Origin of the sequence: Lactobacillus kullabergensis (assembly GCF_003151025.1) — a bacterium.
In the GTDB taxonomy this organism is placed as follows: Bacteria; Bacillota; Bacilli; order Lactobacillales; family Lactobacillaceae; genus Lactobacillus; species Lactobacillus kullabergensis.
The window spans coordinates 1,939,719-1,997,389 of record NZ_CP029477.1 but is presented as its reverse complement, the minus strand read 5'-3'; the positions used below and the strand labels follow the sequence as shown (position 1 = coordinate 1,997,389).

54 protein-coding genes (2 of these 54 cut by a window edge) are annotated in these 57,671 nt (G+C 35.0%); 33 read left to right on the top strand and 21 right to left on the bottom strand.

The annotated features are described in order from the left end of the window. The 3 genes from DKL58_RS09390 to DKL58_RS09380 form a co-directional block, all read right to left on the bottom strand. Positions 1-118: the start of an NCS2 family permease gene (locus DKL58_RS09390; protein WP_109586956.1), read on the bottom strand. The gene continues 1,193 nt to the left of window position 1, outside the view; 118 of the gene's 1,311 nt are visible here — the first part of the coding sequence; its start codon is at positions 116-118; the stop codon falls past the left edge of the window. A gap of 137 nt (positions 119-255) precedes the next feature. Continuing rightward, a complete protein-coding gene (locus DKL58_RS09385) occupies positions 256-1,701 on the bottom strand; it encodes a DASS family sodium-coupled anion symporter (protein WP_109586955.1) in 1,446 nt (481 codons plus the stop codon). A gap of 100 nt (positions 1,702-1,801) precedes the next feature. After that, positions 1,802-3,109 carry an NCS2 family permease gene (locus DKL58_RS09380; protein WP_109586954.1) on the bottom strand — a complete coding sequence of 436 codons (1,308 nt, stop codon included), beginning with the start codon at positions 3,107-3,109 and terminating at the stop codon, positions 1,802-1,804. A gap of 225 nt (positions 3,110-3,334) precedes the next feature. Between DKL58_RS09380 and DKL58_RS09375 the strand changes: the two genes are divergently transcribed. Beyond that, positions 3,335-4,126 carry a Cof-type HAD-IIB family hydrolase gene (locus tag DKL58_RS09375; RefSeq protein WP_109586953.1) on the top strand — a complete coding sequence of 264 codons (792 nt, stop codon included), beginning with the start codon at positions 3,335-3,337 and terminating at the stop codon, positions 4,124-4,126. Here the strand turns inward: DKL58_RS09375 and DKL58_RS09370 are convergent. From DKL58_RS09370 to DKL58_RS09350, 5 genes are all read right to left on the bottom strand, one after another. Beyond that, positions 4,123-4,977, bottom strand: a complete 855-nt coding sequence (locus tag DKL58_RS09370; RefSeq protein ID WP_109586952.1) for an amino acid ABC transporter substrate-binding protein — start codon at positions 4,975-4,977, stop codon at positions 4,123-4,125. The genes DKL58_RS09375 and DKL58_RS09370 overlap by 4 nt on opposite strands. Further along, positions 4,978-5,631 (bottom strand): amino acid ABC transporter ATP-binding protein, encoded by a 654-nt coding sequence (locus tag DKL58_RS09365; protein ID WP_109586951.1) that lies wholly within the window; start codon positions 5,629-5,631, stop codon positions 4,978-4,980. Positions 5,632-5,649: 18 nt separating this feature from the next. Beyond that, entirely contained in the window at positions 5,650-6,291 is a 642-nt protein-coding gene (locus DKL58_RS09360) for an amino acid ABC transporter permease (RefSeq protein WP_045928853.1), read from the bottom strand. A 241-nt stretch (positions 6,292-6,532) separates the two neighbouring features. Next, complete coding sequence (locus DKL58_RS09355; RefSeq protein WP_109586950.1) at positions 6,533-7,222, bottom strand: deoxynucleoside kinase; 690 nt, start codon at positions 7,220-7,222, stop codon at positions 6,533-6,535. A gap of 12 nt (positions 7,223-7,234) precedes the next feature. Next, positions 7,235-7,885, bottom strand: a complete 651-nt coding sequence (locus DKL58_RS09350) for a deoxynucleoside kinase (RefSeq protein WP_109586949.1) — start codon at positions 7,883-7,885, stop codon at positions 7,235-7,237. A gap of 743 nt (positions 7,886-8,628) precedes the next feature. Here DKL58_RS09350 and DKL58_RS09345 point away from each other — a divergent pair. Beyond that, on the top strand, positions 8,629-10,257 hold the full coding sequence (locus tag DKL58_RS09345) for an ABC transporter ATP-binding protein (protein WP_109586948.1): 1,629 nt from the start codon (positions 8,629-8,631) through the stop codon (positions 10,255-10,257). A gap of 244 nt (positions 10,258-10,501) precedes the next feature. On the opposite strand, the gene DKL58_RS09340 is transcribed toward DKL58_RS09345, so the two are convergent. The 6 genes from DKL58_RS09340 to DKL58_RS09315 all read right to left on the bottom strand — a co-directional run bounded on the left by DKL58_RS09340 (position 10,502) and on the right by DKL58_RS09315 (position 16,372). Then, positions 10,502-11,032 (bottom strand): Asp23/Gls24 family envelope stress response protein, encoded by a 531-nt coding sequence (locus tag DKL58_RS09340; RefSeq protein ID WP_379854803.1) that lies wholly within the window; start codon positions 11,030-11,032, stop codon positions 10,502-10,504. Between the two features lie 14 nt (positions 11,033-11,046). After that, entirely contained in the window at positions 11,047-11,229 is a 183-nt protein-coding gene (locus DKL58_RS09335; RefSeq protein WP_045928847.1) for a DUF2273 domain-containing protein, read from the bottom strand. Positions 11,230-11,240: 11 nt separating this feature from the next. Next, entirely contained in the window at positions 11,241-11,795 is a 555-nt protein-coding gene (gene amaP / locus DKL58_RS09330) for an alkaline shock response membrane anchor protein AmaP (RefSeq protein ID WP_162542360.1), read from the bottom strand. Between the two features lie 157 nt (positions 11,796-11,952). Further along, entirely contained in the window at positions 11,953-12,678 is a 726-nt protein-coding gene (locus DKL58_RS09325) for a glucosamine-6-phosphate deaminase (RefSeq protein WP_109586946.1), read from the bottom strand. Between the two features lie 158 nt (positions 12,679-12,836). Continuing rightward, positions 12,837-15,182 carry an ABC transporter ATP-binding protein/permease gene (locus DKL58_RS09320; protein ID WP_109586945.1) on the bottom strand — a complete coding sequence of 782 codons (2,346 nt, stop codon included), beginning with the start codon at positions 15,180-15,182 and terminating at the stop codon, positions 12,837-12,839. A gap of 98 nt (positions 15,183-15,280) precedes the next feature. Next, the gene (locus DKL58_RS09315) at positions 15,281-16,372 is read right to left on the bottom strand and encodes a YdcF family protein (RefSeq protein WP_420812280.1); all 1,092 of its coding nucleotides are present in this window, start codon (positions 16,370-16,372) and stop codon (positions 15,281-15,283) included. A gap of 203 nt (positions 16,373-16,575) precedes the next feature. Between DKL58_RS09315 and DKL58_RS09310 the strand changes: the two genes are divergently transcribed. Further along, the gene (locus tag DKL58_RS09310; RefSeq protein WP_109586943.1) at positions 16,576-17,253 is read left to right on the top strand and encodes a CPBP family intramembrane glutamic endopeptidase; all 678 of its coding nucleotides are present in this window, start codon (positions 16,576-16,578) and stop codon (positions 17,251-17,253) included. Between the two features lie 74 nt (positions 17,254-17,327). On the opposite strand, the gene DKL58_RS09305 is transcribed toward DKL58_RS09310, so the two are convergent. From DKL58_RS09305 to cbpB, 3 genes are all read right to left on the bottom strand, one after another. Next, on the bottom strand, positions 17,328-19,196 hold the full coding sequence (locus DKL58_RS09305; protein ID WP_109586942.1) for a heavy metal translocating P-type ATPase: 1,869 nt from the start codon (positions 19,194-19,196) through the stop codon (positions 17,328-17,330). 136 nt (positions 19,197-19,332) lie between these two features. Further along, complete coding sequence (locus DKL58_RS09300) at positions 19,333-19,905, bottom strand: hypothetical protein (protein WP_109586941.1); 573 nt, start codon at positions 19,903-19,905, stop codon at positions 19,333-19,335. A gap of 283 nt (positions 19,906-20,188) precedes the next feature. Continuing rightward, positions 20,189-20,674 carry a cyclic-di-AMP-binding protein CbpB gene (gene cbpB, locus DKL58_RS09295; RefSeq protein ID WP_034978546.1) on the bottom strand — a complete coding sequence of 162 codons (486 nt, stop codon included), beginning with the start codon at positions 20,672-20,674 and terminating at the stop codon, positions 20,189-20,191. 563 nt (positions 20,675-21,237) lie between these two features. On the opposite strand from cbpB, the gene DKL58_RS09290 reads away from it, so the two are divergent. The 15 genes from DKL58_RS09290 (at position 21,238) to DKL58_RS09220 (ending at position 36,147) form a co-directional block, all read left to right on the top strand. After that, positions 21,238-21,555: a hypothetical protein gene (locus DKL58_RS09290; protein ID WP_109586940.1), complete on the top strand. Its 318-nt coding sequence runs from the start codon at positions 21,238-21,240 to the stop codon at positions 21,553-21,555. A 114-nt stretch (positions 21,556-21,669) separates the two neighbouring features. Then, on the top strand, positions 21,670-21,822 hold the full coding sequence (locus DKL58_RS09285) for a teichoic acid D-Ala incorporation-associated protein DltX (RefSeq protein ID WP_109586939.1): 153 nt from the start codon (positions 21,670-21,672) through the stop codon (positions 21,820-21,822). A 15-nt stretch (positions 21,823-21,837) separates the two neighbouring features. Further along, complete coding sequence (gene dltA, locus DKL58_RS09280; protein WP_109586938.1) at positions 21,838-23,352, top strand: D-alanine--poly(phosphoribitol) ligase subunit DltA; 1,515 nt, start codon at positions 21,838-21,840, stop codon at positions 23,350-23,352. Beyond that, positions 23,352-24,596 (top strand): D-alanyl-lipoteichoic acid biosynthesis protein DltB, encoded by a 1,245-nt coding sequence (gene dltB, locus DKL58_RS09275; protein WP_109586937.1) that lies wholly within the window; start codon positions 23,352-23,354, stop codon positions 24,594-24,596. Before dltA ends, dltB begins: the two co-directional genes overlap by 1 nt. 28 nt (positions 24,597-24,624) lie before the next feature. Continuing rightward, positions 24,625-24,864 carry a D-alanine--poly(phosphoribitol) ligase subunit DltC gene (dltC, locus tag DKL58_RS09270; protein ID WP_038524744.1) on the top strand — a complete coding sequence of 80 codons (240 nt, stop codon included), beginning with the start codon at positions 24,625-24,627 and terminating at the stop codon, positions 24,862-24,864. Then, positions 24,857-26,164, top strand: a complete 1,308-nt coding sequence (dltD, locus tag DKL58_RS09265) for a D-alanyl-lipoteichoic acid biosynthesis protein DltD (RefSeq protein ID WP_109586936.1) — start codon at positions 24,857-24,859, stop codon at positions 26,162-26,164. Before dltC ends, dltD begins: the two co-directional genes overlap by 8 nt. Further along, on the top strand, positions 26,164-27,138 hold the full coding sequence (locus tag DKL58_RS09260; RefSeq protein ID WP_109586935.1) for a serine hydrolase domain-containing protein: 975 nt from the start codon (positions 26,164-26,166) through the stop codon (positions 27,136-27,138). The genes dltD and DKL58_RS09260 overlap by 1 nt, the downstream gene beginning before the upstream one ends. 225 nt (positions 27,139-27,363) lie before the next feature. Next, entirely contained in the window at positions 27,364-30,030 is a 2,667-nt protein-coding gene (locus DKL58_RS09255; RefSeq protein ID WP_109586934.1) for a sigma 54-interacting transcriptional regulator, read from the top strand. Between the two features lie 69 nt (positions 30,031-30,099). Beyond that, complete coding sequence (locus DKL58_RS09250; protein WP_046332834.1) at positions 30,100-30,588, top strand: PTS sugar transporter subunit IIB; 489 nt, start codon at positions 30,100-30,102, stop codon at positions 30,586-30,588. 52 nt (positions 30,589-30,640) lie between these two features. After that, the gene (locus DKL58_RS09245) at positions 30,641-32,764 is read left to right on the top strand and encodes a glucosidase family protein (RefSeq protein WP_109586933.1); all 2,124 of its coding nucleotides are present in this window, start codon (positions 30,641-30,643) and stop codon (positions 32,762-32,764) included. A 1-nt stretch (position 32,765) separates the two neighbouring features. Beyond that, a complete protein-coding gene (locus DKL58_RS09240) occupies positions 32,766-33,245 on the top strand; it encodes a PTS sugar transporter subunit IIB (RefSeq protein WP_034978526.1) in 480 nt (159 codons plus the stop codon). Next, complete coding sequence (locus tag DKL58_RS09235; protein ID WP_034978524.1) at positions 33,242-34,039, top strand: PTS mannose/fructose/sorbose/N-acetylgalactosamine transporter subunit IIC; 798 nt, start codon at positions 33,242-33,244, stop codon at positions 34,037-34,039. Before DKL58_RS09240 ends, DKL58_RS09235 begins: the two co-directional genes overlap by 4 nt. After that, positions 34,017-34,856, top strand: a complete 840-nt coding sequence (locus tag DKL58_RS09230) for a PTS system mannose/fructose/sorbose family transporter subunit IID (RefSeq protein WP_373868648.1) — start codon at positions 34,017-34,019, stop codon at positions 34,854-34,856. The genes DKL58_RS09235 and DKL58_RS09230 overlap by 23 nt, the downstream gene beginning before the upstream one ends. Before the next feature lie 9 nt (positions 34,857-34,865). After that, positions 34,866-35,282 carry a PTS sugar transporter subunit IIA gene (locus DKL58_RS09225; protein ID WP_109586931.1) on the top strand — a complete coding sequence of 139 codons (417 nt, stop codon included), beginning with the start codon at positions 34,866-34,868 and terminating at the stop codon, positions 35,280-35,282. Between the two features lie 157 nt (positions 35,283-35,439). Further along, entirely contained in the window at positions 35,440-36,147 is a 708-nt protein-coding gene (locus tag DKL58_RS09220; RefSeq protein WP_109586930.1) for a DUF975 family protein, read from the top strand. Positions 36,148-36,218: 71 nt separating this feature from the next. Here DKL58_RS09220 and DKL58_RS09215 read toward each other — a convergent pair whose 3' ends face one another. Next, on the bottom strand, positions 36,219-36,452 hold the full coding sequence (locus DKL58_RS09215) for a hypothetical protein (RefSeq protein ID WP_109586929.1): 234 nt from the start codon (positions 36,450-36,452) through the stop codon (positions 36,219-36,221). A 149-nt stretch (positions 36,453-36,601) separates the two neighbouring features. On the opposite strand from DKL58_RS09215, the gene DKL58_RS09210 reads away from it, so the two are divergent. The 5 genes from DKL58_RS09210 to DKL58_RS09190 all read left to right on the top strand — a co-directional run bounded on the left by DKL58_RS09210 (position 36,602) and on the right by DKL58_RS09190 (position 44,877). Continuing rightward, positions 36,602-37,897 carry a PTS sugar transporter subunit IIC gene (locus DKL58_RS09210; protein ID WP_109587034.1) on the top strand — a complete coding sequence of 432 codons (1,296 nt, stop codon included), beginning with the start codon at positions 36,602-36,604 and terminating at the stop codon, positions 37,895-37,897. Between the two features lie 4 nt (positions 37,898-37,901). Further along, positions 37,902-38,768 (top strand): alpha/beta hydrolase, encoded by an 867-nt coding sequence (locus DKL58_RS09205; RefSeq protein ID WP_109586928.1) that lies wholly within the window; start codon positions 37,902-37,904, stop codon positions 38,766-38,768. Continuing rightward, complete coding sequence (locus DKL58_RS09200; RefSeq protein WP_109586927.1) at positions 38,768-41,299, top strand: AAA family ATPase; 2,532 nt, start codon at positions 38,768-38,770, stop codon at positions 41,297-41,299. The genes DKL58_RS09205 and DKL58_RS09200 overlap by 1 nt, the downstream gene beginning before the upstream one ends. 205 nt (positions 41,300-41,504) lie before the next feature. Continuing rightward, on the top strand, positions 41,505-43,601 hold the full coding sequence (locus DKL58_RS09195) for an ATP-dependent Clp protease ATP-binding subunit (RefSeq protein WP_109586926.1): 2,097 nt from the start codon (positions 41,505-41,507) through the stop codon (positions 43,599-43,601). Positions 43,602-43,854: 253 nt separating this feature from the next. Beyond that, positions 43,855-44,877: a branched-chain amino acid aminotransferase gene (locus DKL58_RS09190; protein ID WP_045928823.1), complete on the top strand. Its 1,023-nt coding sequence runs from the start codon at positions 43,855-43,857 to the stop codon at positions 44,875-44,877. 102 nt (positions 44,878-44,979) lie between these two features. Here the strand turns inward: DKL58_RS09190 and DKL58_RS09185 are convergent, their stop codons facing one another. After that, a complete protein-coding gene (locus tag DKL58_RS09185; RefSeq protein WP_109586925.1) occupies positions 44,980-45,537 on the bottom strand; it encodes a TetR/AcrR family transcriptional regulator in 558 nt (185 codons plus the stop codon). A 101-nt stretch (positions 45,538-45,638) separates the two neighbouring features. Between DKL58_RS09185 and DKL58_RS09180 the strand changes: the two genes are divergently transcribed. The 8 genes from DKL58_RS09180 to DKL58_RS09145 all read left to right on the top strand — a co-directional run bounded on the left by DKL58_RS09180 (position 45,639) and on the right by DKL58_RS09145 (position 52,093). Then, positions 45,639-46,388 (top strand): sulfite exporter TauE/SafE family protein, encoded by a 750-nt coding sequence (locus DKL58_RS09180; RefSeq protein WP_109586924.1) that lies wholly within the window; start codon positions 45,639-45,641, stop codon positions 46,386-46,388. Positions 46,389-46,544: 156 nt separating this feature from the next. Continuing rightward, a complete protein-coding gene (locus DKL58_RS09175; RefSeq protein ID WP_109586923.1) occupies positions 46,545-47,624 on the top strand; it encodes an alpha/beta hydrolase in 1,080 nt (359 codons plus the stop codon). 149 nt (positions 47,625-47,773) lie between these two features. Then, positions 47,774-48,268: a PTS sugar transporter subunit IIB gene (locus DKL58_RS09170; protein WP_109586922.1), complete on the top strand. Its 495-nt coding sequence runs from the start codon at positions 47,774-47,776 to the stop codon at positions 48,266-48,268. A 2-nt stretch (positions 48,269-48,270) separates the two neighbouring features. Next, entirely contained in the window at positions 48,271-49,068 is a 798-nt protein-coding gene (locus DKL58_RS09165) for a PTS mannose/fructose/sorbose/N-acetylgalactosamine transporter subunit IIC (protein WP_109586921.1), read from the top strand. Further along, on the top strand, positions 49,061-49,882 hold the full coding sequence (locus tag DKL58_RS09160) for a PTS system mannose/fructose/sorbose family transporter subunit IID (RefSeq protein ID WP_109586920.1): 822 nt from the start codon (positions 49,061-49,063) through the stop codon (positions 49,880-49,882). Before DKL58_RS09165 ends, DKL58_RS09160 begins: the two co-directional genes overlap by 8 nt. Position 49,883: 1 nt before the next feature. Next, a complete protein-coding gene (locus DKL58_RS09155) occupies positions 49,884-50,300 on the top strand; it encodes a PTS sugar transporter subunit IIA (protein ID WP_109586919.1) in 417 nt (138 codons plus the stop codon). A gap of 11 nt (positions 50,301-50,311) precedes the next feature. Then, entirely contained in the window at positions 50,312-51,169 is an 858-nt protein-coding gene (locus DKL58_RS09150) for a PRD domain-containing protein (RefSeq protein WP_109586918.1), read from the top strand. An 18-nt stretch (positions 51,170-51,187) separates the two neighbouring features. Beyond that, a complete protein-coding gene (locus DKL58_RS09145) occupies positions 51,188-52,093 on the top strand; it encodes a Nif3-like dinuclear metal center hexameric protein (protein WP_109586917.1) in 906 nt (301 codons plus the stop codon). A 94-nt stretch (positions 52,094-52,187) separates the two neighbouring features. On the opposite strand, the gene DKL58_RS09140 is transcribed toward DKL58_RS09145, so the two are convergent. Both DKL58_RS09140 and DKL58_RS09135 read right to left on the bottom strand, forming a co-directional pair. Continuing rightward, positions 52,188-54,038, bottom strand: a complete 1,851-nt coding sequence (locus DKL58_RS09140) for a glucose PTS transporter subunit IIA (RefSeq protein ID WP_109586916.1) — start codon at positions 54,036-54,038, stop codon at positions 52,188-52,190. Positions 54,039-54,068: 30 nt separating this feature from the next. Then, positions 54,069-55,532, bottom strand: a complete 1,464-nt coding sequence (locus DKL58_RS09135; protein ID WP_109586915.1) for a glycoside hydrolase family 1 protein — start codon at positions 55,530-55,532, stop codon at positions 54,069-54,071. 272 nt (positions 55,533-55,804) lie between these two features. Between DKL58_RS09135 and DKL58_RS09130 the strand changes: the two genes are divergently transcribed. Then, entirely contained in the window at positions 55,805-56,695 is an 891-nt protein-coding gene (locus DKL58_RS09130; RefSeq protein ID WP_109586914.1) for a DUF3737 family protein, read from the top strand. A 5-nt stretch (positions 56,696-56,700) separates the two neighbouring features. Then, positions 56,701-57,671, top strand: partial view of a MalY/PatB family protein gene (locus DKL58_RS09125; RefSeq protein ID WP_109586913.1) — the 5' portion only. 196 nt of this gene lie beyond the right edge of the window; only the first 971 of its 1,167 coding nucleotides appear in the window; it begins with the start codon at positions 56,701-56,703; the stop codon falls past the right edge of the window.

Here is a 57,671-nt window from a genome sequence, read left to right as displayed (position 1 = left end):
TAGGGTTAACAAAAAGGATGTAGGAGAGACTGACAAACGTGGTTAATGCAGCTATTAACTCGCGCTTAACAGTGGTATGAGCATCGTTTAAATGAAAGACTTTATCTAATGTCGTCATTTTTCCTCCAAAAATATTAAAATTATAAAGAACTAATATAACTAGTATATAACTTATTAAGCCTAGAAATCCATCTTATTCAAAATTATTTCCCGGGTAATAAAAAAAGCAAATCTGGATAGATTTGCTTTAACAGCTTACCACATACCAATTAGTTTCATCCAGGCTAATCCGATAATGCCATAAACTAAGATATAGAAGATACCGAATATAAAACTTAATTTCCACCATTCATCTTGTTTGACATAGCCAGAAGAAGCTAAAACAGAAGCGGCAGGGCTAGAATAATGAGTTGTGGAACCCATGATTGCTGAAAACAGTGCTAAAAACTGGGCTGCTAGTAATTTAGGTGCTCCAGCTGAAATAGCTACAGTTAAAAGTGGCAGGTACATTGCTGAATTATGAGCTGTGGCACTTGCAAACAAGTAATGAGTGTAGAATAAAACAAGTGCTAAAACTACTAGAACTAATAGCCAGTTGAGACCCTTCATTGCGCTGGAAATACTAGTTGATATCCAACCTATTAAACCGAATTGAGTTAGTTTTTCAGCCATGAATACTAAAATAGATAACCAGATCAAAATGTTCCAAGCTCCAGTTTCACTTAGCAAGTCTTTAGGTGCTAATACACCTGTAAGAAGTAAAAGTGAAACGGAAATGAATGCAATTAATGTAGCATCTATTCCTAGAGTACTGGAAAGCATCCAGAGTACTAAAGTAATTGCAAAAATAACTGCCATTAATTTTTCGGGCAAAGTAAGTTTACCCATTTTTGCCAGTTCACCATCAGCCCACTCCTTAGCGTTAGGAGTTTCCTTGATTTCTGGTGGGTAAAGTTTATAAACAAAATATGGTACAACAATTAAACAAATTGCTGCAGGAACAATGCTGGCCATTAGCCATGGCATCCAGCTAAGAGTTACACCTGCTTTACCAGCAAGTGCAACAGCAATTAAGTTAGGTGCGCAAGCAGTCATAAATAATGATGAAGTAATAATGTTAACTTGAAATTCTGTAAAAGTTAGATATGCTCCCATCTTTTTACGCGATGGGTCATTAGGCTTAGAGTCAAATGTATTTGCTAATGATTGAATTAATGGATATACCACGCCACCTGCTCTCGCACCATTTGAAGGAGTTGCAGGAGAAACTATTAAGTCAATAGCACCAATAGCATAGCCTAAGCCTAAGGATTTATGACCAAACCATTTAACAAAATATAAAGCAATTCTTTGACCTAAGCCGGTTTTTACAATACCACGTGAAATCATAAAGGCCATAACGATTAGCCAAGCAGATGAATTGGAGAATGCGTCAATGGCACCTTTTGCAACGACTTTTCCGTTAACAACTTTGTCGGCAAGGGGTGCAAGCCCGAGGCAAATAGTGAGAGTAAATCCTATTAAAGTAACACCGCTAATAGCTATAGGTAACGTAATACAACCAATGATAGTTCCAATAAATATTGCCAGCATATGCCAGGCTTGAACTGATACTCCGGCAGGACGAATTGGGGCCGTAAACCAGATAATAAGACCAAACAATAGTGGCAATATAAATTTTTTATAATCTATCGTCTTCATAAAAGACTCCCTTCTTAATAAAAAGCAAATATATTAGGTGAATAAACACCCCTATATTTGCTTAGTTTAACATATTATTCGTTTAAAACAATCAGTAAGTTTAAAAATTTAATACCCATAAGAATACGATGAATACGAAGAAAAGTATCCACATCATTGGTGTAACTTCTTTTGTTCTCTTAGCGGCAACCATACATATTGGATATGTTATTAAACCTAGAGCCAAACCATCTGAAATTGAATAAGTTAAAGGCATACCAATTAAAATTAAGAAGGCAGGAACGGCAATTTCCATTTTATCCCACTGGATATGGGCGGTATTTTGAGCCATCAAAACCCCAACGATAATTAGTGCCGGAGCGGTGACGTGAGTAGTAAATAAGCCTAAGAGTGGGCTGAATATCATTGAAATTAAAAAGAAAATTGCTACAAAGACAGCTGTTAAACCTGTTCTGCCGCCAACTGCAATGCCGGCACTAGATTCGACAAATGCACCTACTGGTGAGGTTCCTAGAACTGAACCAACCATCATGGCAGTGGAGTCTGAAGCCAATGCCTTACCTACGCGGGGCATCTTATTATCTTTCATAAAGCCGGCTTGTTGGGCTAAGCCAATTAAAGTACCTGCAGTATCAAAGAATGTTACTAAAAGAAAAGTAAGAACAACAACCCACATTTGTAAAGTATTGATGTCTTTAACATGAAAAATTGCTTGACCAAATGATGGAGCGATACTTGGTGCAACAGAAATTATTTTAGTTGGTAAAGAAATTTGCCCTGTGATTACACCAAAAATGGCTGCTAAAACCATTCCAATAAAGATAGCACCTGGTACATTTAAGATCATTAAAATAACGGTAACAATTAAGCCAAAGATAGTAATCCAAACGGCTGGATCATGAAGTGATCCTAAACCAACTAAAGTTGATTTATTTGCTACGATTAAGCCACCATCTTGCATTCCCAAGAAAGCGATGAACAAACCAATTCCGGAAGAAATGGCAAATTTTAGATCGGAAGGAATGGCGTTAATTATCATCTCTCGCAGCTTAAACATAGTAATTAAAATAAAGATGATAGATGCTACGAAAACAGCAGCTAAGGCTGTTTCCCATGAAACATGCATGCCTATGCAAACTGTATAAGCAAAAAACGCATTGATGCCCAGGGCAGGAGCTTCTCCAATAGGGTAATTGGCAACAATTCCCATTATTGCAGTACCCAAGGCACTAGCTAAGGCAGTTGCTGTGAAGACTGCTCCTTTATCCATGCCACTGGCTCCCAGAACACTGGGATTAACAAATAAAATATATGACATGCTGATAAAAGTTGTTAATCCAGCAAGAAATTCAATTTTTACATTAGTTTTATACTTATCGAGTTGAAAATAACTCTTTATAAAGTTCATCTAATCTCTCCCAAAATATTGTTCGCGTTTTACATTAAATCTAACGCCTTTAACAGTTTATCATTCATTTAAAGCGATGTAAATACGAATTATATTAGCGAAAAAGCCATAGAATAACTATAATCTTTAACTAAGTGCTTTCGGCTAAGAATTGACCAACTAATAGTTTGATCGGTAAAATGAACATAGGTAAGTAGTAGATTATACATCTTGTTAGGAGAAAAAATGGGAATACTAATTTTTTCGGATATAGACGGCACATTAATCAACTCAAAGCAAGAAGTAACACCGAAGACTAAACTTGCTATTCGTAAACAAATTATTAAAGGCAATGTGTTTGTACCAGTTTCTGCACGTATGCCTAAGGCAATTATGTCTGTTGTGGGAGAAATTACCAAATCATGTCCAATGGTAGCCTATAATGGTGCTTTGGTTTTAGATGAAATGGGTCATATCCTTGATTCTCATTTTATGTCTTCTTCAAAAGCTGCCAAAATATGTTCTTATATCGAAGGTAAAAATAATGGCGTTGTGTGGAATGTCTATAGTGACGACAACTGGTATTATTTCCCAGGTAATAATAATGGTTTGGTTGAAAATGAGGAGAAAATTGTTAAATTTAAAGCTCAACCTAGTTCGATTACTGAAATAGCGCAACTCAAAAATGTACATAAAATTTTGCTCATGGGAACGCCAAGCTTATTAGATGCTACTCAAAAAGAATTAAGGCGGCTCTATCCAGAACTCTATATAGTGAAATCTGCCGCAAATTTATTGGAGGTCGTTGTTAAACGAGTTTCTAAAGGTCAAGGGGTAAAAGTAATAGCCCAGGCTTTTGGCATGGAACTGAAAGACTGCTGGGCTTTTGGGGATAATTATAATGATGAGAAAATGCTTCAATCAGTAGGTCATCCTGTAATAATGGGAAATGCACCAGAAGACTTGAAAAAGAAATTTAGAACTACTTTAGATAACAACCACGATGGAATAGCTGCAGTACTTGATAGTTTAAATTAATCCTTTTTCGTTTGAAGTAAAGGAGATTCGGCTTTGTTGCCAAACCATTTGTGGTTAATCTTTGTTAAGGTACCATTTTTTGCCAGCTTTTCTAAGGCGTAATTAATTTTCTTGTGCAAGGTTAAGTCGCTTTTTCTCATACCTACACCAAATTCTTCTTTTGGAAAAGGACTTTCGATCTCAGTAAAGTTTTCCGGGTGTTTTTGCCGAGAAATATAATAATTTGCATAGGTGCTATCAATTAATAATCCTTGGATGCGGCCTGCATTTAGATCTATAAAAGCATTAGTAAAGGAATCATAGAGAATCGGGTCCTGATTTTTAATATGATTTTTAAAAACTTTTGGATATTTCATTACGTCATTATAGCCGGAAGAGCCGGTTTGAACGCCCAAAGTCTTATTTTTCATTGCGGCAATGGTATTAATTTTATTCTTTTTAAGACTTACTAATACCTGAGAAGTATATAAGTAAGTTTTACTAAAACTTACCTTAGCTTCACGCTCAGGGTTTTTGCTAAAACCATTCCATATGAGATCAATTGTGCCGTTTTTTAATTCAGTAGTATTCATAGACCAGTCAATTGTTTGAAAACTGACGTTAATACCATATTGTTTAAAAACAGCATTTGCGAGATCAACGTCGTAACCAATTAACTGACCATTTTTTTGCCTAAAGTCCATGGGTACAAAAGTATCATCTACACCAACTGTAACATAGCCACGTTGCTTGATATGAGACCAGTTGTCAACTGCGTTAGCTTTTCTATTAACTGATATGCCACTACAGGCAGAAATAAATAAAATACAGATGAGCGTTATTATGAGGGTTAAGAGGCGCTTGGTTTTCACTTATATTACCTTCTTATCATCTAATGCTTTTACTTTGAATACCTGATCGGCCACTTGGCTGGCAAATTCCATGTCATGAGTGACAATAATTTGCGTCATGTTGTTATTATTTTTAAGTTTTAAAATTATTTCTCCGACTTTTGTTCTTAAAGCAGGATCTAAAGCAGAAGTGGGTTCGTCATAACATAGAATATGGGGTTCCATTGCTAGCGCACGTACAATAGCTACTCTTTGTTGCTGACCTCCAGAAAGCTGATAGGGATAGAGCTGTTCTTTACCAATTAAATCTAGTTGTTCAAGTAACTTTCGCGCACGGGCTTGTGCTTGATCTGCACTTTCTTTTAAAACTAGTGTTGGTGCCAGGGTAATATTTTCGATTACAGTTAAATTGGGAAAAAGCTCATAGCTTTGAAAAACTACTCCGATAATATGACTTTTACTATCAGGAGCGGCCGGATCAAACTTTTGCCCATCCCACAAAAAATCACCGGAATCAATTTTTTCTAAACCACTTAAGCAACGCAGCAAAGTAGTTTTTCCCGCTCCAGATGGTCCCACAATGGCTAAAATTTGTCTGTCAGGAATGATTAAGTTTAACTTGTTTAAAATCGTACGAGAGCCAAATTTTTTGGTAATGTTTTTAAGTTCTAGCATAGTATTATTTCCCCTAATTTACTTCCACTTTGCAAAATTGTGTTCAATTTTTTTCAGCAAAAATGATGCGATACCCGTCATTAATAGATAAATTATACCGACTATCACTAAAGGAATTAATGTTACATCTCTTGCTGTAGCAACATTGCCGGCACGTAAGAGCTCACCCAAACCAATGACATAGACTAAAGAAGTATCTTTAACTAAGTTGATCACTTCATTGCCAATTGAGGGTATAACTATTTTGCTGACCTGAGGAATAATAATATGGCTCAATGTTTGCCAGTAATTTAATCTTAAAACGCGAGCACTTTCGTATTGACCTACAGGGATTGATTGAAAGCCACCACGGAATATCTCGGCAAAATAGGCTGTATAGTTTAAAATAAAGGCGAAAAGTGCTGCATCGTAGCGCTCAAAAATGATGCCGACTATCGGTAAACCATAGAAAATAAAAATTAATTGTAGCAGAAGAGGAGTACCCCGCATAATCCAAATGTAAAATTTTAAGATTAATCTTAAGGGCTTAAAATGCGAAAGCAAGCCTAGGCTGACTATAATTCCCAATGGAATAGAAACAATTAAAGTCCAAAAGAATAAAATTAATGTCATCTTTGCACCTGAAATTAAAGAGGGCATAATTGAAAGGATATAGTTCATTTTTTCTCCTTTTTACTGAATTTATTTTGATTAGAGAGGCTAATATGGCAACTCTTTTGATACTAGCTAAATTATATAAATTGATTAAAAAAATATGTGAAAAAATATATGTTTTAATCATAACATAGTTTTCGAAATTTTATTTAATCAATATGGAAATTTGTAACTTGCTGATAGTTAATTTTGATAAACATGACATGAAAAGAGCCACTAGCTGTAGCTAATGGCTCTTTAAAATGGTTTATGGTTGCTCAATTTGAATATCTGTTGGTTTATCCCAAGAGTTAGGTAATTTACCCATTTCTTTTAGCTTGGCAACGATTTGATCAAGTACAACTTCTCTAGCATGGTCATCAGTCATGAAGTCTAGCTTGTCACCATCAATTTCCATTTTAGGAGAATAATCGTATTTTTCATACCAGGGTTTGTAGTAACGCAAAAGTCTCTTATAATAATCTTCCAGCGTCGCGTCATAACTCAGCTGTTCGTATGGTCGACCACGTTTTTGAATCCTTTTAATCATAGTGTCATATGAAACCTTAATATGAACCAGAAGATCAGGATTTTTCTTTGGCATGTGCTTAAGTTCGCCCATCATATTATTGAGCAGTTCATAATATGTGTCAACTTCTTCTTTGGTAGCCCGACCAATGTCTGCATTCATTTGGAAGAAAAGTGCATCTTCATAAATTGAACGATCAAGAACGTTATTATCATCAGTTAATGCATCCTTGATACTACGAAAACGAGTATTTAGGAAAAATACCTGAAGTAAGAATGCATACTTTTTAGGATCGGCATAAAAAAGTGGCAAAACAGGATTGTTATCGACACTCTCATAAAATGGTTTGGTTCCTAAATACTTAGCTAATATACTGGTTAAACTGGATTTACCGGCTCCAATTGGCCCGCTTAAAACAATAACTGTCATCACGTTCCTTCTCTATTCTAAATTGCCTATTGCGTGCAACTTATTATCAATTTGATTTAAAACTTCTTTTTTTGCATCTTCATCGTAGATAAAATCGTATTTATCCCCATCAATTTTAATTTTAGGTGAGGCATCATATTTTTCATACCATGGTTCATAATACTTAATTAACCGTGCGTAGTAGTCTTTTAAACTGGGATCTGTGCTAATTTGTTCAAATGAACGTCCACGTTTTTTTATGCGCTTAAGCATAGTGTCTAGAGAAACGTGAATGTAAATTAGTAAATCTGGCTTTTTACTGGGATTACCTGGGGTATCTTCCATCATATTTTCGAGTAGACTATCATATATCTTAAACTCAGTTGGATCAGCCACTTTACTATCGGCGTTCATTTTGAAAAAGAGTGCGTCTTCATAAATCGAACGGTCTGAAACACTGTTTTTCTCTCGGATTGCCTGGTTGATTTGTGCTAAACGATGGTTAAGCAGATAGATATTAAGCAAAAAAGTATAGCGTTTCATGTCTTGGTAATATAAAGGAAGAACAGGATTATTATCTACTCCCTCGTAAAAAGCTTGTGTACCTAAGTGCTCAGCTAAAATACTAGTTAAACTGGATTTACCGGCTCCAATTGGCCCACTTAAAACAATAACTTGGATCACGTTCTTTCATAAATACAATATATAGATTCTTATTTAGTTTAATACGAGATATAGTGGTATACAAGCAAAAAGTAAATTAAAATTTTAATCAAAAAGTCAAGTAATTTTGTATAATACAGAAGTAAAAAGTTGTAGTTATTGTCAAAATTGAAAATTTGAACTTATGATTTTAAACTGTGTTACACGTGAAACCAAAATAAATCCTCCAAATTAAACTAATAATTATTAACTTGCAATAGAGTTAGAGCATGATGGAAATATTTATTCTATAGCAAGCCGTACAGCTTGCATTTAGCTTTTTTATTGTTAAAGCAAACGAAGCTGAAAGCAGTTGCATGATTTAATTCAATTAAAACATGATAATGATCTCTCAACTATGAAACAAATTTTTTTAAGAATGTAAAGCAGTTGCACTATTTATATACTGTTGCGAAGAAATAATTCTAAATATAAGAATTAAAAATAGATTGCTTTTATATTATAAAAGCCATAAAATGATAAATAAATTATAAAGGTAGTAGAAAATACTTCAAATAAAAAGGGCAAATTAGTATGTTTCATGCCGTAATTGGTACTTAGGGGATTTTTAGAAGAATGCTAAAGCCCACAATAATTAAATTATTTGAGAGCCTGCAGCTTTGAAATAGGTCAAAGATTAATGTTCTTTGCAAACTGTTTCTCTCAGGAAGATATGTCATTTTAGTATTAGCTCTAAAAATAGATGTTTTGACAGGAAGTAAATCATGGACGATACTATAACAAAATTTTCGCTTTGGACCTACATTAAACGTAATTCAGGCATGTATGTAATTCTGGCCATTTTCTATTTTGGCCGGAATTTAGCACAAACTGCTGCCAGCATTTTTAAAGGTAATGCACTTACTGCTTTGACTCAGCATAATTTAAACGGCTTTATGATTGATACAGGTTTAAACTTGCTTAGCTGGGGCTTTTTTCTGATTTTCTTTTTTTGTAGTTCACGATATTCTGCTGTAATCATCAAGGCTGTCGATAATTCCATTAGGAACGCATTGGCCCATATAATTGGTCGCCAAGAGTATGAAGACTTCAACAAGCACACGGAAGCTGACTATGTTTCCTGGTTTACTAACGATATTAACCAAATTAATCAAGATGGCTTTTTCAGTTTAGAGCAAACATTTAGCAGTGCACTCTTGGGCATTATTGCCAGTGTCATCCTGTTTTCTTACCATCCACTCTTATTTGTAACCACTTTGGTTTTTGCTGTTGTTATGATTTTATTTCCCCGTCTTTTTAAGAAAAAGTTGGAACAACTGTCGCAAAAACAAAGCAGGCAAAATGAAGTATTAACGTCAAAAATAACTGATGTTCTTGAGGGTTTTGTCAATCTGCTCACACTTGGTCAGCAAAAATTGCTCAATAAAATAGTTCTTGCGGCATCAGATAAGACTGGACAGGCTCGGGTTAATTACATTACGGAAATGTCCTTTTCTAATGCACTGATTAACCTGATTAGTGTATCTGCTCAAACTATTTTAACTGTTGAATCCGGATACCTGGCCTTTCATAACCAGATTCCAATTGGAGCTATTTTAATTGTTGGTTCAATGTCCGGGAATGTTTTTGGCAGCTTGACAGAAATCAGTATTGATCTAACTTCAATTCGGGCAGTTCAACCTATTTTTGACAAATATAATAAATTAGCTAATACGCAGGAAAAAACAGGGGATAAGAATGTTGCTCCTTTGACTCAGCAAATTGCATTTAGTGACCTTTCGTTCAGCTATCCTAATAGTGACAGACCTATTTTAATGAATGTTGCCGGCAGCATTAAGCGAGGGGAACGAGTGGCCATTGTTGGTCCGTCTGGTTGTGGCAAATCAACCCTTGTAAAATTAATTGGTGGTTTGTTAACAGGCTATCAAGGTTCGCTGACTTGGGATAATGATGAATACAGCGAACTTAATTTTAGTTCGCTGCACAAGCAGATTGCTTACATTGACCAGTCTGCCTATATTTTTGACGGCAGCCTGCGTTATAACATCACTTTAGATCGGGAGACAACTGACAAAGAAGTTAATGCTGCAATTACGCGTGCCGGTCTCGAAGAGTTTGTTGCTGACAGTGCCAACGGTCTTGACACTGTTTTAAAACATGCTGGTAATAATATTTCAGGTGGTCAAAAGCAACGAATTGCGCTTGCACGACAGTTACTTAATAATCCGCAAGTTATCTTAGCCGATGAAATTACTTCAGCAATAGATGAAAAAGATGGCCAGAAAATTGAACAAAGTCTGCTTGATTTGGACAACATCACTTTAGTCTACATTTCTCATCACTTGCGACCGGAAATCAAAAAGCAATTTGATCAAGTGATTGAATTGGGATGATAGAATAATATATCTTTTAACAACCAATTAAATAAGCTGGTGAAGCCTATTTTCGAGATTGGTAAAAACACCTACTAATAAGTATGGTTAATGAAAACAAATCAAACAGATAATTAGGTTTCCCTAAAATTCAGGATAAATAAAAAAAGGAAACCATCAAAATTGAGGTTTGCCTTTTTTGTGTAAGTATTATGTTCTTTTTCTAGAATCTGCCACATAAATTTGTCGATTGAGATTGAAAATACTATTTAACTCTAGATTCTTTAGATTCCTTTTTCTTTTCTTCGGCTTTATCTTGAACCTTGTCTTTTTGATCGCTAATTTTATCCTTAGTGTCACTAGCAGCCCCGGTGATACGGTCTTGTAAGCTGACAGAATCTTTTTCGTGTTGCTCTTTAGTTTTAATATCAACTACAGTAACATTGACTTCAACAGTATCAAGACCAGTCATTTCTTTGACTTTTTCTTGAATTTTTTGCTTAATTTGATCATATAGTTTAGTAATATCAACGCCATATTCTGCAACAATTTCAATGTCAACAGCTACTTGTTTTTTACCAACTTCAACGTTTACACCTGAAGTGACATCATCGCTGTTGACAATTTTATCAGCGATATTTGAGAAAAAGCCACCATTAACAGTTAATAAACCTTTAATATCTGATAAAGCAATACCAACAATTTTTTGAATTACTTTTGAATCGTATTTTAAGTCACCTTTAACTTCTGGTTTTGAACTACCTTGATTTGAACTTGATTGTACCATATTGCATATACTCCTTATATAAATTATTTATTTTGCAGCATTTTTTTGAACACTGGCCAGTAATGTCCAACCAAAAAGCCGCAGACTAACATCACGATGACAAAAATAGTTTTGAAAAATCCCAGTACCAAAAAGCATAATGCTAGTAAAACACCAATTACAGCACCGCTTATTTCTGGGAGGTATTTTTTGTATTCTTCTTTCATCTTAACCTCCTTCATTGAACGCGCTTTTCAGGTTTATCACCCTTGTGATAATTGATAAACTTGATTTTAATTTTTGGTTTTTGCTCAATTCCTAGCAACTGCTTCAGATTCTTTTTTAATTCTTCAAGATAATCGTCAAGTAGGACGGTAATGTTTTCACCTGGACCCAAGTCACCGCCAATTTTAATTTTAATCCGGCGTCCTGTTAACTTAGAACTGACTTTTGCATTATTTAAGTAAGGCAAGTCAGCAAGTGAATTCATTACATAGCTATTAATGGCTTTTGAAGTAACCTTAACTTGACCATCACGTTTATGAATTAAATTAAAGTTTCTCTGGACTGGCCAGAATAGGATGACAATTAAACTAACAATTAGTATTATAAAAACAATTAGACTGATACCAATTAAATACCAGGCAAATATTGGATTAAGAGAACCTAAATGCGGTAGTTTAATCTTTAAATATTTTTGCCAGAAACTACTGGTTTCCCATATTAAGTAACAAGGCACAGGTAATAGTAATAACATGCCTAATACCAATAGCCATTTTTTACTCCTCTTCAACTTATCACCATCCTCTCAGGGTTCATCTTAATAATAATACTGATTATTTTAACAGACTACTAATATGCACCGTATGTATACAATAATAGTTTGTAAAACAGCACACAAAAAAGGCAATGCATTTATGCATCGCCTTTTTGTATACCATTTAAATTAACTAGTTAGAAAATTTTGCACTTAATTTATTTGCTGCAGCCTGATCAACAATCAGAGTAACATTATTATGCTTTTGCAAGATTGAAGCTGGGACTTCTTCAGTTACTGGACCTTCAACCATCTTTTGAACAGCTTCAGCTTTATTATCACCAAAAGCCATAATGACGATTTCTTTGGCAGACATAATGTTTGCAATACCCATGCAAATTGCTGATTTAGGTACTTCGTCAATATTATTGAAGAAACGAGAATTGGCTTTAATAGTATTCTCTGTTAATTGTACTTCATGAGTAACAGAATCAAATGGTGTACCAGGTTCGTTAAATGCAATGTGGCCATTTTGACCTAAGCCTAATAGCTGAATATCAATTGGATTTTCAGCGATAATTTTATTATAGTCAGTGGCAGTTCCTTCTGGATCTTTAATAGCTTTAATTCCATCAGGAATATACGAGTGTTTGAATGGTTTTTTAGCAAATAGATTCTTTTGCATAAAATAGTGATAGCTCTGATCATTATCAGGAGTTAAACCTACATATTCATCAAGGTTAATACTAATTAAATTGCTGTTATCTAGATTACTCTCGGTCCATTCTTGATAGAGAGTTACAGGAGTCGATCCAGTTGCTAAACCAATTACTTTGCTGCCGTTTGCGATACTATTCTTAAATATTTCAAAACCTTTTTTACTGCCGTTAGTCTTGTCACTTGAGATAATAACTTTCATTTTATTTGCCCCTCCATAATCGTTATCTCAATTATAAATTGGTATATGCCAATTTGTCAATAAACTTAGTAATAATAGCAGGTATTGTTTTTGGTAAATAAAAAAGTTCAACTAATGCTTGTTTCACATGTAACATTAATTGGACTTTTTTAAAAATTTTATTCGCTTCTTAAAGCAATAGCAGCATCTTTTTTAGCAGCCATACGTGCCGGCAGGTGTCCGCCAACCATTGTTAGAACTGTTGAAATAAGGATTAGTATTAAAGCATGTACTGGATTAAGTTGGGCAACGTTAGCTAAATCTGTGATGGAGTATAAAAGACTGTTAATGGGGAAGACTAGCAGCCAGGCAACGACCACTCCCAAAATTCCAGAAAAGACACCCAGAATGAATGTTTCAGCATCAAACACTCTTGTGATATCTTTCTTACGGGCGCCTAAAGCCTTTAAAATACCAATTTCTTTCGTTCTTTCAAGAACAGATGTGTAAGTTAAAATGCCGATCATGATCATTGAAGTTACTAACGAAATAGCAGCAAATGCAACTAATACGGTAGTAATCCCATTAAGTAAGCCACCAGTCATTGAGGTAACGGCACTAGACATGTCAGTATAAATAATTTTATTCTTTCTTTTTTTACCCCGATTCCATTTATCTAAATAATCAAGCACTTTATCTTTAGCATCAAAATCGTTGGGATAAATCATGATACTCGTTGGAATGGTTGAACCACCAATTGATTGCAGCATCTGTTTCTTTTCTCGGGCATTCATATCTTGTCCGGTCATTACATTTTGTTTTGCCTTCTTCTGGGCTCGTACTATTTCTGATTTTTTATTTTTCTTGATAATGTTTTGAGTTAGCTGATCGCTGTAAGCAATTCCTGAAGACAGGAGTGCCATAGAATTCTCATCTTTTGGTCTAATGACACCTACAATTTGCATTTGGGTTTTGCTGTTGTCATACATAGAATTACTGATTTTTTGCGGAATAAACATTCCTGTTGGCAATTTTTGGTAATAATCATCGTTGTCGACAACTTTAAATTTCTTCCCAACAAATTTTTGATAATTTAACTTCTCACCAGGCGTAGCTTTCAATCCTAAGTTTTTAATAATATTAATGTTTAGTTTATTTTCGTTATCTGTTACTAAAACCAAATCTGTAGCCTTATGCGGCCATGCACCAGACAAAAGTTGATAATTTTCTTTAAGGAAATTGCTTTTACTGGAATTAAGTGTAGTAGGAAACACTGATGAGCCTAAGCCAGTGGCACTAATTGCTTGCATTCGCATTTGTGCAGCTGCTTGAGAGCTATCTGAATTAGCTGCAATAGGAGAAAATTGGACACGCTTAATTTTATTTTTGCTGCGAGTGAGCAAATTCAGGTTAATCCCACGCTGATAGGAAATATTGTTAGCATAATTGGGATTTATTTTTTTGACATAATTAACATATTTTTGATTAATTTTATTTTGATGAGTGGATTCCTGCATCTTATCTTTTTCAACGGTTAAATAACCCCGGTTTTTAACATTCTTTTCAGATTCGTTCCGGTCTGCAACGCTACTGGCATCAGTAGCAGTTTGATTGATGGTCACGGGATATTTAGCCAGTGCTTTACTCATGGTCGTATCAATTTGCTTTTGAAAGCCATTGGATAACGCTAAAACGACGGCAATAGAAATAATACCGATACTTGAAGCAAAAGCAGTTAAAGTTGTTCTGCCTTTTTTAGTCATAATATTGGTAAAGCTTAATTTAATAGCATTCCAATATGACATTTTAGTACGCTTTAATTTAAAAGTATCTTTTTCTTCTTCAGGAATAAAAGGATTGGAATCATTTAAAATTTTTCCATCCTGAAAGTTAACTATTCGGGTAGCATATTCCTGAGCTAACTTGGGATTGTGCGTAACCATAACTACCAAGCGGTCTTTTGACAGCTCTTTAATTAACTTCATAATCTGCTCAGAGGTTTCAGTATCAAGAGCGCCAGTGGGCTCGTCGCATAGCAAAATATCGGGATCATTAGCTAAAGCCCGAGCAATAGCTACACGTTGCATTTGACCACCCGACAATTGGTTAGGATTTTTAGAAATATGTTCTTTCAAACCGACTTGAGTTAAAGCGTCTATTGCTCTTTTGCGTCGTTCTGAGGCAGAAACTCCAGATAAATTCATCCCTAATTCAACATTGGCAATAATTGACAAGTGTGAGATTAAGTTATAATTCTGAAAAACAAAGCCGACAGAATTATTTCGATATGCATCCCAGTCAGTTTCCTTGAAATTCTTAGTAGATTTGCCATTAATAATGAGATCGCCGCTATCATAGCGATCAAGTCCACCGACAACATTTAATAACGTAGTTTTACCGGAACCGCTGGGACCTAAAATTGCAACAAATTCTTGGTTACGAAATGATATAGAAACATCGTCAAGTGCATGAGTAACCGTATCACCGACATGGTATGATTTACGTAAATCTTTTAATTGTAACATGTCTTTTTCTCTTTCTTTTAATAATTAATTAATAAGAGATAGTTTAACATTTATGAAAGAGCAACGCCAAAATATGATGGTTATTATCTTTGAATTATTTAGTGGATGATACCAGTAAAATCAAATAGAGCATAAATAGCAAAGAAAAGAATAATTAAAAATATGGCGACTAGATGTCGTTTCTTTTTAAGCAGTAAAACTGCTGCAAATTCACGCACAATTGCGTTTGGTAGAAAGTAAAGACGTGTATAGCATCCTACACCATTTGCATTTAGATCAGCTTCTTTTGCATAGAGGGAAGCTCTAAAAATATGGTAATTATTGCTAAAAAATTTTGCCTTGTAATTTTTACTGCCGAAATCTTTTGCAGCAACTGCGGCTGAAAATTTCATATTTTGGTATGTATTTTTGGAATTATCTTCTAATAAAATGTCTTTTGGCTCTATACCGCGAGCTATTGCATATTCTGTCATTGCTTGAGCTTCAGAAACTTTTTCATCTACACCTTTACCACCAGACATAATAAATTTAGGCATTTTCCGTCCTTTAGTGACTTGCTTTTGAGCATATTCAATAGCACGATTAATTCGACTGGCTAATAGTGGGGTGACTTGTTCACCGTGAGACAACCCAGCTCCTAAAACGATTAAATAGTCTTGGTTATATTGTCTAGGAACAATTTGGTAAAAGGTTAAATTAACCAAAAAGTTGTATGCGACAAAAAGAAGGTAGTCTAATATAGCTGTTGGCGCATATAGCAAAATTCTAACCCAAGAGGGCAAATTTCTAAAAGGACCAACTAGTGCAACTAACCAAACAACAATTATGCCAATACCGATAAAAAGAGTTAATAAGTTTGATAGGGTATGACTTTCACGTTTCCATACGATATAAGCATTCCATAGAAAAAATAGCCATGAAAAAGCTGCTAACAAAGTAATTGTTGCCACAAATAACACTATCAGAATTTCGTATGTCAGAATGAGAGGTCTCAAACTAGTAGATAAAATCATCACGGTCAGCCAAACGCCAAATGCCAATAAAAAAATAGTAAAAAGAATGCCATTAAGCAGTCTTCTAGGTTCTTTTAGCCAAGAAATTAGAAAAACTGCAAGAGTTGCTAGCATAATAAGTGAAAGAATTATAAATGAGCGGTTTTGATTTAATACTTCAAAAATTCTAATCATAATATCCTACCTTAGGTTTAAAGCTAAGTCTATTATAATAAAGATGAATAAAAAGCCATAGTAAATTAAAATATGATAGAATAATAAAGTTATTTCCCAGGAAATAGCTTACCACCATAATTGAAATTAAATTTTTAAAGATAAGATGACATTGCGAAAAAACGATCAAAGTTGCTTTTACTTATAGTTTGAAAAGAGTGAAATGAATGAAAAATTTTTTCTATTTTTTGGGGAATGTAATTACAATAATAGCCTCTTTTATAATTTATAGCGTAGTGCAACAATTTTATTTTTACCCTTACAGGTTAAGAAGAAAACTGCACTTAGGAAATATCTCTTTTATCCTGCTAACTATGATAATTACCGCAATAGCTTTATTAATATTGTTTTATTTATATCTTTTGCAATTAAAACATAGAAATGAACGTAATTATAATAGCAGACCACACTGGCAGTTTAAGAAGATATTACTTTCCCTTTTAGGCGTAATAATGTTGATTATAGTTAGTGCGACCATACAGTTGGCACTAGGTTTTAATTCGGATCAAACTTCAACTAATCAGAATCTTTTAGATCAATTTTCTCATCAAGCAGGAAACTTTTTTCCGGTGATGGTAATATTTATAGGCCCAGTATTTGAAGAATTTATTTTTCGTGGCTTTTTCTTTAACACTTTCTTTTACAAAAATTCGAATTTAAATAAATGGTTAGGCATTCTTTTCAGTGGACTTATCTTTGGATATGTACATGATCCTGGACTTACGAAATATATACTGGTCTATTGGGCATTAGGCTGTGTATTAGCCTGGGTTTACACAAGTACCAGAGATTTGCGCTATTCAATGTTATCTCATATGATTTTTAATGCATTAGGATTCATATAAAAAACCTGATAAACTGATGCTTAATAGGCAATGTAGTTTATCAGGCTTTTTTAATGTAAGAATATTTTTGAAAGTTAATTTGTAGTGCTAATTCCTGTTTGTTCTGGATTTTTAGGAGTAGTTTTTGCTAAAAGAGCCAAGCTAATGGAAATCATATCAACCACTTCCTGCAAAATTGCTCCCCAAAATGCAGGGATAATACCAGTAAATGCAATTAATTCGATGATAACTACGATTGTAATAGCAGTTAATACATCAATATTGGCAACTTTCATAGTATGTTTAGAAATTGCTACAGCATCATTAATTTTGGACAAGTCGTTTACCATGATAATGGCATCTGCACTTTCACTGGCGGCAGATGCACCTTTGGCTCCCATGGCTATACCGACATCTGCAGCTGACAAACTAGGGGCGTCATTAATGCCGTCACCAGTCATAACTACTGGTCTCTGATCTTGCGGAACATTTTTAATTGCAGCTATCTTTTCAGCGGGTAACAGACTATAGCGTATATCATGCACTCCAACTGTTTGTCCAATTTTATCAGCCACATCTTTGTGGTCTCCTGTCAACATCATAATGTGTGCATTACTTTGACGTTTCAAACGTGCTATTGTCTCAGCACTTTCAGGACGAACTTGATCCTTAAATGTAATGTAACCGGCATACTCATCGTCAATTGAAATGTAAACTGCGGTAGCGTTGACTGTCGCAGCTTTTTCGTGTGGGTTAACATAGTCTAACTTACCGACTTTCACTAAATGTCCCTCGACAATGCCGCTAATGCCTTGACCAGTTGATTCTTTGATATTTGTAGCCGGTTTTAAAAGGTTCTTATCAGCTACATTGACCAGTGAATTAGCGATAATATGACTAGATTGTTGTTCAACGCTGGTAGCGTAACTTTGCAGGGTTTCTGGACTATAACTACTATTATTGGCAGGTATTATTTCATCGATTACCAACTGATTTTCAGTTAAAGTACCTGTTTTATCAAAAGCAAAAGTTTTTGCTGTAGCCAGTTTTTCTAAAGTGGGACCGGACTTAACTATAATATGATGCTTGGACATGGAACTCATGCCGGATACCAGTGCAACTGGTGCGGCAATTAGTAATGGACAAGGTGAAGCCACAACCATGACTTCTGCAAAGTTCACAGGATTGCCCGAATGGATCCAGGCAGCGATTCCTATTACCAGGGAAATAATGGTAAATGGAACAGCGTAGCGGTCAGCCATTTTTACAAACTTGGCCGGTTTTGCCTGCGATGATTCGACAAGTGAAACAATTGTTTGATATTCAGAATCGCTCGCTTTTTTAGTGACAGCCATTTCTACCGCCACGCTGCCATTAATCGAGCCAGACATTAATTCATCGCCAGTTTTTTTAGCAACCGGCACAGATTCTCCTGTTAATGATGACTGGTCAAAACTAGATTCACCACTAACTACTTTACCATCAACTGGAACTTGTTCACCTGGTTTAATTAAAACGTGATCTCCAATTTTTAGTTGCTCAACGTCAACAGAAACTAGTTCATTGTTCACAATTTTGTTGGCAATAGTAGGTGAATTGCTTAAAAGAGAGCGTAGTTCTTTATCTGCTTGTCCAGTAGCATAGTCTTCTAATGTTTGACCACCAGTCATCATGACTAAAATCATCCATTCAGCCCAAATGTCACCAATCAGTATAGTGGAAACAACGGCGATAACAGCCAAAATATCAACGCCATAACGTCCGGATTTAAAATCACTGGCGATTTCGGCAAGTAAAGAAATTGCCATCATTATACCTACAATATCGATTAATACTGCTTGAATAGGAAACTGCAAGTTTCCTATCTTAAAAAGACTTTTGGTCTTTAAGCCGAATTGGCAAAAAAGACCTATTATCCCAATTGCTAATACAAGAATAAATTTCCATTGGCGTTTAAAACTCATTAATAGTAGCCTCCCGTAAGTTAAACTAATTATTATGTTTTCTATTTTAACACTAAATACTCAATTTTATTTAGAATAAGTCTAAATTAGATGCAAATTAATATAAAAAAAGAAGGTAATTTTTACCTTCTTTAAATTAGTGATCTTTTAGTTTAATAATCTTGTTGAACTGGGTTTCAGTTTTTATCGGCTTAGTTTTAGACGTTAATTTAGAATTTTTAATTTCAGGGAAATTATTTTCATCCTTAGAGGGTTGAATATGAAAAATTTTAGTCCGTCCTAAAGAATCAATTATATCTGTAGATGACATTGTAATAAAGTTGTCATTGTCACCATGATCATCAGTTTCTGCAAAATAATGGTTAATTTTTGCAATTCCTTTTTCTGAAAAATGTTCTTCGTGAGCCAAATCTAGAAGAAGGGCATGCAAACGAGTAGCTGATACCAATTCATGCTGCAATATTATAAAGATCCAGGAAAAATTGGAATCCATTGATTTAAAACGTTTTGTAACTTTGTCTTTATAGAACGCATCAGTGATTTTAGCCGCTTCTTCCATATTATCTGCGTTTTGTGCCAGCTCCTTTAGTTGGGACACCAATTCAGATTTCTCTTCAAGTGAAAGCTCTTGATCATTTGGGTAAGTCCAATTTTTTATAATTGCGCTTATCAAAAATGTCAATTGCGCAGAAATTGTTTTACTTGCCATAATAGTGCTCTTCTTTTCTGATTATTTAAGGAATATCCATTGCTTCTTTTTAACTAACTTGGCAAGGCGTTATTTAATTTTGAAAGTAAAATGATTATATTCAATAAATATATATATATCAAAAAATAAGTATTAAACTAAAATCAATTTTTAACATTGTATTAACCAAATAGCTGGATTACCAAATAAAAGTACTGGTGTTTCCCTATTAATGATTATTATATCTTAATTTGTAATAAAGTACACTAAAAAGGAATAAACAAAAATAAATTTTCAGTATATTTTATAACAGCTTATCTTTGGTAATGGGAATCACCTTATATTCTTTCTCAAAATTATGAGAAATGTAATTAAAAGCTTTAATCCATTCACGCCTGGTTAATAGTCCTTGGAAAACACCATAGTCATCAACCACAGGCAAAAAAGCATTGTCAACTAACAGATGGAGTTGGGTTTCCAATGTAGTCTGAACAAAGTTGATTTTATCAAATTTGGTTTGCATCACATCTCGAACTAATAATTTATTTAAAGGCTCAAGTGAAATGCTATCTGTTTCCATCATTTTATCTGTGATCATTGCTAAGCTTAATAAGCCAACAACACGATTTTTACGGTCAAGTACTGGTATTTTTGAGTATTTTACACGGGTTAGAATCATAAAAGCGTGATACAAGGGGTTGTCATCTTCGACGAATGCAATGCGAGAAGCAGGAATAATGAATGAACCTGATTTTTCTTCTAGTAAGTGTTTTATTGTGGGTGAGAACATTAAATATAACCTTTCGTTATGAGAACAATGGGTAGCTAAATTTATACTATAACAAAGAAAAAAGGCCCGCAAGTTGTGCGAGCCTGTTAGTTTTCATCTACTTTGAAGGAGTAAGAATGAATGAAATAAAAAAGTGGGAGTATGTAGTAAGTTTTGCTATTGCTTACTACATTTAAAATGATATCTCTAAAATATGAAGTTAAAGTAGAAAAACTCTTATAAAAGAGTAAAGAATTTCTTTAGAACTGTTTAAGAGCATAGAAAAACTCACGTAACGCACGTGAGTCGAAAGGGATAGATATGAAAATGACCTGTAAAGTCATTTCGGTTTTTTCATTATTATACTTGGAGGAGTATGAATGAAAAACAAAAAGTTGAGTGTGATATAAGAAAAATGTATATCTTTCCTATATCACAATTATAGTATAAATAAAAAATGTGAAAAAAGTATGACGAAAATCTCAAAATGCAAATTTTAGGTAACTACAAAATTGTTTGTTGCAAAACTCCTTGTTATAATTAGTTTTACTTTATTTGAAAAAATTGAAATTTTAAGGAGAAAAATGGGAAAACAAGATTATCGTAAAAAGATCGTTTTTTGGCTTCGTTTTTCAGGGTGGCTTTGCCTGTTGCCAGCATCTGGCTGGCTTTGGCTGTATCAGATGTTTAGTCGAGGTGCTTTAGGATACACGCTTTTAGGGGAACTCGTTTTTACAGTCTTATTTGCTGTTTATATTTTGACAACCGCACAAAGCGAGCGCTGGTTAAAACCAACAAACATTTTTGTCTTATTAATACTTACAGTGCTTTTTGGCTCATTTATAATTCTAATTCCGCTTTGCTTTGCTTATAACAATTGTCGCAAGCTGAATAACGGATAATAGGGAAAAATATTTAAATTTGGTAAAAGTTTGAGAGCTTTTTTTTAGTTGCAAATCTTTAGGAGTACTATATTCGATAGTACATTTTATTAATATTGAGAAAGATATGAAATTATGGCTAAAAAAGAAAAAACGGATTCACGTGCTAAACGTGTTGGTAAGTTTGTTTTGACGACAATTATCTATTGCGTCATTCTAATGGTACTGATTTATTTGTATCAATATAGTGGGTTAACATCTGTTCACTTTATCTACAATGAATTTTAAAGCTGGTACACTAATATGATTGAAAATATAATTAAAAAAATTGATGAAGTTGCTCAGGCAGAGCCTGAACGTATTGCATATGACTATTTAGGTAAAACTAATACGTATAGTGATCTAAAAAAGCGTTCAGATGAATGGGCTCATAGGATTGTAAGTTTGAATCTTTCTCCTAAGAGTCCTGTGATGATTTGGGGCGGGCAGGATTTTGAAATGATTGCCAGTTTTCTTGGTTGTGTAAAGTCTGGACATGCATATATTCCTATTGCCAGCTATTCAAATGCTGAAAGAATAGTTATGATTCAGGAAGTTTCTCATGCTGAAGCAATTTTAGCAATTGATGAATTGCCGAAAATTGATTTGCCGCCTATTAAAGTAGTGCGTCCTGCTGATGTAGAAAAAGGAGATTTTGAATCTGATCCTGCCATCTATGTACAGGGTGACGACAATTTTTACGTTATTTTTACATCAGGCACAAGTGGCAAACCTAAAGGCGTGCAAATTAGTCATAATAACTTGCTCAGCTTCGTCAACTGGGAAATGACGGACTTTGATTTGCCAGAACATCCTTCATTTTTGTCCCAAGCGCCATACTCATTTGACCTCTCAGTCATGAGTCTTTATCCTGCTTTAGTCGGGGCAGGTAAATTGGTGGCTTTGCCACATGAAGTTACGCAAAATTTTGCTCAGTTATTTCAGACTTTGCCTAAGTTGCAATTTAATGTTTGGGTATCAACGCCGTCATTTGCGCAGATGTGTTTTTTAGATAAAACTTTTACTGCTGCGAATCATCCAGATTTAACTCACTTTATGTTTTGTGGTGAAGAATTACCACACAGCGAAGTGGTAACGTTAAAAAACAAATTCCCCCAGGCGCGTATTTTTAATACCTATGGCCCGACTGAAACTACAGTTGCAGTTACTCAGGTAGAAATTACTGATGCTGTTTTAAAGAAATATGATCGTCTTCCAATTGGCAAGGTTAAGGCAGATACCAAAATTATTATTGATAAATCTAAAGGTGACCAGCCTGATGAAGGCGAAATTATTATTTCTGGACCAAGTACTTCTAAGGGCTATATGAATAACCCCGAAAAAACAGCTAAAGCATTCTTTAAAAAACCGGGTGACCAATATATGAGCCACCGCTCAGGGGACGAAGGCTTCTTTGACCAGGATATGCTCTTTTACCGCGGCAGAATTGATTTTCAGATCAAGTTTAATGGCTATCGTATTGAATTGGAAGAAATCAACCACTATATTGGTATGAACAAATTGGTTGATCACGGTGTAGCTGCACCAAAATATAATCAGGATCATACGGTTAAGCAAATTGTTGCCGAAATTAAACTCAAAGATGGGGTAAAAGAGCAGTATTCTGAAGCAGAAATTACTAAGATGATCAGAGCAGATTTAGCTAAAGAACTGATGCCATATATGATTCCACAGCGTTATGTTTACCGTGAAACATTGCCGGTATCGCAAAATGGTAAGGTTGATATTAAGGCTGTCATTAAGGAGGTCAACGAGTAGTGAACGCTAATTTCATTAACTTGCAGCCATATTCCAATCCGCATTATTTCGTGTATCTGATGATTGGCTTAATACCTATTATCATCGGGCTGTATTGGGGTCACCGCTTAAAAATCTATGAGGTTGTATTCTCATTAATTTTCTTGTTTCTCATTTTTGATGGTGAAAAATGGCAACAGGGCGTTAGTTTAATCATCTATATTTTGTTTCAGTTGCTGGTCACTTATGGCTATCTTTATTATCGCCGTCGTAAAAACAGTCCAAATAGAACCTGGGTTTTCTACTTAGCTGTAATTTTAGCAATCGTGCCCCTGGTTTTGGTTAAAGTACAGACTGCTTTCCCGCAAGCTAAAATTCCTGGAGTTTTAGCTTTTCTGGGGATTTCTTATCTGACTTTTAAGACAGTTCAGGTCGTGATGGAAGTACGCGATGGCGCTATTAAAGAACTTAACTTGGGAACCTATCTTCGTTTTCTCCTGTTCTTTCCGACCATTTCTTCGGGACCGATCGATCGTTACCGCAGATTTGCCAAAGAATGTGACACGGTGCCAAAGCGTGAGCAATATCTAAACGATTTAGAGCTGGCAACACGTTATTTGTTTCAAGGCTTCCTCTATAAATTTGTTCTTGGCTGGTTCTTTGGTACCTATTGGCTGCCCCGAATCACTCGAGCTGCTTTAATTACAGGTACAGCTGTGGGCGGCTTAAAACTATCCTGGTGGGTAGTAGCCTACATGTACTGCTACAGTATGTATTTGTTCTTTGACTTTGCGGGTTATTCCTTGTTTGCAGTGTCGATTTCCTACTTTATGGGCATTCACACTCCAATGAACTTTAACAAGCCGTTTATTTCGCAAAACATCAAAGAATTCTGGAACCGTTGGCATATGACCTTGTCTTTCTGGTTTCGGGACTACATCTACATGCGTTTTACCTTCTTTGCAATGAAGAAAAAGCTGTTCAAAAACCCGGTCAGGCTGTCGCAGGCAGCTTACCTGCTCTTATTCCTAGTGATGGGCTTCTGGCATGGACTAACCTGGTATTATATTGTTTATGGCTTGTTCCATGCTTTTGCCATCATCATCAATGATTGCTGGTTGCGGTTCAAAAAGAAGCACAAAAATAAGCTGTCATCAAACAAATACACGAAATGGCTGGCAATTTTTGTTACTTTTAATGTTGTTTGTTTCAGTTTCCTGATTTTTTCAGGTTTCCTCAGCCAATTATGGTTTGGCTGGAAATAGACAATGATTTTATTTAAGGAGTTTTAACATGGATACCAAAAAAGAAGTTTTAGCAATTTTACAAGATTTAACTGGTGAAGATTTAACAGACAGAATGGATGAAAATATTTTTGCCAACGGTTTAATGGATTCAATGGCCAGTGTGCAAATGTTGTTAAATTTGCAGGAAAAATTCCAAATTGATGTACCTGTTTCTGAATTTGACAGAAATGAATGGGATACGCCCAATAAAATTGTGGCAAAGGTGGAAAATTTAGAAAATGAATAACAAACGCCGGCTGTGGCATATTTTTGGCCCGGTTCTTTGCGCATTTGTCTTGCTGCTGGTCATCTTTCTGATGCCGTGGGAGCGAACTTTTTCTAAGGATGCCATCTATCAAGCGGCTAATTCGCAAACTAATACTATTTTTAAGGGCTCTTTAATGAAACAGGATGCGTTTAAGGATGGTTATGTGCCTTTTTATGGGTCAAGTGAATTGTCACGGCTTGATCCATTGCATCCCAGTGTAATTGCGCAAAAGTATCACCGCAATTACCGGCCATTTTTGTTAGGTGGGCCAGGCAGTCAATCCTTAGCACATTTTTTGGAAATGCAGGGGACTGCTAAACAGCTTAAGGGCAAAAAAGCCGTAGTCATTGTTTCACCGCAATGGTTTACCAAGAGGGGGCAAAATCCGGATGCCTTTGCGCTGTATTATTCACCGCTGCAAGCCTGTAATTTTCTCTTAGGTATTAAAAAAGACACGGTGACTAACCGCTATGCGGCTAAACGTTTCTTGCAGATGCCAGAAGTGAAGGGTGTTATCAAACTGGGTATGAAAAGAATTGCCCGAGGGCAAAAATTAACTGGGTTTCAGCGTTTTTACTTAGAAAATCAGCGGCGCATGCTTAACAATGAAGATAAATTCTTCAGCACTTTCCAATTGCGCGATCGCATTAAAAAGATTAACAAACAGGCCAAGTTATTGCCGAATACATATTCAGTCAAGGCTTTAGACGAAGTAGCAAGTCAGCAGGCTGCACTTAACACCAATTCTAATAATTTTGGCATTAACAATCGCTTCTTCAAAAAACGCTTGAATAAACGCTTATTAGCCAAATTAAAAGATAGTCAACGTCATTTTAATTACACTAAATCGGTAGAATACAGCGATTTTGAATTGATGTTGCACCAATTTGCCAAGCAGCATACCAATGTGCTGTTCATTATCCCGCCGATTAATGAAAAATGGTCTAATTACACGGGCTTATCACAAACAATGTACCAGAAGGCTGTTTCTAAGATTAAGTACCAACTGGCTAGTCAAGGTTTTGATAACGTTACCGATTTATCCAAACGCGGTGGTGAAAAGTATTTCATGGAAGATACTATTCACCTGGGCTGGCGCGGCTGGGTAGCTGTTGACAAGGCAGTAAAGCCATTCATGGCGCAAAGTGATCTGCCACGTAATTATAATATTCATAACTATTTTTACAGCAGAAAGTGGCAAAAAAAGCCATATCAGATTAGTTTGACAGATGAAAATCCGTTAAATGGCAATTCAAAAGAATCTTTAAAAGGAAAATAGTGCGCCAGCAAATTGATGCCTTAGGAATCAAGGGTTCAATTTTAGTCATTAAAAATGGCAAAATACTGCTTAACTATGCTTTAGGCAATAACACTGACACTAGTTATCTAATTAATTCTGTGCAGAAATCTATGACGGCTGCAATTATTATGCGGCTCGTGCAGGAAGGCAAGTTAAGCCTGCAGGATAAATTAAGTGAATTTTATCCGCAAATTTCTGGAGCACAAAAAGTCAAAATTAAAAATCTCTTAGCCATGACGGCAGGTCTTGATCTCAAACCAGGAGCAAAGTTAGGAAGAAAGCATTTTGTTTCTGACTCTGATAATATTCAGCATGATGCGGCTAAAACTATTTTTGAACCTGATTTATTAAATAAGTGGCATTATAGTTCACTAAATTATGTTTACCTCTGTGGTATTATGAGCAAAATAACGGGTCAAAGCTATGAGCGGTTGTTCCGCAATACCTATATCAGGCCGTTAAAGCTGAAACAAACAGAATTTTTGTGGTCAAGGCCAGGCAAAATTATTTCCAGTCATTTAGTGCCCGGAATGATTTACCGCAAAGGTCGCTATGACGTGGTTAAGCATAAGGCAGCTTTAAGGGGAGCTCGCAATGAATTAGGGGCTGGTTCAATAGTAATGTCTAATCATGATCTGGCCAAAGTAATACGATACCTACTTTCTGGCAGTTTGTTAACCCAAAAGAGTCGTAAATTGCTTTACCAGTCTGGGCCACCGGCTTATTATAATGGCGGTTTTTATAATAATATAAAATTAAAAACTAAAACGGCTAATGGTGCAGGAGAGGGCTATTATACTTTCATGCGCAGTACTAATAATGCTAAAACGCTAGTGATTATACAATCTAACAAGACACGTGAAGGTGAATTTAACCAGTTGAAAAGTCAAATTAATCAAATCATGCTCGAACTGCTTGGCCGTAAGGCTGACAGTGCAAATATAGTTGGTTGAAACTTGTTTTTTGGTTAATTGCATGCTAAAATCTTGTTGTGTCACCATAGGGAAGTAATCATTTTCTCCGGTAGCGAAAATGTAAAATTTCTATAATGTGGTCAGTAATGGTGGCACAAACACTGTGTGAGCTTAGTTCCGATGTTGGTGGAACTAGGCTTTTTGTATACATGGAAATAATGATAAATACATTTATAATGAGCAATAAAAATATAGGGGTTTTATATGAGCAATTTACGGGACAAAGTATACATATTGATAGAAAAAAACACAGAAAATTATGAAGAGTGGCCTCAAAATAATGCAAAAAAAATTGCTGAGCAATTTAACTGTAGTAGAAATTTAGTATCTCAATATTTAAATGAATATTGGGAAAAAGGTGTTTTTGGAAAAATAGTTTCAAGACCAGTACTCTTTTTCAAATTACCGCAAGTCGAGATTAATGCTAAAACATTTAAAAGCCTTCATGCGGCCAGAGTGTGGAATGCGAGTCATTCTGTTAGTCCATTGGATGCCATTATAGGAAGTGAACGAAGTCTATATCAAATAATCAGTCAAATTAAAGCAGCTATACAATATCCCCCTCATGGCTTACCTATTTTGATAACTGGTGAAACAGGAACAGGAAAGAGCTACTTAGCACAGGTTATATACAAACATTTACAAAAAATGAAGTTTATAACTAAAACCGCCAGATTTGTTTCGGTTAATTGTAGTGAATATTCAAATAATCCGGAACTCTTTTTATCAAATTTTTTTGGCTATGTGAAAGGAGCTTTTACTGGTGCTACACAAAACAATAAAGGCTTAGCAGAAATAGCTGATGGTGGGGTTTTATTTCTAGACGAGATTCACTCATTAAGTAAAGAGTGTCAAGAAAAACTCTTTCAGTTTATGGATACCGGCACTTTTCATAGACTTGGTGATAATGAGCATTGGTCTAAATCGAACTGTAGGTTTGTATTTGCTACTTCGGAAAATCCTGAAAAGAAAATTTTACCAACATTATTGCGTAGAATTCCTGTGAAGGTTTTTCTACCGGCTTTTAATAAAAGGAGTGAACAGGAAAAGAAAGAACTGATCCAGTTCTTCTTAAAAAATGAGCAAAAAAAAGTAGGTAAAGAAATTTATGTTACAAATAATTTAGTTAGTTTTTTAATACATTATACTTTTAAGGGTAATGTAGGAGATTTAAAAAACGTAATTCAGCTTTCTTGTGCAAATGCTTTAATACAACAAGTTGAAGAAAATAAATTAAAAATTACATTAATGGAGTTGCCTGAAAAAGTCGGTTTTGAAAATTATAAAGAATTAAAAAACACTAATAATTCTCGTTTTATTGCAGTAAGTAACTTAACCAAAAATGATCAAAAAAATTCAATAGAACATATAATTACAGATTTATACACAATAGATATAAAGAAAAAACCAAGCGAAAAACTTTTTGACTGTTATCAGAGATATTTTAAAAAGCGGTTTATCAATATTTCCATTTCTGATAGTGAAACATTAAATAGCTTTTTTGGACTTAAATTTCAACAGTTTACTAGGCATATTGAAGATGACTACAAGATTAGTGTTGATACATTTTTTTACAAAATTATCTTATATTTATTTGATAAAAATAACTATCATTATGACTTTAAGGAAGTTGATTTTCAGAAGTGGTCCAATTTTAAAGATGATGTTAACAAGTATTTAGGATATGAAGTTGGCTTAGTAAGAGAATTCAAAAATGAAGTTGATTTAACGTCAAATGAAGGCGAAGAATTATTATTTATAATATTGTTCAAGTTGATGGTTGAAGAACATAAGTCTCAAAAAAGATTATCGCTGATTGTTGCTCATGGTGCTAATACCGCTTCTTCAATTGCACAAACAGTTAATACTATGGTTGGCGATTATATTTTTGATGCCATCGATATGCCACTGGACGTTACTAGTAAAGAAATTGCCCTGCGGGTCAATAATTATTTGAATAAAAGAAAGAGTTTTGCTGATTTGCTGCTTTTAGTTGATATGGGGTCGCTTGAAAAGATATCATCACAACTGGAAATAAGCAATAACAAAAATTTTGCATTAATAACTAATGTATCTACTGGAATAGCTCTAGATGTTGCAAATCAGATAAAGCTTAAAGTTGATACAGCTTCGATTGTACAGAATGTGAAGAAAAATCAAACAATCGATGTGTTCTTTCAAAAATCTGTTAAAAAACAAGATATGATTGTTTGTACTTGTGAAAGCGGATTAGGGACAGCCACGAAATTAAAACAAATCATGGTAAAAAGTTTTCCTAAGAATTCTAAAATAGTAATAGATTCCTTTGATTACTATTCCATTGCTAAAGAGAATTACATTTCAGAATTACGAAAAAACTACAATATTTTGTTTATAGTAGGGACACTGGATCCCCAAGTTAAAGGGGTAACTTTCTTTTCAATAGAGGACTTGATTTTAGGTATAAATGTTAAAAAAATAACTAATAAATTGGCTGTTTATTTTGATCAGAAGCAACTTGAGATAATTAATAATAATATTTTAAAGAACTTTAGTCTTACTAACTTAACGGACCAACTAACAATTTTGAATCCGACGAAATTATTAGAACAAGTGACGGATGCGATATATATTTTACAAACGAAACTAAATCTTTCTTTAAAAAACAACACCTGCTTTGGACTGTATATTCATATTTGTTGTTTAATTGAAAGACTGGTCATGCAAAAAGGGATGGCAGATGAAATAAATTTAAGTAAAACAAGTAGTAGTAAATTTAAAAATTTTTATAAAGCATTTAAGAATTCATTTACTGTCGTTGAACAGTATTATAGTGTCGAAATACCGGAAATAGAAGTAAAATATGTCTATGACTACATCAAAGAAGCTTGATCCAACAAGCTTCTTTTTTTTGGCACAATTTTTGCTTATATAAAAATGTAACGTCTTTGGAGGTTTCTTATGACTGTTGTAATGGCGAGAATTGATAATAGATTGCTTCATGGAATAATTGTCACACAGTGGGCGCCCATTTCTAGTGCTAACCGAGTAATGGTAATAGACAATGAAATTGCGTCTGATGATATAGCGAAAGCCAGTATGCGCTTGGCTCGTCCAGTACATATGGCTGTTTCTATTATTTGTGAACAAACTGCATTAAATAACTTTACGAATGGACAATATAATCGTGAGAAAGTATTTGTAATTGTTAAAAAGCCAGATATAATTTTACACCTCATAAATAAGGGGATAAAAATTCATTCGCTGACCATTGGCTCAACGATTATAAGAAAAGATGCTGTCCGGCTTTCTAGCCGAGTGTTTGCAACAAAGGAGGAACTTGAAATTTACCAGAAATTAGCACAAAAAGGTGTGGCGATTTCTGTTCAATATGTTCCTGCAGATAAACCTAAAGATATTACTGCAAAAATAAAAGATGAAAGGTTGTGAAATAATAGTTGAATTTGCTAATTAGTTAAATTAATTAAGAAAGTAGTGATAGATGAAAATGTACTCAAGCATAATTAATAAAACTATTGATCCCAATTTTAATATTAGTTTTATAAATAAAAAATTTAAAACAACTAACAATTTTAGTTATTTTAAGAATAATTTGAATGAAAGAATAAGTTCTTTCTCTTATGACGTTTCAAATCAAAAAGCTTTAGGAAATATAGATGTATATGGAGAGATAAAACAGTTAAATTTTTTTCAAGGAAACTTTTTGGTAGAACAAAAACCAGGAGTGTGGGTTCATAAGCAATATACTACATCAAAGAATTTACATTTTGCAGTTACCATAAACGGAAAACATATTAAATTTACTGACCAAAATCATGATTTTGATACGGACTTAATTGCAGACTCTTTACCAAGGTTTATTCATAAGTATCAGGAATATAACATTGTTTTAATACCTTTTTGTCCAATTCTAAAGGATAAAAATCCTAGCATGCTCGTATATCAGATATATATTGAAAACTTAACCGATCACAACTTAACTATTAATCGGTTTGAAGTACCGAAATATCAAAAAAAGTATTCAGATCAGTTTAATGTCATTGTGGCTCAGGCCAATTTGGTTAACGAAATTGTTAAGCCGCATGAATACAAAACTTTTTCTATCGGATTAATTGATCCCAATGCTTACAGTGAAATCAATATTTTTGAAAAAGCTGATACTGCTAAGTGGTTAGAAGAAACAATTAACTACTATAAAAAGATCTACGGAGATTTGCAACTGGAAGATATCAGGTTGACGCATCTTTTTAATCGTGCAATATATCAAAGCCTGTCGGCTTTTGCTGAAAATCAAAAAGGAGAAAGTGTCGGCAGTCATTGGGGAAGCATGCCTGCAACAGACCAAATTTGGAACAAGGATATGTTTTATTCGACACTACCTTCCGTTTTTTTTGATGCTAGATTATGCCAAAAGCAGATTTTATGGTTTACCAAATACGGTGTGCGATTCAAAAGCAAGAAATTTAAAGGTGGGATAGAACACTCTTTAAGTAATTCTATGTCAGCAATTATTCTTGCAGGACTTTATTACGAATATACCAATGACCTCTCATTTTTTGTAAATCATCCAGTTATATTACAAAAAGCTCGCCAAATTATAGATACGGAAATCAGCAAGAAAGTTCCCGGAGATGTGATGCTATTTTCCTCTACTTGGATTAGTGATGCTTATTCATTAGGTAAATATCATACTGGTAGCAATATCTGCTTTTGGAAGGCATGTGATTCCCTGGCAAGAATCTATCAAGGTTTAGGAAAAGTAGAACTTTCAAACTATTATGAAAAAATTGCCTGCAAAGTAAAAAAAGCCATTTTGGAAAATATGACTTTTAAAGGCCATTTTGGGGAACAGTTTTTGGAAGGAATTGGGGATCAAGAAAAAGAATTTTATGACGTCAATAATTATAATAGACCGATTTTAGATCAAGGTATGATTTTTCTGACTGACGTTATTAAAGACCAAAAAATAGATTTAAAAATGCATGATGGTGAAGAATCAGACACTACGATGATTCCCTTTTATGGCTTTTTAGATTTGAAAGATCCGAAATATCAAAATTCTATGAAATTTGCTGCAAGTACCTATAATCCAACCTATGGAGCAAATATTAGAGGAATACGTTGGGGAGATAAGTCCGGTGCAACCTTCCCTGGCTTTATCACTGTTCTTATGGGTTTTATCAATGATAAAGAGCAAAGAACAAGGCAACTAAACGAATTATTACATCTGTCTGACCTTGATGGTTCATGGTGGTGGTGGCCATACGATATTAATGGCAAGCCTGGAGATGTTTATAGAGATATTGGCTGTGGTAAATGTGGTTGGGCCTCTGGAACATTCGTTAGCTTATTTGTTACACAATTTTTAGGCATACAAGTAAAAAACAACACTTTAACTATACAGCCGCTTCAACACTTTAATTATTGTTGGGAAAATGCCCATATAGGCAATATAACAGCAAATATTAGTTGCCACGATAACGAAATAGCAATTACAAATCTTTCAGGCCATGACATAGATATTAATCAATATAACGATAGTGAGCAATATTTGTTGCAATTAAAAGATAAAAAAACTGTGAGTTTCAAAAGAAGTGAGAAGTAGTATGACAGTAGTATTAGCAAGAGTTGATCAAAGACTGGTTCACGGAGTAATAGTTAATGCTTGGTATCAGTACTTGCAAGTCAACAGATTTATGGTTATTGATGATGAAGTTAGTAAAAATGAAAATATGAAAACAAGTATGAGAATTGTGAAGCCGGCTGGTACAGGGATGTCAATAATTGACACTGAAAAAGCGCTTAATAATTTCAAAGCTGGAAAATATGATAATCAACGAGTACTTGTTTTGGTAAAAGAGCCTGAAACTATAGTGAAAATGCTTGAAGCAGGTATCGAAATACCCAAGGTAAATTTGGGAATAATTTTTAAATCGGATGATCGTACGCAAATTACTAAATTTATTGCATTAAATGAAAAAGAAAAAGCTGATTTAAATAAAATCCATGAATATGGTGTTCCGATAAAATTACAATTTGTTCCTAATGATCCTGAGAAAGATTATTTCGATAAAAAAGGAGAATAATAATGGAAATTTTACAAGATATCCTGATCATTATTTTAGCTGGATACATGACTATGGATGAAGATGGGATAGTTTTATTGACATATTTTCCCGTGATAGTCGGTTTGGCCACTGGTTTAATTATGGGTGATTTACATACAGCTATGGTTGTTGCAGGTACATTCCAGTTAATGATGTTAGGGGTCGCAGCTTTAGGAGGAGCATCAGTTCCTAATTATGGGTTAGCAACTATTGTAGGTGCATTTGTCGCAATTAGAACAGGTACAGGTTTAAAAACTGCCATTGCTGTCGGTATACCTGTTGGCTTATTAGCAATTCAGTTAGAAGTTTTACGGAGAATTATAGCCAACTTTGTTGCTCATAAAATGCAGTCTCTTAATGAAGAAAAAAAGTGGAAGCAGATGTTGCGCTGGGGATACGCAGGACCCGTTTTATGTTTTGTAGAGACAGCTTTACCTACAGCAATAGTAGTTTTAGTTGGACCAGCTGCAATTAAAATGATTTTGAAATTTATACCTACTTGGATAACAGACGGATTAACAGTTGCCGGCGGCTTGCTGCCTGTAGTTGGTATTGCAATGCTGCTACACTATATGCCAGTAAAAAAGTTCTTACCTTTTCTAGTTGCTGGTTTTGTTTTGGCAGCTTTTATCAAAATACCAATAATTGGTATAGCATTATTAGGTTTAGCAGCAGCATACTGGTACTTTAATTCTGAGATTGACAAAAATAAATATAGCCAAAACCAAGCAGTAGCTAAAAATGATACAACTGGAGAAGATTATGATGAATAAAAATGTTGAAAACAAATCAAGCTACCACGTTACAAAAAAAGATTTGACGTGGGCATCGTTACGATTTAATTGGATATGCGTGAATCTATTTAATTATGAGTCACAACTGGGCCCGTCACTAGTATGGTCTATGGCTCCACTATTGCGGAAAATTTATCCGAAAGACTCAGATTACCAGGCCTCACTAAAAAATCACTTTAACTACTTTAATACTACTCCGTATTTAGCAAATATAGTGCTAGGTACCACGGTAGCTATGGAAGAAAAAGATGGAATCAAGGCATTGCCAACAGTTCAATCTTTTAAAACGAGTATTATGGGTCCGTTAGCGGGTATTGGTGATACAATATTCTGGGTACTTTGGCCCACTATTATGGGATCAATTGCTGGATATATGGCTTTGCAAGGCAATCCGCTTGGAGCAATAATTTGGTTTTTAGTTAATATTTTATTTAATGTCATGAAGGTCTGGCTGTACCATGTTGGCTATTCATCTGGAACAAGACTAATTGACACTTTAGGAGATAAGATAAATACTTTTACCGAAGCTGCATCAGTAATGGGGGTCACAGTTATAGGTGCCTTAGTTGCTACAGTAGTTAAAGTTTCAGTACCATATGTCTTTAAGTTTGGTAAAGTATCAATGAATATTCAAACAGACATTTTAGATAAAATAATGCCAGCATTATTACCAGCTCTGTTTACTTTCTTTATTTATAAATTATTGGATAATAAAAAATGGACTCCGACAAAGATTATATTTTTAGTAATTTTAATAGCACTCGGTGGAACATTTTTAGGAATTTTTAAAGCTTAAGGTTATTGAATGGATAGAAAAATTGTAATTGCTTCACATCATGCTATGGCTAAGGGTATTGAGGATACTCTAAAGTATTTGACCCATACAGATCTTGATATTTGCGTATTATGTGCATACATGGAAAACAAAAAAATTGATTCAGAAGTTGCAAATGTAATGAGTAAATTTAAAAAAGAAGATGAGGTCTTCATTTTTACGGATATTGCATCTGGTAGTGTGAACCAAAAATTTTATAAATATATTAATCGACCGCATACCCACATAATAGCTGGAATGAATTTGCCTATTATAATGAGTATAGCTTTAAATAGTTCGCAGGAATATTTTAGTGAAGAAGCAATCAAGAAGTTAGTTAACCAAGCAAAAGACTCTTTGGTTTATGTTAACCAGAGTAAAAAAAGCCTGGATAAAGAAGACGAATAAATGTAAGTTTCTATAATGTGGTCAGTAATGGTGGCACAAACACTGTGTGAGCTTAGTTCCGATGTTGGTGGAACTAGGCTTTTTTTGTGTTTTCTTTGCTAACTGCTATTGCTAGGGGGTAAAATATATTTAATATATACTAGATAAGGAGATAAGTATGAACAGAGCAGAACTAAAACTAGAAGCTAAGAATCAACTGCGTCATAACTGGGGCTGGGCTATTAGTATTGGTTTCGTAATGACGCTATTTGTTGGTTTCTTTTTTGCCAGGCCAGTAGTAAATGGTTCGCTTAAGACTGCGAATAGTGTGAATGATGTCATGGGAACTGGCTCAATTGATTCGCTGTTTAAGCCAGCATTTTGGGCAGGACAATTTGGTCCTGATACGGGATTAACCATTATTGGCAACTTTTTCATGTTGAGTATGGTGGTCACTTTCTTACACTTTGCTCGTGGAGAAAGACTAGGCTTTTTTAAAGGTATTTTTTCTGCTTTTACTGATGGCCGGTTTGTACCGGAATTTTTAAATTATCTTTGTGGGTATATTTTTCAATTTCTGTGGTCTCTATTATTAGTTATCCCAGGCTTAATTAAGTCTTATTCTTATGCCATGACGCCATATATTGTTAATGACTTAGTGGAAAGTGGACAAGAAGTTCACGCAACAACAGCGATTACACTAAGCCGTCAGTTAATGAACGGGCATAAATGGGAATTATTTGTATTAAATTTAAGTTTTATTGGCTGGTATCTTTTGAGTGTACTAACTTTAGGCATTGGTTATATTTGGTTAGTTCCTTACGAGCAGACAACTAAAGCTAATTTTTACCGCAGGCTAGCCGGCGATCGTTATTTAAAAAAATAAATTGATAACAAAACAAATTAAAAGAGCAAGATGTTCATTATCTTGCTCTTTTTAAGTGTCCATTGAAAAAATTAGTATTTGTTCAAGTCTTCAATACTTTCCTGAAACCATTTGCCAGCGTATTTAGAGTTGAAATCATCGGTCTTTTTAAGGGCTTCTTTGATTTGACTGGAATTCAAGTGATCCATCAGGTATAGCTTTAATGCCTTGTTAATTAAGTCATTAAAATCGGTATCATTAACTTCTAAATATTTTTCTGTTAACTTTGCTACTTTTTCAGATAATTCGATTTTCTTTCTGCTCATTTTTTAACCCCTTAAAATATACATTCATTATAGCATTTTATTCATAACTAATAAGAAAAAATAATTAACGGCATAAAAAATAGCTAGCAATAAAAAAATAGAGTATTATTTTATTTTAAATATAATATTCAATGTTAGGGTCTGAATTAATGAAAGAATTTACTATCGATATCGTAGCACGTATGCAGGAATTTTCTTTTTTTCGTGCGACAAGGCATACCATGGCAATACTGATGCCGATTGCAGTGGTTGGCTCATATTTTAAGCTGTTTAATGATCTGATTTTTACACCCAATGGACTGATTTATAATATTTTTAATTTAGATACAGTTTTATCAGATCACATTTGGTATGGTGGTTCTTTTGTATGTCGCGGAATGGTAGAAATTACTTTTGGTGTTTTTGGCGTCTATGCCAGTTATTTTATGGCCCGTTATACTGCACGGCTTTATCATAAAGATTCAACCATGGCTGGCTTAACAGCTGTTTTAATTATGCTTTTTTGTTCGTATGCGTCTAGTAGTGGTCGTAATGCGCGCATGCCTTTTACGGCTAGCTTGTTACAAATTAATGCGGTTTTTATAGCCTTGGTTATAGGATATTGTGTGGGACAAATTTTTCATTTATTAGGGAAAGACTTTTCTTATGTTAAAGATGAAGGAACAAAGATAATCCAAAAAAGGGCAGGGGATGCTGTTTTGCCTAGCGCTGTTTCACTGCTACTGGGTATTTTCTTAGGAATTATAATTTATGAATTACAACTTAAACTCCTTAATTCCACCAGTTTTAATGAAATTGTCAGTCGAGTTCAGACCACTAATAATTTTGGCGAAGTTTTATTGCTTTCAGCTGTGATTACTTTTTTAGATTGGTTAGGAATCGGTTATCCATTGCGTTCCTTATCAGGAACAGTTAATAATGCTTTTACTGCTGAAAATTTGACGTATACATTAAAACACGGTAATTCCTGGAATGTGCCGTATAAATACTTGGGCAGTTCGCTTATTAACAGTTATGGCATAATGGGTGGTGCCAGTGTTGCTTTAGCCGTGATTGTGTTGCTTTTAATAAGGCGAGGTAATAGAGAAAATGAAATAAATGCTAAAATTAATTTATTACCAGCTGCTTTTGGTTCTACCTTGGGATTTACAATTGGTTTACCTCTAATTTTAAATCCTGTGTTCGTATTGCCTAGTGTTATGATCCCGGTTATTAATATGACATTGGCTGCTGTGGCTATTAGTGTACATATTATTCCTGTGAGTGTTTATCAAATTTTAAAAGGAACCCCCGGAATTTTAGTTTCATTTTTTGGCACAAATGGTAACTGGTCAACGTTAATTTTTACATTACTGCTATTTTTGTTGGATATAGTTTTGCTATTACCAATAATTAAAATTAATGAAAAAATTGATCTAAGAATTGCTTACCAGAAGAAGGAATGATCAGATGCGTAAAAATCCTAATTATAAATGGCTAATCTTGGTCATAATTATTTTAATTATGCTGGCTGTCCCCAGTTTCTTTTGGATGAAAAAGGATAATAAATCAAGAGCCGAACTTAGCAAGTCGCTACTTTCTCCTGTAATAATGGTTCCTGGATCCAGTGCTACAACTGAGCGTTTTAACGATTTGATTGATGAATTGAATAAAACTACTCTCAACAGACACAGTGTAATAAAAATCAAAGTTTCACGTGAAGCAAAGCTTACTTACAGTGGCTCTATTGGTAAAAACGATTTGGAACCTTTTATTATTATTGGTTTTGACAACAATAAAGACGGTTATACAAATATTAAAAAACAAGCAAAATGGCTAAATGTTGCGTTTGAATCACTAATTCAAAACTATAAGTTTAATAATTTTAAAGCGTTTGGTCATTCTAACGGTGGTTTAATTTGGACTTACTGGCTGGAACATTATTATTCTGAATATTCTGATAACATTAAGATAAAGAAGTTAATGACTTTAGGAACTCCTTATAACTTTACGGAAAGTAATATTAATAATCGGACGCAAATGCTGGCAGATTTTATTAAAAATCGTGCAACACTACCGCAATATTTAAAAGTTTATTCTCTTTCTGGAGGGAAAAATTATGAATCAGATGGAATCGTACCTGAAACAAGTGTTGCTGCCGGTAAATTCATTTTTCAAAATCAGGTCAAGAATTATACGGCAATGACAGTTACAGGCGAAAAGGCAGATCACTCAGATTTGCCGCAAAATAAGCAGGTAATTCAAGCAATTAGGCAATACTTGTTGAAGAAAACCAATAAGCCATTAAAGCCAATTAAAGGAAAGGATAATCGTTAATGAAGTATCAAGAACAACCGTCAAAAATTGAAGTTATTGGTGGTAAAGTTAATAATCTCAAAAATATTAACGTTAATATTCCCTTACATAAATTTGTAGCCATCTCTGGCTTAAGCGGTTCTGGAAAATCCAGCTTAGCAATGGGTATTCTTTATTCAGAAGGTGCAAGACGTTATCTTGATTCCTTAGCAGCCTATACTAGGAGACGCATTAGCCAAGTTGGTCGTGCACAAGTAGATGAGGTAAAACATATCCCTTCAGCTTTGGCATTAAGACAGCGACCTGCTGTTCCTGGTGTGCGCTCAACTGTTGGCACAGTAACGGAAGTCTTTAATATCTTACGATTAATTTTTTCCCGTTTAGGTTCACCTGTATGTCCTAATGGTCATAGGGTTCCACCAACCATAAAAATTGCTGAAGCAATGGATTTAACTGGGGAAGCAATGGGTCGCTTGACGTGTCCTACATGTGGCGTACAATTTTATGCTTTCAGCGCTGAAGACTTTGCGTTTAATTCAGATGGGGCGTGTCAAAAATGCCAGGGTCTAGGAACAGTTGAACAGATCGATGATAGTCAAATTATTGCTGATGAAAATTTATCACTTGAAAAAGGTGCAGTAGCCACTTGGCAAATTCCTGGTCGAAATTGGATGTGGCGTATTGCCCGTGAACTAGGAGTACGGACTGATATTCCATATAAAGAGTTGAATGCTAAAGAAAAAGATATTGTGCTTCATGGTAAAGAGCGAAAAGTCCCTATTGACTTGCCAACTTCAACTGGTCGAGTTTATCATCTTGATGCGCTATATGAGAATGCCTATAATGCGGTGGCTAACTCCCGTAAAACAACTAAGTCGGAGCGAGGATTGCAAAGAATTAATTCTTTTTATAAATTTAGTACCTGTCCTCGCTGCCATGGCTATCGGATTGATCCTAGTCGCTGGCAGCAACTAGTTGCCGGCAAAAATATTGTTGAAGCTGAAAAACTGACTTTAGGTGAATTAACTCAATATATGGACGAGATTTTAGCAAGTTTGCCACAAGACATGCAAGACTTAGCAGAAAATTTAACGAGTGAGTTGTTGCATCAAGTCAAACCTCTGTTAAAATTAGGACTAGATTATTTGAATATAGATAGACAAGCAAGCAGTCTTTCCACTGGGGAACTTCAACGTATCCAGCTTGGCAGAACGTTGCGCACCGAAACCACAGGGGTACTCTATGTATTAGATGAACCATCAGTGGGCTTACACCCTGATAATGTAGCTGGGTTGATTGATGTATTTCATGAATTGGTCAATCAAGGCAATTCTTTAGTTGTTGTTGATCATGAAACTGCCATTATTAACGCAGCTGATTGGGTGATTGAAATTGGTCCCGGTTCAGGCAGCCAGGGTGGTGAAATTATTTCCCAGGGAATACCCGAAGAGATAGAACATAATGAAAAATCCTTAATTGGACCATATTTAACAGGTAAAGCACCATTATTTGTCAGACCCAGGGCCAATAAAGACCAAGTCTTTAAACATGGCAAAATAAAGCTTGATGTTACTAAGCGCTTTAACTTAAAAAACTTGCATGTGCAAATACCTGTCAATCGCTTAACTTCTGTTACCGGATTTTCAGGTGCTGGTAAAACTACTCTCATTCTAGATTCTTTGATTCCGGCATTGAAGGCACAAAAAAATAATAGTGAAAGACCTAAGTGGGTAAAGAACTTAGATAATGACTATATTAAAAACGTGGTTAGTGTTGATTCTACTCCAGTTGGTAAAAATCAGCGCTCAACTGTTGCAACTTATACAGATATTATGGACAACTTGCGTAAACTTTTTGCCAAACAGCCTTTAGCTAAAAAGTTGAAATATCGTGCATCTCATTTTTCATATAATAATAAAGAAGGTGCATGCCCAGCATGCGGTGGCACTGGTGTTATTGCACTTGATATCCAATATTTGCCAGACATGGTTGAGACATGTTCAGTATGTGGAGGTCATCGTTTCAATCAAAATGTCTTGCAGGTAAAATGGCACAATTTAAGTATTGCTGACGTTTTGGATTACTCAGTAGATGATGCCTTAAAAGAAGAAATTTTTCAAGAAGTGCCAAAAATTAATAAAACAATTACAACATTGCATGACATGGGATTAGGTTATCTTCATTTAGGAGAATCTACTCCGGCTTTGTCAGGAGGAGAAGCACAGCGCTTAAAGTTAACGAGCCATATTCATCAAAGACAAAAAGGTACTTTATTTGTTTTTGATGAGCCAACAGTAGGTTTGCATCCACAAGATGTTAGAACTCTCTTACAAGTGTTTCAAAGACTGCTTGAACAAGAAGGCACTATTATTACTATTACGCATGACTTGGATATTATGGCTAACAGTGACTATATGATTGATATGGGACCTAGAGGAGGACAACAAGGAGGAAAGATTATTGCAAGTGGTGCACCTGTGGATATTTCTCGAAAATCTAATAGTTTGACTGGTAAATATTTAGCAAAGCAGTTTAATTTATATCAAAAATAGAAAACAAAAGCCTTAAAAGTAGTAATAATGTAACTTTCAGGGCTTTTTTGCTTCTTGTGGAAAAACATCCAATCCTGTGGAAAAAAGTAATCAAAACTATTGCTTTCTGTGGATAACCTGCTATAATATTATATGTAAGTGATTAGCAGTCGAATGCACCGAGTGCTAATTGCAAATTTATAACCTATCAAAGGGGTGTTTACATATGGCATATTTTGATAATGAGTTTGACGATTTATTTAACGAATTAAACAATTCTTTCTTTAACAATACTAATGATAATGGTGGAGCTATTCCTATTCACTACTCTAGTAGCATGAATATCTCTCCGCAAGACTTAAATCAAAACGGACAAATGGGACAAAAGCAAGGACAAAAGCCAATTGGCGTTGACCTGGTTGAACAAGCTAAAAAGAATAAATACGATCCTGTAATTGGGCGTGACGAGCAAATTCAGGAAGTAATAGAAATTTTAAGCCGGCGTAAAAAGAATAACCCAGTATTAGTTGGGCCGGCTGGAGTTGGTAAAACTGCCATTGTAGAAGGATTAGCACAAAAGATCGCTGCAGGCGATGTTCCTGACAAGATGAAAGACAAACATATTATTGCAATCAACATTAATGATATGGTTGCTGGATCAAGTTTGCGTGGTAGCTTTGAAGAGCGCCTGAAAAAAGTGATTGATGAAGCTAAGAAGAACCCAAATATTATTTTGTTTATTGATGAATTGCATAATATTGTTGGAGCAGGTTCTACTGATTCTGAAAATAACAATGGTGACGCCGCTAATATTTTGAAACCAGCTTTAGCTAGTGGTGACTTGAACTTAATTGGTGCAACGACTACAAGTGAGTACCGCAGAATTGAAAATGATGCGGCACTGGCACGTCGGTTCCAACCAGTACAGGTTCCAGAACCATCAGCTGCAGTGACTGTCAAAATTTTGGAGGGTCTCAAAGATAAGTACGAAGCTTTCCATCATGTGAAATATAATGATAGTGCCTTAAAGCTTGCAGTCACATTGTCACAACGTTATATTCAAGGACGCTATTTACCTGATAAAGCTATTGATTTAATGGATGAAGCTGGTGCTAAAAAAGGCCTTGACACGCTTCCTAGTGATGTGGCAACTTTAAAGAAAAAGATTAAGAAACTGGAAGATGAAAAAGAAGAGGCTGTCAAAAAGGAAGATTACAGTAAAGCAAACGAGTTGAAAAAGCAGATTGAAGATTTACGTAATCAGGCTGATCACGTAGATGCTGCTGCTACTCCTCGTGTTACTGATAAAGATATCTATGCTTTAATTGAAGCTAAGACCAAAATTCCAATGAGTGAATTACACGCAAGTGCAGGACAAAAGAATCTTGATTTGGCTGAAAAATTAAAGAAAGTGGTAATTGATCAGGATAATGCAGTTGATGTTATTACCGATGCAATTGCCCGTAAACAAGTTTTTAAAGACAATGATCGTCCTACGGGTACGTTCTTGTTAACCGGACCTACTGGTGTAGGTAAAACGGAATTAGCTAAACAATTGGCCATTCAATTATTTGGTGGTGAAAATCATCTGATTAGACTTGATATGTCTGAATATCAAGATCAAATGGCAGTTAACAAGCTAATTGGCTCTGCTCCCGGTTACGTTGGCTATGGTGAGGGCGGTCAATTGACTGAAAAGGTTCGTCACCAACCATACAGCTTAATTTTATTCGATGAAATTGAAAAAGCCAATCCACAAGTATTTAATGCCTTGCTTCAGATTATGGACGATGGTCGTTTAACTGATGCTCAAGGCAGGACTGTTTCCTTTAAGGATACAATTTTAATCATGACTTCTAATGCTGGTTATTCTGACCAATTGCTAAAGGACGGTAAAATAGATCATGATAAATTAATCAAGGCTTTGGAAGCATACTTCAGACCAGAATTTTTGAATAGACTTGATGCGATTGTGCCATTTAATTCATTAACTAAAGATGATATGAATAAAATTATTGACATTTACTTAAGTAAAATGGCACATGTTTTGGCAAAAAAGAACGTTAAGGTTGACGTTTCTGATGAGACTAAAGCTTATTTAGCTGAAAAGGGCTATGATAAGAAATTTGGTGCTAGACCTTTACGTCGGGTAGTTGAGCAGGACTTGGAAACACCGATTGCTAAATTATTGATGAAAGAGCCTGACACCAAAGAAGTCAAATTTACGGCAGATGACAAACATGTTTACTTAAATGACGCTGCAGTATTAGATATTAAACCAAAAGAAAAAACTGAAAATAATGATAAAACAAAACAAGACTAATCTCAAAAAGGGATCATTCAATAGAGGATGATTCCTTTTTTGCTTCTAGTTGTTTCATGTGAAACCTTCCATACAGTAACAAAATTGAATTTTTGTTTAATTATCAGAAATTCATATTATTTTATTAAAATTAATGTAAATTCACTATTGACATCAACAAAAATATAGTTTAAATTAGGTAGCAATTAAATTATTATTAAAAAGCTAAAAATTATTTTTTAGCTTTTGTAGTTTTGTTATAGGGGACAATCAAATGAAACAACGAGTAGAAGACCTGGATTGGAAAAATCTGGGATTTAAGTATCGTGATCTGCCTTATCGATATGAGGCGAAATATAAAGATGGAGAATGGCAGGAAGGAAAACTGACCGAAGATTCATCCATGACCTTTTCTGAAGGCGCGGAAGTACTGCACTATGGACAAGAGGTTTTCGAAGGACTAAAAGCTTACCGTAGAAAAGATGGCAAGATCAATCTCTTTAGACCTGATCAAAATGCACACCGCTTTACTCTTTCAGCAAAGCGGTTAGCCATGCCACCATTTCCTGAAGATAGATTTGTTGATGCCGTAAAACAAGTTGTTAAAGCCAATGAAGAATTTGTACCACCATATGATAGTGGCGCAACTCTTTATTTACGACCACTTATGGTGGGAACAAGTAAAGTTTTAGGTGTTGAAGCAGCCAGCGAATATACCTTCCGCGTTTTTGCGGTTCCAGTTGGCGCATACATTAAAGGATTGAACCCTGCAGATTACGTTGTTAGTGAATACGACCGTGCCGCATATGCTGGTACCGGTCAAGCAAAGACAGCCGGTAACTATGCCAGCAGTTTGCTTCCGACAGTTGAAGCACACAAAAACGGTTTTGCCGATAGTCTTTACTTGGATCCACGTGAACATAAATATATTGACGAATTTGGTGGTGCTAACTTCTACGGCATTACCCAAGAAGGACAGTTTGTCACACCAAAATCAAAATCGATTTTGGTTTCTATTACTAAGCGCTCACTTTTGGAAGTCGCTAAGTGGCAAGGTCTAAACCCAGTTGAACGTCAGATTACCTTGGAAGAAGCGTTCAACATGAAAGAAGCTGGTGCGATGGGTACAGCTGCTGTAATTTCTCCTGTAGGTTCAATTACCTACGAGGGTAAAAAACATGTTATCTATAGTGAAACAGAAACTGGTCCAGTTACTAAGAAACTTTATAACGAACTGGTTGATATTCAGTATGGTAACAAGAAAGGCCCAGAAGGCTGGGTCCAAACATTGGATTAATTTACAAATTGGGAACAAAAAAGCGAGGTTGAAGCCTCGTTTTTTTCTGCTCAAAATAAATTGCCACTATTCTTTATCAGTAAAGTGCTGTTTTATGATATGTTATTCTGCAATCTTGCTCAGACTTTGTTTCAGCAGTTTGCGAAAACTTTTGTCAGCTGGTAACGATTTATCCGCAAACCAACCAGTTCCCACGTTCACAATATCTCCTATTGCTAAATCTCTAATGCACCTGCTTGCCAATAATTGCTTTTGAGGATCAGTAAATTTCGTTCCTATTATCTGATTAAAAATAGTTTTTAATTCAGCAAAAGCCATATCGACTTCTGGATAGTTATCAGTGCGTGGCATTTTTAAAACAAATTGAGTTAAGAGAAAATGATTCAGTGCTCTTTCACGAAATGCCATTGCAAAATCAATAATCGCTGTCATGCCAGCTTTGCCAAACAAATCTTGGCGTAATTGATCTGTTAGTAGGTTAACAGCCCACGCAACTATGGCGTAATTTAGTGCTAACTGATTGGGAAAATAATTATATAGAGCTTGCGATTGAGTGCCAAGTTTTCTGGCAATGGCCGCAAAATTGTTTTCTTTATTGTCTTCAATTAACATAATACTTGTTTTAATAATTATTTCTTTAGACAAAATTTTTCGTGGCATTTTGCACTCCTTACTTAATTTGACTTTTACAACATGTAAACTATAATTACATACTGTAACTATACCATATAATATTAAGAAAATTAAGAAGGTCAAATATCATGAAAATTTTTTTGTTGGGATTAATAGGGTTGATAATAGGAACCTTCGTTATTCTTTTTGGCGGTGGTGGAGCAGCCATTTACCTGGCAATTTTGACGGGTTTATTTGGTCTCAATGCGGCAACAGCATCTTCTACTTCCTTAGTGACAGCTTTACCTTCATTAATTATTGGTGCAATTAGCTATTATCATCAAAGACAAATAAATACTAAAATAGGTAATCAAATGTTAATGACAGCAATTCCAGCTGTGATAATAGGCGCATTACTATCAAAATATATTCCTGCCCAAATTTATAAATGGCTGATAGGAATCGTTTTGGTAGTTCTTGGCATTAATATGCTACTCAAGAAGAAAACGCAAACTGCCGCAACTGTTAAAAAAACGCAATATGCTAGACTACAAGCAGGGATGTATGGTATTTTAGGTGGCTTAATGGTTGGCGTTGCTGGTATGAGTGGTGGCGCTGTTATTATCGGTGGCTTATTTTTACTGGGATTACAAGATTTTCAAGCTACTGCAACTTCAACTTATGTTCTGGTTTTTATGACCATCACGGGTGCGATCTTTCATATTGCTGATGGACGAGTTGATTGGACTGCTGGCTTGCCTTTGATGATCGGTGCTATCATTGGTGCTGTTATTGCACCTAAACTTGCCCAAATTCTAGCTAAAACTAAAATCACACGCTACATGAAACCCACACTTGGTGTCTTACTAGTATTATTAGGAGTTAAGTCGTTGCTCTGAATAATTTTTTAGCAAGCGCTTTCCAAACCAAAAAAAGTATGTTAATATAACTTTGAAAATTAGTTAGGATCGTAACAGCTCAGAAACTGGCGAAACCGAAGAAGTATACCATAATGTGTGCTTTTTCGGTTTTTTTATGCAAAAAAGGAGACTAAGATGGAAAAAAGGCAATACTCGCAATCTTTAATAACTGAATTACAAACGAAAACCTTTGAAAAAACTATTAACGGAGTTAGAGAAATCGTGAAACCAGTGCCTGGTCAAAAAGGAGAAACGAGGTTCAATATAGTAGATCCTCATGTTAAAAAAGTTATTCAGAAAAAGATGGATGAGGGTATAGGATCTAAACCATTTTCACTAAATTTTGACCGCAATCGTCCAGAAAATATTACTTATGATCTAACAACTAGTAAAGTAATGGAAGAAGAGCAATTAGTTGAAATTGATAATGACCATTATATTGACACTTTTATTTTTAAAGCCCAGAATGCAAACCATGACAATCCTATTTTAGTTTATTTTCATGGTGGAGCTTATATGACCGGTAAAATAGAAGAATTTGGTAAGCAAATGAAATATATTGCTGAACAGGCACAAACGACAGTCATCTTTCCCCATTATCGACTGGCTCCAGAAAACCCTTATCCGGCAGCAATTAATGATGCATTAGGTATCATTAAATGGGCAACAAGTAACCACGAAAAACTTGGATCACATAGTAAAAAGCTGGTCTTGGCAGGTGACAGTGCAGGCAGTGGATTGATTAACTCTTGTATTGTTTTAATGAAGGACACCTCAATTATTTCCCGGGCCATAGAACTATACCCAGCTATAGATAATAATATGGAGCCATACTATGATTGGAGTAAATTTGATGTTTGTCCAGAAGATGAACAATATGTTAAAAATAGAGTTCGCAGAATGCTAAGTTCTTTGGCTGGCTTTGAAAGCAACTATCTACATTACAAATTAGATCCTAGAGATGAGGTGGTTGATCTTTTTAATATTAGGGATTGGAGTAAGATACCACCGCTTACTTTTATTTTGAATCAATACGATTTGATTACATTAGTAGCGGAAGAGTTTATCAAACAGGCTTTACAACACAATGTCGACATAAATGTTATCAAATATATGGGATGTGATCATGGTAGTTTAAACTTTTTTGGTACAGAACCGCAAGCTGAAGATATGTGTATTGAAATAGCTAAAATATTAAAAAAAGCGCTTGCATGACTAAAAGAAAGCTGATAATATAATAAGTATAAGTGAATAAAGGATCGTAACAGTTTAGAAACTGGCGAAACCAAAATATTGATGATGATGTATTTGCAAAGTATATCATGAATCTTTATTTTGGTTTTTTGTTTTTAGGAGGAAAAAACATGGCAATTATAGGAGCAAGAATTGATAACAGATTACTTCATGGTATCGTTGCAACTAGCTGGGCACCGGACTCTGGTGCTACAAGAGTGATGGTAATAGACGATGATGTGGCAAATGATCCACAAAAAAAGCAGGCGATGAGACTGGGAAGACCATCTGGTATGGCAGTGTCAATTATCACAAAGAAGACTGCTCTAGAAAATTTTAGTAATCACAAGTATGATCGTCAAAAAGTTTTTATCATCTCGCAAACACCTGAAGTTTTTCTCGATTTGTTAGAGCAGGGGGAAAAAATTGACAAGTTGGTTCTAGGTGGAACGTTGACATTTGATAATGCAATAAAGGTAACAAAAAGAGCATATATTAAGCCTGAACAAGTTGAAATTTATCAAGCAATACTTAACAAGGGATGTAAAATAGTTTCTCAATACGTCCCTCAAGATGACAGTGTTGATTTAGCAAAAGTTTTAAAAAGTAAGAAAGCAGGGGCATAATTATGGGATTTACTATTTGGCAGATCATTTTAATTACTGTAATAGCTTATATTCAAAGGCTGGATTTTGAGACCGCGCAAATCATTCCAGCAAACTATATGTTTTGGTCTTGTGTTGTTGGCGCAATACTAGGAGATTTTCAAATGGGACTGGTTGTTGGTGCAACTATTCAGTTAATGTCATTGGGTGTAGCAGCTTTAGGAGGCAGTTCTACACCTGATTATGCAGTAGCTGCAATAATCTCAACAGCGGTTGCGATTGGTACGGGAAAAGGAATGGCTGCTGGACTAGCACTTGGAGTCCCTGTAGGGATGATATGCATTCAGTTGGATGTTTTACTTAAAATTTTGAACTCGTTTATTACCAACAAAGCCCATGAACTTGCTGATAAAAGACAATACCGTAAAATGCGTCTCCTCATCCCAGTTATGACTGCATTAATGCCTTTAGAATCAGCAGTACCTGTATTTATAGCAGTACTATTTGGTAAAACCGTTGTTACAAGTATTTTAAACTTCATGCCAGCCTGGTTTACGGTTGGTCTCAATGTTGCTGGAGGAATGTTGCCAGCAGTTGGTATGGCTATGCTTTTAACTTATATGCCACTTAAAAAATATGGCTACTGGCTATTAGTTGGTTTTGCACTAACTGCATATCTAAAGATGCCAATCTTGGGGGTAGCATTAATTGGTGCTGCAGGTGCGATTCCAACTTTTATGAATTATGCAAAAACTAATAGCAATAATAATTCAGTTACTAACGCAAATGGGCTGACACAGGAGGATATGGAAGATGAATAAAGAAATTGAAACCAAAAAAGAAGGCAGAGTTTTAACCAAAAAAGATATTTGGAGAGCTATGAGACGGCATTATCTAGCGATTAGTACTTATAACTACGATAGCGGCTTTGCAGCGACTTTAGTTTGGGAATTGTTCCCAGCACTTAGTAAAATTTATCAAAATGATCCAGATGGTTTACAGGCTTCTATCGATAATCAATTCAAATTTTATAATTGCAATCCATGGATGTCTCCGATTATCACGGGTGCAACTTTGGCAATCGAAGAGAAAGGCAAAACCGAATCTCTCCAAGCAGTACAAGATTTAAAGACTGCTTTAATGGGACCCTTTTCAGGTATCGGTGATACCTTAATTTGGGTACTGTTTCCAACGGTGTTGGGTGCCATTGCCGCCTCAATGGGTAAACATGGCAATAGTATTGGCATGTGGATCTATTTAGCGGTGTATGTCTTGTTCTTTTTCTTACGGTCATTTCTATATAATGTAGGCTACGATTCTGGAACGGCATTAATGACTAATATGAGTGACAAACTTTCTGCATTAACAGATGCTGTTTCAGTATTGGGAATTGCCGTAATCGGTGCAATTGTTCCTTCCACAATCAATTTTCAATTAGCATTGAAGTTTAGTCAGGCTGGTGTGACACTTACAGGGCAACATATTTTAGACCAATTAATGCCAGGATTATTACCAGTATTATTGACGGCTTTACTATATTGGATGCTGAAAAAAGGACGTAAAATAACCACATTAATTTTAATGGTAATTGTTATTGCCATGGTTGGTGCTGCATTAGGAATTTTAAAGGCTTAATATGAAACAAATAGTAATTATTTCACATAAAACTTTAGCAAAAGGTATGGCCGAAACGGTTAAATTTTTTGCGGGTGATATTAAAAATATCCATTATCTTTGTGCTTATGAAGATGGAAAAAATGAATTTCCAATCCAGGAACTCACAAAATTAATAAGTGGTTTTAGTGAGCAAGATCAGGTATTTTTATTAACCGATTTATTGGGTGGCAGTGTCAATCAGAATTGTTCACAATTGATTAAAAGAAAAAATATTAATGTAATTACAGGTGTTAATTTGGCTTTAGTGCTGTCAATTATACTTGATCCAAGTAAGCAGTTAAAGAAGCAAAAAATACAAGAATTAATAGCCCAAGCTAAAAACCAGATTGTATATATGAATGATTATAACAGTGAAAATGAATCAGATGATGAATAGGAAATAAAGTTATGGAAGTAGTAAAAGCCTTTAATAATAATGTTGTTCTGGTTAATATCAAAAATCATCAACAAGCTATTCTTTTTGGTAAAGGTATTGGCTTCAAAAAGCAACCTGGAGATCAAATTAATAAGGGCAAAGGTGTTCAGACTTTTATAAAGAATATTAAGGATCCAGAATGGCTTAATTCATTATCAAATTTACTGGGAAATGTACCACTTGAATATTTAGCAGTATCAAAGAATATTGTTGATCATGCAGAGAAAAAATTGGAAACTAAGTTTAATCAATTTTTGATTATTAGTTTAGCCGATCATATCTATTTTGCTGTTAGAAGGAATAGTAATAACAATATTTCATCTTTGACTAGTGTCAAAAATGTTTATCCCCTTGAATATGGGGAGGCTAAAGAAAGTGTTAAAAGAATCAATGCCACTTTTAATGTTAAATTAGCATCTGGTGAAACCAGTTTAATTGCAATTCACTTTGTTGAAAATGAAATTAGTCCTATTAATGAGGAACAGCAGACAAATAAAAATTACGTTACATTACATTTAAGCAAAATATTGCAAATTATTATCAGGGATTTAGGCTATCCTGCTAAGCCAACAGCACTTGAAAGGCTAACAGTTCACTTGAAATTTTTGATTTCACAAATTCAAACCAATAATACGTATTTAAATGATAAGTCTCAAGATAATAAACAGATATTAGATTCCTTTTTAAAACAGTCTCCAGAATTAAAAGGAACTCTTAAAAAAGTACAAGATTACTTTTTCCAGGAAATGGATTATAAATTAAATAGTAGTGAGCGTCTTTATTTAGTTATTCATTTAAAGCAGGTAGAAAATAGTTCACAAGATGAATAAATGAGGTGGGATAAACTAATGAAAATTGCAAATGTAATAGATAATCTAATTCAATATGAGCGAGGTGAAATAGATGTCAAAGAATTTGAGGGTCTAGAAATAACTGGAAAGCTAACTAAGCTGAGACATGTTACTGATAGAGATAAAATTCTTTATGGACAAAAGCACTTAAATGACGAATGCACAGGTGTTGTTACTACTTGTTGGCCCAGTGTGGCAGTAGTTGAGAAAACCCATGAAATCGGAGCCAATCTAATTATTTGTCATGAGGCAATGTTTTGGAATCATGGCGATCATACAAACTGGCTCAAAGAAAATCACAATGAAACTTTCGCAAAAAAGAAGGAGCTATTAGATCAATATAAAATCGTGGTGAGAAGAGACCATGATCATCTACATTCAGGTATTCCGGCTAGTGAAAGTCCTGATGGGTGGGCAGATGGTATTTTTTATGGCTATGCGCAAGAACTTGGTTGGACAAAGTTTATGAAAAACTTTAATGGCATTCCATTCTACTTTGATTTTCCTGTAGGCACCACAGCAAGAAGTATTTCACATCATTTGGTAACTAAGTTGAACTTAAATGGTTGCCGAATTGAAGGGTCACCTGACACTCCCGTAAGAAAAGCTATTATTCCATTTCACAATCTAGGTAATGCCAATGAAACTATTAACTTAATTAATAAAGAAAAAATAGATTGTATATTAACGATGGAAATGATAGATTTTACATTGGCTGAATACATTAGAGACAGTAACATGCTCGGATTAAATAAAACAATTGTTCAAATTGGACATTTTAATACAGAAGAGGCAGGGATGCGTTACATGGAAAAATGGTTGCCACGAGCCATTAAAAGTTCAGAAATACCAGTTAAATTTGTCCAATCTGGTGACATGTATCATTTTATTGCCGAAAGCTGATTAGTTCTCTATGAATTATAAATAGCAAATTAAAAAACGTGATCCTGCTATAAAAATAGAATCACGTTTTTTGGTGTATATTAAATTCTTAATTCTATAATTGCACAGACATTATCTCATCAAAATCTGCGGCAGATTTATTTGGCAGTGTAAATTTAACATCCTTAACCTTGTCTTTTGAATTTGTGATTACCACGATGACAGTTGGATCTTTGCCACTGTCTTTAACTTGCTTAATATCCATGAATGCAATTTTTTGACCAGAGACAACCTCATCGCCTTCTTTAATAAAGAGCTTAAAGGGATTGCCTTTTAGTTCAACTGTATCAATTCCTAAATGTATTAAAACTTCTAGTCCATTATTTGTGGTAATACCGATTCCGTGTTTTGTTTCAGCCAACATAGTAACTTTACCTGAAACTGGAGCATAGATGCTGCCTTCAGAAGGCTTAACTGCAAAACCGTCACCCATCGTTTTGCTGGCAAAAACCGAATCAGCTACATCTTCTAATGGAATTACAACTCCAGCAGCAGGAGTAGAAAAAGTCATGCTTTGTGTAGAAGTTGGTTTTGTATCATTTTCCCTAGCAACTTTTCCACCCAAAATTACTGCCACTAGAGCACTAGTTAAGAAAGCTGCTATTAAGCAGATAATCATTAACAAAGCATTGGTAAAACCTTGACCTGACTTGACATAAACTGGCAGAGAAGTGATGCCGGGCATTACAAATGCATAGCACTTAATACCAAGTAAAACGGTTAGCATGCCACCAACTCCGGAACCACACATTGCTGCTAACATGGAACTTTTATGAACTACATTAACTGTATAAAGAGCAGGCTCAGAAATGCCTATGAAAGCAGAGAAACTGGTAGATAATCCTGCGGCACGTAATTCTTTATTTTTCATTCTTAAAGAAGTGCCAAAAGCTGCTCCGGATTCGGCCATATTGTGTACAAAAGACACTGGCAATAAGTAATCATAACCTAATGTAGCGATGTTCTGAATTTGAATAGGAGATGTTGATTGATGCATACCTGTTAAAACGATTAATGGCATGAAAAATCCTAATAAAAATCCTGCTAACAAACCTGCTTTATGGAATAACCATACTATGCCATCAGCTAGATACTGACCGCCGTATGCTCCTAGTGGCGCTAAAATCCACATTGCAATTGGCACAGCAGTAATTAAAGTTATGGCAGGAACTACCACCAACTTTAATACGTCGGGTATAAAGCGGTCAACAAAGTGATAAATAATGGCCATTAATCCCACGCCTAAAATAACTGGAAAAACAGAAGAGGCGTAGTTAAATACTGGAATATTTAAGCCGAATAATGTCAATCCAGAATGACCACTAGCTATTTTGGCAACAAACGTCGGATAAAGCAATGCACCGGCCATACAAATACCGAGAAATTCATTTAATTTAAATTTGCGTGCTGATGAAATTGCCAGTAAGAATGGCAAAAAGTAAAAAGGAACATCAGCGATTAAATTAAATAGGGCCATTGTGGTGTTTTTTTCGAGTCCTGGTGAAATTGCTAGAACTATTGCCAAAATCCCCTTTAGCATGCCTCCTGCAACTAATGCCGGTAAAATTGGTTGAAAAACTCCTGAAATGACATCTAGAATTACTTTTCCAGTGATTTTAAACTTGTGTTTACCTTGATCTTGGCTATTATCGCTTTGCTGAGGACCTAGGATTTTCTCAATTTCTGCAAAAACTGAATCCACGTTTGGACCAATTACTATTTGATATTGATTGCTTTTGATAGTAGTTCCAAGAACGCCTTGTAAATTATCAATTTTTGCTAATTTTGCTTTGCTAGCATCTTTTATAGTAAATCTAAGCCTAGTAACACAATGCCAATAGTTATTGATGTTATTATTTCCACCCAGATAATTAATTATACTCTTTGCTAACTCCTTCTTTTCCATTATAAATTTTCCTTTCTGGTACTAACGAGATTAATTGTTGATATGTTCTTTAATCTTGTTCTTATACCAGTAAAGTGAGTCCTTTTTGTATCTTTTTCCTGTGCCTTTACCGCCATTATCTAAATCAACATAGATTACACCGTATCGTTTATCCATGGTTAACGGACCGCAAGAAACAATATCGATTATGCCCCACATGGTGTAAGCAATTAAATTTACGCCATCTTTTACAGCTTCATCTAATTGATCTATATGGGCACTAAGATATGCGATGCGGTAATCGTCGTGTATTTTGTGATCTGAAGTCAATTCGTCATGAGCACCAATACCATTTTCTGCAACAATAATTGGTAGGTGATAGCGATCATATATTTGGTTAAGAGTGAACCTTAGGCCAATAGGATCGATTTGCCAACCCCATTCGGATTCCTTTAAATAAGGGTTTTTCTTAGTCATAATCAGATTGCCAGCAGTTTGTTCCCAATTATCATCATTGGTAGATACTTGTGAAAAGTAGTATGAGAAGGAAACAAAGCCTACAGTTCCGTCTTTTAATAATTCTTTATCACCGGGCTCAAAGTGAATGTGAACGTTGATTTTATCAAAATAACGTTTCATGTATTCTGGATAATAGCCCCTTGCTAAAACGTCTAAGTAAAACCAATTTGAATACTGGTCATCTTGGATGGCTTGCAAATTGTCTTCCGGCTTTGAAGTAGCTGGGTAAGTAGTGAAACGGGCAATCATACCGCCAATTAGTTTTCCGGGCACAAGCTCGCGTCCTAGTTGCACTGCTCTTGCACTACATAAAAACTGGTGATGTAGGCATTGGAAAATCTCCTGATCCATATTCTTTTCTGTACCAGGTATTAAGCAAACTCCATCCCAAGGGGAAAACTTAGCAGCGTTTATTTCATTGAACGGCAACCAGTAATCTACCAAATCACCTAATCTTTTATATAAAACAGTTACATATTTTTCGAAAAATGAAATAATTTTTCTGTTTTTCCAGCCACCGTATTTTATGACCAAATTAACGGGGATGTCATAGTGAATCATTGTGGCAAAAACTTTTATGCCGTATTTTTTACACTCAGTAAACATATCACGATAATATTTGATTCCTTCTTCATTTGGTTCTTGGTCATCACCATTAGGAAAGATTCTTGACCAACAAATTGAAGTACGAAAAATTTGCAATCCCACTTCTGCCAGCATTTTTATATCTTCTTTATAATGATGGTAAAAATCAATACCTCTTCTGAGGGGATAATATTTTGTTCCCTGATCTTTTAAAGCTTGATCAAATTCTTCTTGTGAAAAAGGATTATTTTGGTGCTTATCTTCAATTTGCTCTGGTGTCCAGCTAGGATCTAGGTAGCGTAAATCTTGCGTAGAAATTTCTTTGCCTCCTTCTTGAAAGCCTCCATCTGCTTGAGAACACGCAATTGCTCCTCCAAGTAGGTAATTTTTACTATAGTTAATGTCTTCCATATTAGATGGCCTTTCTACATAGATAGCAATAGTATTTGATTTGAATTTAATAATAAACGTAATAATTATTTAATAACCTTATCATATAGCTTAAAAATATACAATGAGTTTTTAGGCGAATGCTAAAATAAATATGCAGCTAGCGATAAACTTGCTATAACTATTTGTAATAAAAAGACCTAATCAAATAGCATTTTAAGTTGAAAGGTTTTCAGAGGATAATAAAGAATAGGTTTTTTCTATTAATAATACAAAAGAGGAAAGAGATCGGAATGAATATTATCAAAAATCATTTTTTTGAAGGTGAAAGAATTCTTTTTGGACTAAAAGATTCACAGCTGGAAGGAATAACTTTTGGTGAAGGTGAGTCGCCGCTTAAGGAAGCCAGCAAAATTGATATCAAGGATTCTATCTTTAAATGGAAGTATCCATTATGGTACGACAAGGACATTAATGTGGATAATACTGTATTTGAAACTATGGCTCGCAGTGGTATTTGGTATACCAAAAATATTGCTGTTAAAAATTCGGCTTTGCAGGCTCCAAAATTATTTAGAAGAGCAGAAAAAATAGTCCTAGATCATGTTCATTTTGCTAATGCTGCAGAAACAATGTGGACCTGTAAAGATATTAGGATTACCAATAGCCAAGTTAACGGTGACTATTTTGGTAAAGACAGTCAAAACATCTATCTTGATCACGTTAGTATTATTGGTAATTATGCTTTTGATGGTGCCCAAAATGTTGAAGTACATCATTCCACTTTTATTTCTAAAGATGCCTTTTGGAACTGTGAAAATGTTACTGTGTATGATTCAATAATAGATGGTGAATATTTGGCGTGGAACGGACAAAATATCAAATTTATCAATTGTAAAATTGAAAGCGACCAGGGGCTTAATTATATCGACCATCTGGAATTGAAAAATACCAGCTTAATTCACACGGATTTAGCCTTTGAATACGTTTCTAATATTAATGCTACGGTTTCAAGCAAAATTGACAGTGTGAAAAATCCCATTTCTGGTAAAATTTATGCTCCTGCAATCGGTAAATTAATTTTGGATCCCCAAAAAATTACTCCTAGTGAAACTGAAATTGACTGTGCTAAAATTGATACAAAAGTTAATCATTCAGATGAAAACCAGAAACCGAAGGACTAAATATCATGAATAAATATGATTTTATTAATGCACCGGATAGAAGCAATACAGATTCAGTCAAATGGCATGTCAAAAAGGGCGATTTGCCGATGTCAATCGCTGATATGGATTTTAAAACAGCACCGGAAATTATTGCTGCAATGAAAAGGAAAGTTGATCTCGGTGTTTTTGGCTACGAGTGGCCTGAAGATGACTATTTTAAAGCAGTGGCGGACTGGTACGAAAAAGAACATGGTCATCGGCCTCAGCAGGAATGGCTGATTTTTACTACTGGGGTAGTACCCGCAATTTCTTCAATTGTACGGCGGGTTTCCCACATTGGCGATAACGTTTTAGTCCAAGCTCCCGTATATAATGTTTTCTACAATTCAATTGAAAATAATGGTCGACATGTTTTATCCAATGACTTGCAATTTGATGGTGAAAATTATGCAATCAACTGGGATGATCTCGAACAGAAATTAGCTTTACCTTTGACAACACTAATGATTTTTTGTAATCCGCATAATCCTATTGGTAAGGTATGGACTCAAAAAGAAGTGCAAAGAATTGCAGATTTATGCTATCAGCATCATGTAGTTCTTTTATCTGATGAAATTCATGGCGACTTGGTGCGCAAGGGCCCAGACTATACCCCAGCTTTTTCAGTGAATAATCCTGCACGCGAAAACGTTGTTTCATTAGTTTCACCTAGTAAAACTTTTAACGTTGCTGCACTACACGCAGCAACAGCGATTGTACCAAATAGTAATTTGCGCGCTATGGTTAATCGCGGTCTTAATAGCGATGAGGTAGCTGAACCAAATTTGCTAGCTATACCTGGAACAATTGCAGCATATGAACATGGTCACAATTGGCTAAAGGCGTTGATTAAGCAGCTAAATGTTAATTTCACTTATGCTGAAGAGTTCATCAATAAGAATCTTCCGCAAGTCAAAGTAGTTACAGGCGCAGCAACATACTTAATTTGGCTTGA

Coding starts and splice junctions, on each gene's coding strand:
- DKL58_RS09385 (WP_109586955.1), bottom strand. CDS start 1,701: ATGAAGACGATAGATTATAAAAAATTTATATTGCCACTATTGTTTGGT.
- DKL58_RS09380 (WP_109586954.1), bottom strand. CDS start 3,109: ATGAACTTTATAAAGAGTTATTTTCAACTCGATAAGTATAAAACTAAT.
- DKL58_RS09375 (WP_109586953.1), top strand. CDS start 3,335: ATGGGAATACTAATTTTTTCGGATATAGACGGCACATTAATCAACTCA.
- DKL58_RS09365 (WP_109586951.1), bottom strand. CDS start 5,631: ATGCTAGAACTTAAAAACATTACCAAAAAATTTGGCTCTCGTACGATT.
- DKL58_RS09360 (WP_045928853.1), bottom strand. CDS start 6,291: ATGAACTATATCCTTTCAATTATGCCCTCTTTAATTTCAGGTGCAAAG.
- DKL58_RS09355 (WP_109586950.1), bottom strand. CDS start 7,222: ATGACAGTTATTGTTTTAAGCGGGCCAATTGGAGCCGGTAAATCCAGT.
- DKL58_RS09345 (WP_109586948.1), top strand. CDS start 8,629: ATGGACGATACTATAACAAAATTTTCGCTTTGGACCTACATTAAACGT.
- DKL58_RS09335 (WP_045928847.1), bottom strand. CDS start 11,229: ATGAAAGAAGAATACAAAAAATACCTCCCAGAAATAAGCGGTGCTGTA.
- DKL58_RS09325 (WP_109586946.1), bottom strand. CDS start 12,678: ATGAAAGTTATTATCTCAAGTGACAAGACTAACGGCAGTAAAAAAGGT.
- DKL58_RS09320 (WP_109586945.1), bottom strand. CDS start 15,182: ATGTTACAATTAAAAGATTTACGTAAATCATACCATGTCGGTGATACG.
- DKL58_RS09310 (WP_109586943.1), top strand. CDS start 16,576: ATGAAAAATTTTTTCTATTTTTTGGGGAATGTAATTACAATAATAGCC.
- DKL58_RS09305 (WP_109586942.1), bottom strand. CDS start 19,196: ATGAGTTTTAAACGCCAATGGAAATTTATTCTTGTATTAGCAATTGGG.
- DKL58_RS09300 (WP_109586941.1), bottom strand. CDS start 19,905: ATGGCAAGTAAAACAATTTCTGCGCAATTGACATTTTTGATAAGCGCA.
- cbpB (WP_034978546.1), bottom strand. CDS start 20,674: ATGTTCTCACCCACAATAAAACACTTACTAGAAGAAAAATCAGGTTCA.
- DKL58_RS09290 (WP_109586940.1), top strand. CDS start 21,238: ATGGGAAAACAAGATTATCGTAAAAAGATCGTTTTTTGGCTTCGTTTT.
- DKL58_RS09285 (WP_109586939.1), top strand. CDS start 21,670: ATGGCTAAAAAAGAAAAAACGGATTCACGTGCTAAACGTGTTGGTAAG.
- dltA (WP_109586938.1), top strand. CDS start 21,838: ATGATTGAAAATATAATTAAAAAAATTGATGAAGTTGCTCAGGCAGAG.
- dltC (WP_038524744.1), top strand. CDS start 24,625: ATGGATACCAAAAAAGAAGTTTTAGCAATTTTACAAGATTTAACTGGT.
- dltD (WP_109586936.1), top strand. CDS start 24,857: ATGAATAACAAACGCCGGCTGTGGCATATTTTTGGCCCGGTTCTTTGC.
- DKL58_RS09255 (WP_109586934.1), top strand. CDS start 27,364: ATGAGCAATTTACGGGACAAAGTATACATATTGATAGAAAAAAACACA.
- DKL58_RS09250 (WP_046332834.1), top strand. CDS start 30,100: ATGACTGTTGTAATGGCGAGAATTGATAATAGATTGCTTCATGGAATA.
- DKL58_RS09245 (WP_109586933.1), top strand. CDS start 30,641: ATGAAAATGTACTCAAGCATAATTAATAAAACTATTGATCCCAATTTT.
- DKL58_RS09240 (WP_034978526.1), top strand. CDS start 32,766: ATGACAGTAGTATTAGCAAGAGTTGATCAAAGACTGGTTCACGGAGTA.
- DKL58_RS09225 (WP_109586931.1), top strand. CDS start 34,866: ATGGATAGAAAAATTGTAATTGCTTCACATCATGCTATGGCTAAGGGT.
- DKL58_RS09220 (WP_109586930.1), top strand. CDS start 35,440: ATGAACAGAGCAGAACTAAAACTAGAAGCTAAGAATCAACTGCGTCAT.
- DKL58_RS09215 (WP_109586929.1), bottom strand. CDS start 36,452: ATGAGCAGAAAGAAAATCGAATTATCTGAAAAAGTAGCAAAGTTAACA.
- DKL58_RS09210 (WP_109587034.1), top strand. CDS start 36,602: ATGAAAGAATTTACTATCGATATCGTAGCACGTATGCAGGAATTTTCT.
- DKL58_RS09205 (WP_109586928.1), top strand. CDS start 37,902: ATGCGTAAAAATCCTAATTATAAATGGCTAATCTTGGTCATAATTATT.
- DKL58_RS09200 (WP_109586927.1), top strand. CDS start 38,768: ATGAAGTATCAAGAACAACCGTCAAAAATTGAAGTTATTGGTGGTAAA.
- DKL58_RS09195 (WP_109586926.1), top strand. CDS start 41,505: ATGGCATATTTTGATAATGAGTTTGACGATTTATTTAACGAATTAAAC.
- DKL58_RS09190 (WP_045928823.1), top strand. CDS start 43,855: ATGAAACAACGAGTAGAAGACCTGGATTGGAAAAATCTGGGATTTAAG.
- DKL58_RS09185 (WP_109586925.1), bottom strand. CDS start 45,537: ATGCCACGAAAAATTTTGTCTAAAGAAATAATTATTAAAACAAGTATT.
- DKL58_RS09180 (WP_109586924.1), top strand. CDS start 45,639: ATGAAAATTTTTTTGTTGGGATTAATAGGGTTGATAATAGGAACCTTC.
- DKL58_RS09175 (WP_109586923.1), top strand. CDS start 46,545: ATGGAAAAAAGGCAATACTCGCAATCTTTAATAACTGAATTACAAACG.
- DKL58_RS09170 (WP_109586922.1), top strand. CDS start 47,774: ATGGCAATTATAGGAGCAAGAATTGATAACAGATTACTTCATGGTATC.
- DKL58_RS09165 (WP_109586921.1), top strand. CDS start 48,271: ATGGGATTTACTATTTGGCAGATCATTTTAATTACTGTAATAGCTTAT.
- DKL58_RS09160 (WP_109586920.1), top strand. CDS start 49,061: ATGAATAAAGAAATTGAAACCAAAAAAGAAGGCAGAGTTTTAACCAAA.
- DKL58_RS09155 (WP_109586919.1), top strand. CDS start 49,884: ATGAAACAAATAGTAATTATTTCACATAAAACTTTAGCAAAAGGTATG.
- DKL58_RS09150 (WP_109586918.1), top strand. CDS start 50,312: ATGGAAGTAGTAAAAGCCTTTAATAATAATGTTGTTCTGGTTAATATC.
- DKL58_RS09145 (WP_109586917.1), top strand. CDS start 51,188: ATGAAAATTGCAAATGTAATAGATAATCTAATTCAATATGAGCGAGGT.
- DKL58_RS09140 (WP_109586916.1), bottom strand. CDS start 54,038: ATGGAAAAGAAGGAGTTAGCAAAGAGTATAATTAATTATCTGGGTGGA.
- DKL58_RS09135 (WP_109586915.1), bottom strand. CDS start 55,532: ATGGAAGACATTAACTATAGTAAAAATTACCTACTTGGAGGAGCAATT.
- DKL58_RS09130 (WP_109586914.1), top strand. CDS start 55,805: ATGAATATTATCAAAAATCATTTTTTTGAAGGTGAAAGAATTCTTTTT.